This is a genomic window from Rhodopseudomonas sp. RCAM05734 (genome assembly GCF_052658035.1).
On sequence record NZ_CP199742.1, the window covers coordinates 5,042,633 to 5,096,879 of the forward strand.

The window sequence follows — 54,247 nt, forward strand, 5'->3', positions numbered from 1 at the left end:
TAATCGAGGCCGTGGCCGGCATGGATCTCCAGTCCCGCGGATTTCGCCAGGGCTGCGCCGGCGACAATGCGCTGCCATTCGCTGGCGGCTTTGGCCGCATTGCCATCCTCGATGGCGTCGCACCAGGCGCCGGTGTGCAGTTCGATCACCGGGGCGCGCAATTTGGCGGCCATCTCGATCTGACGGGGATCGGCAGCGATGAACAGCGACACCCGGACGCCGGCGTCGTTGAACCGGGCGATCACCGGCGCCAGCGCATTGTGCTGACCGGCCACGTCGAGGCCGCCTTCGGTGGTCAGCTCCTCGCGCCGTTCCGGCACCAGGCAGACCGCATGGGGCCTGGTGGCCAGGGCGATCTCGACCATGTCCGGCGTCGCCGCCATTTCGAAGTTCAGCGGCTTTGAAATCTCGGCCTTCAGCCGCTTCATGTCATCGTCGCGGATGTGGCGGCGGTCCTCGCGCAGATGCGCGGTGATGCCGTCGGCGCCGGCCTCGATGGCCGCCAGCGCAGCGCGCACCGGATCGGGACGATGCCCGCCGCGTGCATTGCGCAGGGTGGCGACGTGATCGATGTTGACGCCGAGGCGGAGGGGAAAAGTGGGCATTGGCAACTTCCGGAAATCAACGATGCGGTGAGCATAGCGATGTGAAGCGATCATTGCGAGCAGCCACCGGCTGTCATCTCCGCGAAAGCAGGGATCCGGTCAACGCTGTCGGAGAGATCATCACTGGCGCCTGCGTCTACTGGGTCGCCCGGTCCTGGCGCGCAATTGCGCGCAGGCCGGGCGATGACAGCGGAGGCCGGGGGCTTTACCCATTCACCCGCTCGACCTTCGCCACCACGGCCTTGGCGCGCAACTGGTTGATGATCGCGCTGAGATGCTTGAGATCGTAGACCTCGATATCGATGTTCTGCTCGGTGAAATCCGGCGAGCGGCGGTGCATGCTGATGTTGTCGATATTGCCGTCGTGGTCGGCGATCACCTGGGCGATCTGCGCGAGACTGCCGGGCTCGTTGACGTTCTGCACGAATAGCCGCGCCGGAAAACGCTGCGGTGAGGATTCGTCGACGTCCCATTTGACGTCGAGCCAGCGCTCCGGCTCTTCCTCGAAATCCTTCAGCGCCGGCGACTGGATCGGATAGATCGTGATGCCTTCGCCGGGGGTGATGATGCCGACGATGCGGTCGCCGGGCACCGCGCCGCCATTGGGCGCGAACTTCACCGGCAGGTCGGAATTGACGCCGCCGACCGAGATGATCGAGGTGAAGCGCCCGGCGCCATCGGGCGTCTTGACCCGGTCCGCCGTGGCCTTGCGGTTGCTGGTTGCGAAGCGGCCGACGCGCTCTTCCTTGTAGTCCGGATACATGGCGCGGGCGACGTCGGCGGCACGCAACTCGCCGCGCCCCACCGAGGCCATCACGTCGTCAATGGACGATCGCGCCAGCCGCGGCAGCGCGCCCTTCAGCTGGTCGTCGGAATATTCGATCTTGGCGCGGGCAAACAACCGCTCGACAATACGGCGGCCGAGGCCGGCATACTGGTCGCGCATCGCGGTGCGGGTGGCGCGGCGGATCGCGGCGCGGGCCTTGCCGGTGACCGCGAGCGACTCCCAGGCGGCGGGCGGCGCCTGCTGCGCGGCCGATGTCAGCACCTCGACCTCGTCGCCGTTCTGCAGCTCGGACGACAAAGGCGCGAACTTGCCGTTAATCTTGCAGCCGACCGCGCTATTGCCGACGTCGGTATGCACGGCATAGGCGAAGTCGACCACATTGGCGTTGCGCGGCAGCGCGATCAGCTTGCCCTTCGGGGTGAAGCAGAACACCTGGTCGTGAAACAGCTCGAGCTTGGTGTGCTCCAGGAATTCTTCCGGATTGGTGCTTTCGGAAAGAATGCCGATGGTGTGGCGCAGCCAGGAGAACGCGTTGGACTCGCGCTGCAGCATCTCGGTCGGCGAGCCCTTGCCGTCCTTGTAGAAGGCATGGGCCGCGATGCCGTATTCGGCTATCTGGTTCATGTCCTCGGTGCGGATCTGCAGTTCGACACGCTGGTTGCCGGGGCCGATCACGGTGGTGTGGATCGAGCGGTAGTCGTTCTGCTTCGGCGTCGAGATGTAGTCCTTGAAGCGGCCGGGCACCACCGGCCAGGTGGTGTGCACCACGCCGAGCGCGCGGTAGCAGGCCTCCATGTCCTTCAGCACGACGCGAAAGCCGAAGATGTCGGACGGCTGCTCGAAGCCGACCGACTTGCGCTTCATCTTGGTCCAGATCGAAAACGGCCGCTTCCGCCGGCCGCTGACCCGGGCGATGATGCCGTTCTTCTCCAGCTTCATGGAGAGATGGCTTTCGATCATGCCGATCAGATTGCGGTTACGCTCGGCCAGCGAGTCGAGCCGCTGCATGACCACCGAATAAGCGTCGGGGTCGAGCACCTTGAACGACAGCTCCTCGAGCTCCTCGCGCATCTCCTGCATGCCCATGCGGCCGGCCAGCGGCGCATAGATGTCGAGCGTCTCCTCGGCGATGCGGCGGCGCGACGCCGGCGGCATGAATTCCATGGTCCGCATGTTGTGCAGCCGGTCGGCCAGCTTGATCAGCAGCACACGGACGTCGTCGGCGATGGCCAGCAGCAGCTTGCGCAGGTTCTCGGCCTGCTTGGCCTCGCGCGATACCAGCTCCAGCCGCTTCAGCTTGGTCAGACCCTCCACCAGCGCACCGATCTCGGCGCCGAACAGCCTGTCGATTTCGGCGCGGGTGGCCTCGGTATCCTCGATGGTATCGTGCAGCAGCGCCGCCACGATGGTGGCATCGTCGAGCTTGAGGTCGGTGAGGATCGCCGCCACTTCCAGCGGATGCGAGAAATACGGATCGCCCGAGGCCCGCGTCTGCTCGCCATGGGCGACCATAGCGTAGACATAGGCCCGGTTCAGCATGTCCTCGTCGGTGTTCGGGTTGTAGGACTTGACCCGCTCTACCAGATCGTACTGGCGCATCATCCGCGCGCGCGAGGCGCGGGGTACCTTCACCGGCGCATCGGCCGGCGTCTCCGGGACCACGACCGCCGGGTCGGCCGCAGCGGGCGGCGACGGGACAGCGGCGACCGCCTCGGTCGCTGCCTGCATCTGCCCGGTCTTTCGGCGAATGGTCGCCATCGCTGCCTCGTTTCATCAGGCGCGGATCGCGCCCGTCTCGTCACCGCAACTTTGCCCTGAAAGTATCAGGAAAAGCAAAGGCCCGGACAACGGTCCGGGCCTTCAACAAAACAGAACACCGTGAACGGGCTGTTGCCAGCGCCTATTCGTCTTCTTCAGGCTGCTCTTCCGGCGGCGCCAGGCCCTCGAGACCCTTGAGAAGCTCTTCTTCCGTCATGCGTTCGACCGCAACCTCGGTATCGTCAGCATCGACGCTGGCGCCGGCAGAACCGATCAGCGGGATCGTGTCGGGCTCGGGCTCGTCGACCTCGACGAACTTCTGCAGCGAGTGAACCAGCTCCTCGCGCAGATCTTCCGGCGAAATGGTCGAGATCGGCAATCTCGCGCAACGACACGACGGGATTCTTGTCATTGTCGCGATCAACTGTAAGTTGCGATCCTGAGGAGATCATACGTGCCCGATGGGCAGCCAGAAGGACCAGATCAAACCGGTTGTCGACTTTATCGATGCAATCTTCGACGGTGACGCGCGCCATTAACTGTCGCTCCGTGTGTGTGGGGACCGGATATGATGATTATTCGTGCTAGGTACAGAGGCTTGGCCGATTTCGCAAGGGCCAAATTGCCAACTGGACAATCACGCGCCCTCTGGTACGCTATTATTATACCCGTCACAAGATCTACAGATCGCGGCCATCTGCATCAGTTTAGAGCATCTCGGACACTAAAACGCTTTATTGCAACCGCAAGTACAAGGGCTTAACCCTCCGGCTTCGCAATTTGCGATCCGGCCTTTTCGATCGATACGCCCCTGGCGGTCATTGCTCCCGCCTTCCCTGCCGGTGGATTGCTGCCGCGCCAAACGTAAACAACAACAAACCGCACGAGAAAACTTGATGTCCCCTGCATCCAACAAGATCGCGCTCTTCATTGACGGCGCCAATCTCTATGCGACGGCCAAGACCCTTGGCTTTGACATCGACTACAAGCGCCTGCTCAAGGAATTCCAGAGCCGCGGCACGTTGGTCCGCGCCTTCTATTACACCGCGATCATCGAGGATCAGGAGTATTCGTCGATCCGACCGCTGATCGATTGGCTCGACTATAACGGCTACACGGTGGTCACCAAGGCCACCAAGGAATTCATCGACGCCTCCGGCCGCCGCAAGGTCAAGGGCAACATGGACATCGAGCTTGCGGTCGATGCCATGGAGCTGGCCGAACATGTCGATCAGATCGTGCTGTTCTCCGGCGACGGCGACTTCCGCTCGCTGGTCGAGGCCGTGCAGCGCCGCGGCGTTCGTGTGACGGTGGTGTCCACCATCTCCAGCCAGCCGCCGATGATCGCCGACGAACTGCGCCGTCAGGCCGACGTGTTCACCGATCTGATCGAACTGCAGTCCAAGCTGGGGCGCGACCCCGCCGAACGCCCTGCCCCGCGCGAGCCGCGCCACGCCCCGCAGTTCCTGCAGCGTGCCACCACCATGGCGCCACGGGGCGATGACGACGATTTCGAAGACTAAGACGCAGCTCAGCAGACAGCAGCCGGCGGTGGTGGCAACCGCGATCTCCGTCGGCACTTCGACCGATCCCGGGCGCGACTGCCCGCTCTGTCCGCGTCTGATGGCCTACCGTCAGGATCTGCGCGCGCGCGATCCCGACGGCTTCAACGCGCCGGTACCTTCGTTCGGGCCGGTCGACGCGGGCCTGCTGATCGTGGGTCTCGCCCCCGGCGCCCAGGGGGCCAATCGAACCGGGCGTCCGTTCACCGGCGATTATGCCGGCGACCTGCTCTACGCCACCCTGATCGAATTCGGCTTTGCCACCGGCACGTTCGAGGCGCGCCCCGACGACAGCCTGACGCTGACGGACAGCCGCATCACCAATGCGGTGCGCTGCGTGCCGCCGCTGAACAAGCCGTTGCCGGTGGAGATCACCACCTGCCGGCCGTTCCTGATTTCCACCATGGAGACCATGCCGCGGCTGCGCGCGATCGTGCTGCTGGGCCGCGTCGCCCACGACACCATGCTGCGCACGCTCGGCATCCGTGCCGTCACCGCGCCGTTTGCGCACGGCGCCGTGCACGACGCCGGCCGCTTCAAGCTGTACGACAGCTATCACTGCTCGCGCTACAACACGAACACGCGGGTGCTGACGCCAGAGATGTTTAGGGCTGTGTTTGCGCGGGTGAAGGCGGATCTGACGAGCAGCTAAACCGGATTGGCCTTGAGCCATGCCAGCACATCGCCGGCGTTACGGTCCGGCGGAAACACCGGATAGAACACGTGGGTGGTGCGGGCGTCGTCAATGATCAAGGCGATGCGCTTGATCAAAGTGAGGTCGGCGACCTCCATGGTCGGCAGATCGAGCGCCTGCACCAGTTCGAGGTTGTCGTCGGACAGCACCGGAAACGGCAGATGCAGCCGTGCGGCCATCTCGGTCTGATAGGCATTGCTCTGGGTCGACAGGCCGAACACATGCTTTGCGCCGGCAGCCTTCAATTCGGCAAACAGGTCGCGAAACGCGCAGGTCTGCGGCGTGCAGCCGCGCGCCCCGGGGATCATGTCCCAGTCATCCACCAGCGAGACTCGCCCGGGCTCGCCGGTGCGCGGATAACCAAACACGACGACCCGGCCTTTCAACTCGGACAGCACGACCGATGTATCGTTGGTGGCCAGCAGGCTGATGGGCGGAATCGGCATGCCCACCAGATGCGCGGCGGCGCCGTCATCCTCGGGCGCCGGGATCTTGCTCCAGTCGACGTCGAGCAGGTTGGGTTGTTTCATCCGCCGATCCTCATCCCCGCGCGCGCATCAGGCGTCCCTTCTCGCGGCCCCAGTCGCGATCCTTCTCGCTGGCGCGCTTGTCGTGCAACTGCTTGCCCTTGGCCAGCGCCAGCCGCAGCTTCACCCGGCCGCGTTCGTTGAAGTACATTTTCAGCGGCACCAGCGTCATGCCCTGGCGCTCCACCGCGCCCAGCAGCTTGTTGATCTGCTTGCGATGCAGCAGCAGCTTCCGCGGCCGCTTGGGTTCATGGTTGAACTGGTTGGCCTGCAGATATTCGGGGATGTTGCAGTTGATCAGCCAGATCTCGCCGTTCTTGGGGTCGGCGTAGGATTCCGCGATGGTGCTCTTGCCGTTGCGGATCGACTTGACCTCGGTGCCGGTGAGCGCGATGCCGGCCTCGAGCGTGTCCTCGATCGCGTAGTTGAAGCGCGCCTTGCGGTTTTCAGCGACCACCTTGATCGGGCGCTCTTTCTTTTCAGCCATCGTCAATATGCCCTGGGCGTCATCGCGGGATAGATAAACCTGATAACGCGCGCTTCAAGCGTGAGGCTTACGCCTTCTTGAGCAGATCGCGGATCTCGGTCAGCAGTTCTTCTTCGCGCGTCGGTTTCGGCGGCTCAGCCGGCTTCGCCGCGTCGTTGCGCTTCAGCCTGTTCATGAAGCGGATCACCATGAACAGAACGAAGGCGATAATGATGAAATTGATGGTCAAAGTGAGGAAGTTGCCCCAGGCCAGCACGGCGCCCTGCTTCTTGGCGTCGGCCAGGTTGGTCGCTGTGACCGCCTTGGACAGGCCGGTGAAGTAATTGGAGAAGTCGAGGCCGCCGGTGATTGCGCCGACGATCGGCATGATGATGTCGCCGACCATCGATGTGACGATGGCGCCGAACGCCGCGCCGATGATCACGCCAACCGCGAGATCGACGACGTTGCCCTTCATCGCGAACTCGCGAAATTCCTTCAGCATTCGAGCCCCTCCTCTTCAATCTGACTTACAGTATCGGTGATGACGGAAATCGCGATGGTGTCGGCAATGATCCGGGCGGCTCAAAGAACGTCGGTCAGTTGATCAGTCCGGCATGGACCATGGCCTTGCGGATCACCGCTCCGGTCGGCGCCGTCACCGGCATCAGCGGCAGGCGCACGTCCTCCTGCAGCCGGCCCAGCAGGCCGAGGCCATGCTTGGCGCCGGCCAGCCCCGGCTCCATGAAGATGGCGTCGTGGAGCGGCGTCAGCCGATCCTGAATTTCCAGCGCGCCGGCGTAGTCGCCCTTGAACACCGCGGCCATCAATTCGGCGCACGGCTTTGGCGCGACATTGGCGACCACTGAAATGCAGCCGTGGCCGCCCGCCGCCATGTAAGCGAGCGCGGTCATGTCCTCGCCGGACATCTGGATGAAATCCGGCCCCATGGCATGGCGCTGCTGCGAGACGCGGGCCAGGTTGGCGGTGGCATCCTTGACGCCGACGATGTTCTTCAACTCGAACAGCCGGCTCATAGTGGAGACCGACATGTCGACCACCGAGCGCGGGGGAATGTTGTAGATCAGGATCGGGATGCCGATGGCGTCGTTGATCGCCTTGAAGTGCTGGTACATGCCTTCCTGGGTCGGCTTGTTGTAATACGGCGTCACCACCAGCACGGCATCGGCGCCGGCCTTCTCGGCGTGCCGGGCCAGTTCGACGGCCTCCCGGGTGGAGTTCGAGCCGGCGCCGGCGATGACCGGGACGCGCCCCTTGGCCTCGTCGATGCACCATTCCACGACGCGCTGATGCTCGCTGTGGCTGAGGGTCGGGCTTTCGCCGGTGGTGCCGACCGGCACCAGGCCGTTGGTGCCCTCGGCAATCTGCCAGCTCACGAGGGCGCGAAACGCCGCTTCGTCGAGCGCGCCATCTTTGAACGGCGTCACCAAGGCGGTGTAGGACCCCCGAAATTGCGTCTTGGCTGCCATGGTTTTCTCCGAACGCGCGCTGCTTGGCCGTCTGCTTGAACCGGTTGATCGAACCGCGAGTCATATCGGGTCTGGTGACCACGCGAAAGTCCTGCCGGTCGGACCCGGAGCCGCGATTTCGCCGTTGTGAGGGCGCAAACTGCACCAAGTTGGGCAAAATTGACGTTTTGTCCATTATTTCAATCAAATACGGCTGTGATTGATTGCAATTGCCTGATTCGCCGCGAAGGACCGCCGTGAAGCGACTGTTCCCATCAAAGGCCCTGCGATCGACTGCGCTCTGCGGCAGCCTGGCGCTGCTGGTTGGGTTGAGCGCGATGGTCCCCCACGCCTGGGCGACGGGCAAGGTTCCACTGCCCAAGCCACGCCCGATCGCCCGCAGCGCGGTGCCGAAGACCACGGCCTCGATCGCGCCGGCCGCCAAGCCCGTACACCGGGACGAAACGACGCCGGCGCCGGCGATCCAGCCGGCCACCCGCCAGCACGCGGCGCTGCCGCCGCCGGCGAAGCGATCTGTCGCACCGGCAGCCATGGCCACGACATCGTCGACGTCGCAGGCCGATACCGAAGCGCTGGAAAACGTCATCGAACTGGTGCGCAAGCGCAAGCCGGTGGATGCCGCGCAGGTGTCGCAGACGATCGGCGATCCCGTGGCGCGAAAGCTCGCCGATTGGATCATCCTGCGCAGCGACGACAACGGCGCGACGGTCGAACGTTACCGCGCCTTCCTGTCCGCCAATCCAAGCTGGCCGTCGCAGACCTTCCTGCGTCGCCGCGCCGAAGCTGCACTTTGGGACGACCGTCGCGACGACGACACCGTCCTCGGCTATTTCGCCGACGAGAAGCCGCTGTCGGCCAAGGGGAAATTCTCGCTGGCCCGAGCCTTGATCGCGCGCGGCGACCGCGCCGGCGCGGAGCGCCTGGTGCGCGACGCCTGGCGCAATGACGGCATGTCCGGCGACGTCGAAAACACAGCGCTCGATCTGTTCGGCGCATTCATCACAGCGGGCGACCACAAGGCCCGCATGGACAAGCTGCTGTACAGCAGCGACACCGACGGTGCGATGCGCGCCGCCAAGCGGCTCGGCGGCGCGCAGATGGCGCTGGCCAAAGCGCGCATTGGCGTGACCAAGAAGGCCATCAATGTGCGAGGCCTGCTTGACGCCGTACCGAGCGAGCTGCACGGCGATCCCGGCTACATGTTCGCCAAAATCCAGCGGCTGCGACGCGAGGAGAAATTCGCGGAGGCCGGCCGGCTGATGCTGGCGGCACCGCGCGACCCGGCGCGGCTGCACAATCTGGACGAATGGTGGGTGGAGCGCCGGCTGCTGTCGCGAAAGATGCTCGACGTCGGCGAGTATCGCACCGCCTATCTGATCGCGCGCGACGCCGCCCTGCCCGCCCGCGACATCTACAAGACCGAACAGGAATTCACCGCGGGCTGGATCGCGCTGCGCTTCCTCAAGGATCCGGCGGCGGCATCCCAGCATTTCGCCCGCATCGGCGTCGGCAGCGTCAATCCGACCGCGCTGGCCCGTGCCGGCTACTGGCAGGGTCGTGCGGCGGAAGCCGCCGGGCGCAGTTCGGAGGCCCGACAGGCCTATGCGGCGGCGGCCGAGCAATCCACCAGCTACTACGGTCAACTGGCGCGGGCCAAGCTCGGCCTGCCGCAGATCGAACTGAACGGCGCACCGAGCGCCCGCGGACGCGGCGTCGAGCGGCTGGAAATCGTCCGTGCCGTCGCGCTGCTCTACGCACTGGATGAGCGCGAGATCGCGATCCCCATCCTCGCCGACATGGGCGAGAACGGCGATCCCGACGCGGTGCTCGGCCTCGGCGATCTCGCCGCCCGCAACTCCGACGCCCGCGGCATGCTGCTGATCGGAAAGGCCGCCCTCAATCGCGGCCTGCCGTTCGACCACTACGCCTATCCGACCGTCGGGATTCCCTCATATCCGACGATCGGCCCGGAGGTCGAGCGCAGCGTCGTCTATGCCATAGCGCGACAGGAAAGCGCATTCAATCAGGCGGTGGTGTCGCCCGCCAATGCCTATGGGCTGATGCAGGTGACGCCGGATGCTGGCCGCTATGTCACCAAGAAGTACGGCGCGAGCTTTGACCTCGCCAGGTTGAAGACCGATCCGGTCTACAACGCATCCATCGGGGCCGCCGAACTGGGCGGCCTGCTCGACGACTATCGCGGCTCCTACATCATGACCTTCGCCGGCTACAATGCCGGCCGCGGCAGCGTCCGCAAATGGGTGGAGCGCTACGGCGACCCACGGGATCCCAAGGTCGACGCGGTCGACTGGGTCGAGCAGATCCCGTTCTCCGAGACCCGCAACTACGTGCAGCGGATCATGGAGAACCTTCAGGTCTATCGCGCCCGCTTCGGCGGCGGATCAAAGTTGCAGATCGAAGCCGATCTGCACCGCGGCAGCGTCGAATAGCTTTCGCGGCGAGCCGAAGAACTCCGTGTAGTCCCCGCGAAGGCGGGGACCCATACACGCTGTCGTGCCTGGCTGAAACGCCGTAGCCGTGCCTCTGCAGATTGACGATGACGACCGTGGTTATGGATCCCCGCCTTCGCGGGGACGACATGCGGCGTCGCTGTCGCCCACGACTAACCAAGGAACTCGCAAGCAGGATCAGGCGCAGCCTGTCATCCGCCCCCCTTCATCGCCCCACAAGTAAAAACCCCCGGCAGTTTCCTGCCGGGGGTCTTTGTTTCAGATCTTGAGCGTCGCGAGACGATCAGGATTAGAAGGAGCGCTGAGCCTGCAGCCGCGGCCGGTACACGTTCTGGTCGCCCAGGGTGTAGGCGCGAGCCGAAGAGCTCGACACTTGCCCAGCGGCGGCGTTGTAGGTACCGGTCAGGTTGGTGTCGAGGCGGGTGTACAGGAAGTCAGCCGACAAGGTGAGGTTCTTGACGGGGGTCCAAGCGGTCTTGGTTCCGACCTGGTAGGACGAGAACTTCATGTCGCCACCGGTGGCAGCAAGGGAACCGACGCCCGTAATATTGGCCGTCGAGCCGTTGGTCAGAGCCTGCATCAGAGCTGCATTACCTGCAGAACCGTAGGAGATGGTGCTGTAGTTGCCATACAGCGACGTACGCCAGTTCGGGTTCCAGTAGTGCTCGTAGTACGCGCTGATGTCCCAGGCGGTGCTCAGATCGATGCCGGTGCCGTTGCTGTAAACGCCATCAAGCACGTAACCGAACGCCATGCTGCTGCCGGCGCCATTGCCGCTCGCGCGGGCATAACGACCTGCGCCGGACGAATCCTGCGTGCCGCCCCAGACGTACTTGGCTGCGCCCTTGGCATAGGTGGCTTCCAGCTTGAAGCTGTCGCCTGCGCCGGTCGGCAGGTTCTTCAACTCGAAGCCGCCGCTGACTGCGTAACCGTAAGTCGAGGACGGACGGCCAGAGTCGGCATTGGTGTAGTAGGTGCCATGAACTTCATGAGCGGCTGCCGACACGAAAGCCGAACCCCAGGCCTGATCAAGGCGGAGATTGCCGACGACGTCAGGAACGTGATCGCCAGTAGAGGCGTTGCCGAGGAAGTTGTTGATGCCGTAAGCACCACCCGTGAGGGTCGAACCACCGAACGGAGCGACGAATGCCGACGAAGTGTTGACGACACCGGCGGTGCGGTAGGGCTGAGCGTCTTCAAGCGAGATCGTCGCCGACACGCCGTTGCCGAACGAGGCGGTGTAGGCGAACTGCGAAATGCCGGTCGCGTTGTTGGAGCCAGCCTGGAAGCCCGACGAGATCGTCGGCTTGGACAGGGCCCACTGCGGGTCGAACATCGACACCGACTTACCCATGGTGAAGCCAGCGAACTGGATGAAGGCGTAGTCGACTTCGGCGATGGTGCCACCGGCGATCGACGAGGTGCCGCGGGTGAAGTCGACCTTCATGTCGCCGTAGGTGCGCAGCACGCCGTATTCGGTCGCGGTGCGGGTATCGACGTTCAGGTTGAAACGAGCGCGGGTGCCGTACCAATCCTGGTTGAAGGACTGCGAGCCGTTTGCGCCGCCGTACCAGTTGCCGTTGCCGGAAGCCTGGCCGTTCAGCGTGGTCTCAAGACGGATCGCGCCGCCGAGCTTGATGCAGGTGTCGGTGCCCGGGATGTAGTAGAAGCCCGCGCCGTAGAGGGAGCAGATCTTCACGTATTCGACCGCTTTGGCCTTCATCGGAAGATCAGCGGCCTGTGCGCCGCCCATCGCGAGCAAGCCCGCGGCCGAGCCCAGAATCAGGCTCTTAATCGTGTTCATGTAAACCTCCAAGTTGTTAAAGGGATAGGTTCCAGGTCCGGGGTGAGGATCACCCGCGAACAGTTCCTTGATCCCTGACAACCCGCAAAAGCGCTTCACCCTCCGAACACACCCGCACGTGTGCGAGGGTTCAAAGCGAATACTTTGCGGGACGACCTCGGGATGCCCCCCTCCGTCGCACCCGGACCATCAACCAACCTGTTGCGCTGCGCAACAAAGGAACGCCTCGATGAGGCCCGAATCCGGCCGTTTTCAGCGGGGTGTTGCACAAATCACACGCTTTTGTGATCCGGAACAAGGGACAAGCAATTGATACTATTTGGCTTTTTAAGTCGCCCCGGCTTGTTCCCCAAAAGGCGGCGAATGCGCCCCTCGGCGGCAACCCGCACCCGGATCCCCGCACAACCTGCAGAATCAGTCGTCAGAACTTCCTGCCCGGAGCCCGGCTTGGTGTCCCGGCGGGCGCCGGAGAGGGCAAGAACGCACGCTGACGTCTATGGGCAGCAGAATGGTTTGGCTGACCGGACAGCGCCACGCGCGGCGCCAAGTCCTTGGTTCCGCGCCGGAACCTGCTCCAGACGGCAGCGCAGCGCAGGTCGTGCGTTCGGCCCGGCAACGATTCGGTGTGCGCAAAGCGACGACTCTCGATCTGGCGCTTGCGGCGCGAGGCCACGTGGGGCATATCCAACGCGATGGAGCTGTGGCCGAGTGGCTGAAGGCACCGCTTTGCTAAAGCGGCATACCTTTTACCGGGTATCGAGGGTTCGAATCCCTCCGGCTCCGCCAAATTTTCACCCCATCTATTTGTAAAAACAAAAGAATTCGAAAATCCGCGCATCCCCGCCCCAGCTCTAGCCCTATCAATATTTTGGCGGGGTGCCGCTGTGGCCACGGGGAAGGCGACGAGACGGGAACCGAGACACCGTCCGAGACAACCAAAAATCAAGATAGATGTTGTGGCACAGCAGCAACTCGCAGCGTCGATTCGCCACGTGGGACATCAATCGGGACTGCTGCGGTCGATACACTCCTGCTTCATCCGAAACGCGATCGGACGATGCGGTCGTGTCCAATGATTTCAAGGATCTGCTGTGCTGGAACCTTGTCGGAGGCTGTGTTAGCCGGGACGAAAAAGACCGTCCCGGCTTGGCGTTAGGTATGCTGGCTGGTGTGCTCACCGGTGTGTCAGCGGATCGCCGTCACGATGCCCTCAGATTCTGCAGGCCGGAGCGCAAGGCCCGGAAGCCGGCCGCCGCGTTGGCGGGGACCCGGAGGGGACACAAGCGAGGGTTTGTCGTCCGCCCATCGACTATTCGTTACCCGCAGGATTGAGCTCGACCGCCTTGTAGCGTGTCCACTGAAAAGCAGGCCCAATCCTAGCGGCTGTCTCCCCGTCCGGTTCCACCCTGCGCTGCCCCACGGGCACCAAGTCGCGTGAGACGCCGTTCGGCAATACGATCATGGCGTCCTGGCGACACCCTCAAACGGCCAATGATGTGAAGCCGGCTTTGCGGTTGATCGACAATTCGAACATCGAGCCAGACGCTGCCAAGGTGATGAAGCGCTCCATCTCCGGCCAACGCCAAAGCAGGATCGACGCACACTGATGTACCGGCGTCTTCTGATAGGCCGGTGCCAATACGAAGGCCTTCAGGCCCGCCCTGATCCATGCCGCCCGTTCCGCGATGTTTTTGCGAATGCGTTGATCACCGGTGATTACAATCCATGTGGACGGGTCTGCGGCCAGTCGCTCGATCCATTCGACGTCTGCGCTGTCGTGCGAAAGGCGGTACTCCGGCATGAACCTGACGTGCCGAGCTTCGTGACCCATTGGGGAAATAAGAGCGTTGAGGCTGCCCGCAAAAACGGGCGATGTGCAATTATCGAAGAAGACCTTCAAGCGGCCGGCTGCAGCTCAAACGCTACAGCTCGATTGACGGAACTAGTCGGGACCATGAAAAGCTTCGAGGCGTTCGCTGCAGATCCCTCAGCAATTGCGGCCTGCGCCAACACGCTCGTTGGAACGCCTGTGGCATCGTCGATAGGCTGGCCGAACTGTCGCTTAGGGTCGATCACGATGCCCTTCGCGCGGCCTAGGGGCCACCACCTAGCCGCAATGTCGTCCTCGAACTCAAGGCCCTTCAGACTCGGCTCGATCACCTTCTGCATCAAATACTGACCACCTTTGAAAAGGTCGATCAACTTGTCGTCGCCGTCCTGAGCATCAAGGACATGCAGAATTACCGTCTTTCCGTCGGTGCGAAACTTTGCATTGGCAAATGGATAGTCGGACGAAACGATCTCGGTTCCGTACTCGATCGCCCGGCGTACCTTTTGCGCACTCAGGCCTTCGCGGATAAACGCGTCTGCGACCCGAAGTTGCACGAGGTCCAGAAAGGTCAGATAGGGAGATTCGCCAGGAAAGGACGCCAGTTGGCTTTTCCAAAGCGGGCGATATTCACGCCCATCAATCGCGTGCCCTCGCAGCCATCGGATAATCGTCCGACTGGCCACGTTTGTCAGGCCTGCCGCCTCTGTGGGCGAATACAGACCAAGGCCGATCAGAGAGAGGTCCTGTTTCACGCGCCGCGACTCCATTGCGGTTTAGTGCCCGTCAATTATGGCACCGTCAATGCAACGAAGGAAAGGCCCGCCGGCGAACCGGCGGGCTCGCCAAGGCTCACGCGGCCTAGCTGACCTCGATCCCCGTCAGGTGAGAAAGCATCCGAGCCACCATCTGTTGGTCCTTGGTGTCCCCGTCCTCGATCTCACCGAGCCAGCAAAAGTTGACGACCGCTGACGCGACCGCCCGAAAGCCCTCAAGGGTGGTCGGTTTCAACTCCATCATCTCCTCGAAAACTGCCGATTCCTCCTTAAAAACGTCCTGTAGTGCACGTTCTGCGGCGTCGAAACCGCTCTCCCTGCGCGCAACGACATCTGCTTCTCGATAGGCGTCTAACGCCGCTATGAGCTCCATGGCGCGCTTCAGGCGATACTCGTCTCCGAGGGAGAGGAATAAATCCGCGGGCGCTCCGGCGGGAAGGCGCTGGTTATTCCTCCAGGAAGACAGGCCGAACTCATCCCATTGCTCGGGCGTGCCGATGAAATGCCAGTGGTGAAACTCGGTGCGATCGCGCAGAGCGTCAATGTCACCCTCCCGGCACCATTCAACGCGGCGTCCGTCTATCGTTGTGGAGACAGGTACTGGGCGCACATCTTCATCGTCGTATCGCGGCATCAGGACTGGCGGCCGCTCTGGGCGCCGGTAGGCGTCATCGCACTCGGACATTTCGGTCGATCGCTGCCGGCATAGCCCCCGGAGCCGCTGTAGCTCTCCGGCCAATTCGATCAGCCTGGCGTCGTCTCCAGTCGCGGCGAAGACCGGCCCGAGGGAAACCTGGGTGGCAACGAGGGGTAGCGTGACGATTTGGTTCATCATGGTCCTCCGGGTCAGGGCTGAGCCAGTCGCTCGGGACGCATTAGCGGCGGGGCCGGGATTCGTTTCAAATGCCGATGTCGCGGGCGGGAATGCGCCAGGGCCGCTATCTGGAATCGCCGGCGCTTGGCATCCTAGAACGGCGCCCGCGGCGCCGACGGGCTCCGCACGGGGCGGAAACATGGGTCTGGTCAGGGTCATGTGGTCGCTCACTGAAGTCGGCCTCTCACAGCCGCGCCCGGAGACGGTCCGAGCAGCCGGGGGGTGAGAGCCTGTCAGTGAGACAGGTGCGCCGGTTTTAAGCCCCGAAGGACTCTGGACAGAACGGCACGCCCCGGCCATAATTCGGCCGCTCGGAGCCGCGCCGCCAAGCGCGTCCGTTGGAGCCCTCATCGGGCGCCATTAATCAACCGCCGCCACGTCGCTTGCAGGCGACAAGGCAATTCCTTGCAGGGAATGGTGCGGTCGAAGTCACTGATCCGGGCTCTCACACCCGTCGGCAAGCTCATCCGATTTTGGTTAACAAATCAATACCCCTCGCGGGGCGCCTTGCGGCGTCTGCCGTCGGGCCTATGCTGGATCCATGAACCGTTCCCCGGCCAACCCACTCACAATCGAACGCGTCGAGCGCGGCATGTTGCTGCTCGCGCGGGTCATAGAAATGGACGGCGACGTTTATCTGCCCCTGTTTGCCAGCATGGAGTCGGCACTCGCCGACCTGAAGCGCGCACAAGCAACCCGTGACCGGGCGCGGGCCTATCTCGATGCCAACCGTTACCGGCTGATCGAGGGGAATGACAAAAATGGGAGGCCGACGTGAGCGATCAAGATCTGCATGACGCCGTTTGCAGAAGCCTGCAGGAAAACGCAAAGCCCGGCGAACCGGCGCGGGACTCGCTCGGAATTGCGGTTAAAATCGCGGCCTATCGCGACGAGTCCGTCGATGAGATCCAAACCATCGTGAAAGAGAAAGCCACTCGCTTGGGCATCAATGTACTATAATTTTCGGAACCGCCAGCCGGTCGTACTCTGGCTGAAGGGTGAAAAATGACGACAACATTTGCGCTGCGCATTCGGGAAGAGTTGGAGAACGAGAGCCGCCGGATGATCAACGAATGGTTCTTCCTTTGGCATCAAATCGGCGGCAGCCAGGTGGTGGAAATCGACGGGTTTGATGGCCGGAAGATCTCATATTGCGGTCTTCATTTCTTCGGCTCACCACGCGAAGTGTACTGGAGCACCCTCCGACTATATTTTCGGAAGATCGTTGCCGAAAAGTATGACGCTCTCCAACTTCTGCTGCTGACGATGCCGTCTTCTCAGAAGCGGGCCACCGTGACTGAAACGAAAGACCTACTGAGCTCGTTCACAAAGACGCTAGTTGCCGTCGCAACCGCCCAAGACCGTACGATGCGGGGTAATGGAGTAGAGTTCCCCCTCGCCGACGTAGGACGTGCAGAGGCGCTCTCTCGTGAAATTCTCCTTAAGATAGATGAGCGCAACATCGCCATCTCACATCATTATGAACTCCAAAGCCGATTTCGTATGATCGAAGAGCGTCTCGGAGAATACCCGAATATTTCAAAGCTTCTGATTGGGCTAGGATGCGGTGGATTACTCTCAGCCAGTGCAACTGCCTTGCTGCATTTAATTCGGTAGGCTGCAGCCCGTGATTACCAGGCGCAAAGATCGAGAGGCTTGAGCGAAGATGCCGCGGAAGTTGATCTCTGCCCAAGAAATAGCTCGCTTGCCCGGCTTCGAAGTGGCACCGGGCGGACGTGGTCACTATTTCGATTCACCGAAGGGCCGCTGCTTCATGTCAGGTGCGATGCCTGGCGATGAATGCTTCCATAGTGATCGGTTTGGCCAAATCAATGTATCGAAATGCCAAGATATGTTTTCCGCAGACAGTGAACTTCGGGCGCTCACCGCGCCATTGGACAAGGGCATTATACGGAACATTTCCGCCCACGAATTCGATCAAACGACAGTCAATCAAATGACCACTGAGCGCCGTGACGAGCCAATCTTGATGATTGTTAGCGGTGACGGACTAAATGTAGTCGACGGGACTCATCGCCTCCGAAGACGGATACAAGATAGCTGCACTCACTTTAGTTTTTATCTTCTTCATCCCAGAGTCCTTCAGATGGCTCGCGTCCGGCTAATGCGACAACAGTCGGACGGTAGTTGGCGACAGGACGGTGGATTGAGCAACGAAGAACTTGAGCGCGAGATCGCAAAAGCGGAGGCCATGCTGGATAATCCTTCAAGTCTGGGTTTGCGCAGAGAGTCATGATTTTAGTCCGTGAAGAGCGTGCTCAATCTACCTCAAATATCGCCGAGCTTCTGTCATGCCAATTTGGATTGATGTTCACGAACTTCGCACAGATCTCCCGCGGCTCACTTTCGGCGGAGGAATGACCGGCGGCAACCGACTTGGGAAATACCATCCAAATTGCTTGTTCATCGGCGCGCCGACACCCTTGGTCTTTCGCCAATGCTCGTTCCATAATGGCCACTCAGGATCTTGTTCTCTGACAAAGAATTGAGTGACTGCAGTCGCGTTGCCAACGGATTGGCCCATCGCGATCCGAAATTCGAATCTATCGACGCCCAGTGACACGAAGCAATCCTCGAGCGTATTGTTCTCCTCGACCGCTCGATACATGGCAGAAGTAGACACGCCGGCGCGAAGCGCGCGTCTCAACAGCGAAAGAATATCGCGATCGGAATCATCAGCGTGAAAGAATTTTACACGCATCAAACCGCGCACGTAGTAGCACTCACGCATACCCGGCTCTTCGTCGTCGGCTTGCTCGACTTTCGCGTAGGCAGGAACGTCACGGACGTCTGGGGCAATCCGTTCGCCGGCTTCTGAATACCTAACGAGAGAAACTCTCTGTACCGCGTCCGTTACCCTAGCGATTCCAAATTTCTTGATCCAGTCAGCGAACGCTGAATCCCATCGCGGTCCCAACACTTGGCTGGTTTTATATTCCCACGTCTCTCGTACTTGACGCACCGCGCCAGGCGACACTTCATCATCAGAGTTCACGACCGATCCCCTGTGGAAAGCTGCGAATCATCCTGGGGATAGTCTTGGGCGGTTGGGACCGAAGGGCCAGCGAATTCAATGTCAACTTCGCAAGAAAACGTTGAATCGATGGAGCCGAAAGGTGCCGGGATGGCGCCTGCGTCACAAGAGATTGAAATTGGTGCCCTCGTCGGCGGAATCTTCGGTGGATTCATAAACGCTGCTAATTAGCAAGTGTATTTGCAAACCAAGCAAAGGGGCGCCTGCTCTCTCCGGCGGAGTTACCGGACCGTGTTTTTGACCCTCGGTAGGACTTGAACTTGCGGACTGAGAGGTAGAAAATTCCCGCTCTTACCGCCGAGCTACGAGGACACAATCATTGTGAAGATAACAGCCAACCGCTCCGACGAAGAGCCAGGACGCATCACCCGTCTCGAGCAAGTACAAGACACCATCGCTGCTAAGAAGCTGCGCACAGCAGTACTGGCCCTTCACGACCACAAGGGCACGCTCTATGTCGACTGGGCAACGATACCGAGGACTGAAGATTTGAGCGCGGTCTTGCAGATTTGGAGCGACCAGAACGAGGTTCATTCGAACCACTCGGTTAAAGGCCAACCACTCATCTGGGATGTCGGGGGCTACAATCCATTCAACGGACCGTCGTTTCCATGAAGATGAATGCCGTGCCCGGCGACTGACCATGCTAGTGATCGTTTCGCAGACGTCGGAATTCCTATTTCGCCGCGGCGCATCAAATCTGGCAGCCTCTCGCTGGCTTGAACCCTGACCATTCGCCGTAAGAGGGCGACGCTTTACCGACTGAGCTAAGAGGCAACACCTCTGGTGTGTGCAGCAGGATTCGAACCTGCGGCCCCCTGCTCCCGAGGCTGGTGCGCTACCTGGCTGCGCTACACGCCGAAATTTTAAGTTTGACGGCCTAGGCCGCCGGCGTAGAATTCAAAGCATGGACACCCTGCACACCATAACCCTTGTGGCCATTGGGCTTTCTGCGACGGCAGGCGCCTTCCGGCTCTTCGCGCGACAGGTGCTCGGTGTAATTCAGACGCTCAAGGCCATCGCAAACGAGTGCGGTTTAAAAAAACCCTTTTGACGGCCGACCAATTTTTCCTTATAAGCCCGACATCCCCTGTGTAAAACAATACCGGCGCTCCTGACGAGGATCGAACTCGCCGCAACTCGATCGACAGTCGAGCCCCGTCACCAGCTGGATCCAAAAGCAAATTGTCGTCAGATTTTGGCTAAAGATATCAGCACCGCATCCGCCGGCGACGTGGTGGCCGGGGAGCGACAGGTGGGATGCTTCCATCTAGCTGACCCGCATCGCGTCTATGACATGAAGGACGGCGAGTCCGACTTCACCGACGCAGTCGAGGCCGAAGAGCCTGTTACTTTACGACTATACCTTGGATCGCGACGCCCTGATTCGCATCCGGCGTCGCGACCGGTACTTTCCAACTGCCTGATACTGACTGACCCGCGATCAACGCACATCGCCGCGCGTCGACGTCTCCGCGTACTAATCAAGCTTGAATGGTATGGCCAACTCCAGACAGGCCAGCCGCCTGGCTCCAATCGCTTCCTGCGCCACGACCCGATGCCGGCGTATTACACCGTGCAATGAATAGTCGACGTTCCAGACCGGAAACTGCCCTGCTGGTTGAGTACCAATTGTAATGGCCACGATCATCAGCCGTCCTCTCTATCAATTCGATGCGACGAGCATTTCCTTCACAAAGCGGTTGGAACCCGCTTTCGTATTGGAGTTCAACCCGGGTTGAAGGAGTGCGCGGTCCGTCACGGAGAGCTGTGCGAGGTTGTCACCCACCTGCTGGAGTGCTTTGTCGATTTCGGAGCTGTCGAGATCGCGGTCCGCTACCGTGGCGGACAACTGCCGCAGCGCAAGATCCCTCGGCATTCTCTGCGCGATCATCTGACGCAATCTGACCTTTGCCCGCTCGGCCATGATTGCGCGGGACAGCGAAAATGCAGAACTCGAAAGCAGCGCAACAATGAGCGTCGTTCCCAATATCGTTAGACTTTCGTCAGTCATGAGTTTTTCCTCCACAAAAAATCAGGAAAGGGACGATCCCATACGATGTGCCACCAGAAGCGCTCGGTGGCGTGCAGAATACAGACCGAGCCAAGCAAGCCTGCAGCGAAGACCAATGGGAAATCGTCGCCTCCGAACGCACAGAAAATGATACTTACAATAAACGTCAGCGTGTAGAGCGCACGATAGAAGTTGTGTTCTGCGCTGCACCCGTAAGTCGAGGACAGCACGGCCGCTGTGACGAGAAGGCCGCTCGCGGTTAGATGCTTCGTTCGGATCAGATCAATTCCGACGGGCAGGCACGGGAATACGACGCACAAGACAATAGCCAGACACCAAGTGCCGAAGCCTTCCGACGCGGCGCCCATCAAAGTGCCCCGCTTTTGCCAGCGCTCCCGCCAGGTATGCGAGGGTGCCGATTCAATGCTCATATGAAAATCCTCCAACCAAAGATTGAAAGTTTTCATGGGGTCAACCAAGAGTCAACAGGAAGGGTAGCGGGCTTTTGGCTGCGCTTTCAGCCACTTCCATCCAATCACCGAAACTCGCCGTGGCCATTGTATAAGTGTTCCCCTTCAGAACAGTTCCAGGTGAGTGAGTCTCCGAGCCCAGTTGGTTCACAAGACTACGAGACGGTCAGGCGGCTGTAACGCCCGAAAATGCTCATGCACGCACTTTTTCCGGGACGCAGGTCGCTGCTGCAACGAGCGGCGATGCCGAGCAAAGGCGGTCGTCGCACGTGGAGGACAGATATCCGGCGCCACGATTCAACCACGGCGGACTCGACTTCTGTTCTCCTTGTGTTCTAATCACTGGCATGAGTGACAGACCCGCGAGCTGGCGCATGCCGACAGAAAAACAGATGGAAAAACTGGCGTCGCAGCCAGACCGGCCGGCGACAACGGGGAGCCCGACGCCCGGCCCCGGCCGACGACATGCCGAAGGAATACTGGGATGCCGTGCTGCGCGATCAGCACGGCCGAGTGCGCAATGGCGTCCCGATCCAGCAGCGGCGGCTGTCGGAAATCCCGCGCCATGTGCTGCGGGTTTGGTGCCGGCGCTGCGATCGCACTGTCGAGATCCAGACCTCCGACGCCATCCGACTCCACGGCCCCCACGCGATCTGGAAGGACGTCGGCAAGCGGTTGCTCGACGACAGCTGCCAGCAACGCACCGGCAGGCTTGAAGAGGACGGCTGCTGGCCGGCTTATGAGGATCGATAGGGCCCACCGATGGCCCCGAAGTATCACCCCACACCGCTCTCCGGACGCGACCGGCAGCACCTGAAGAAGGAACTCGCAGGATCGAAGGCCATGACGCTGATGCTGGCCCGGCAGTCGTCCGATCTGCGCAGCCAGGGCGAAGCACTGATCCAGCGCGCCGACGATCTGTTCTGCCAGAGCTGGAACGAGCGAATGTGGAGCGTCGGCGAGCCGATCGACCCATCGCCGACCATAGACCAAGCCATCAATGGCGGATATCCATGGCTACAGATCGAATGCTCACGCTGCAGGACACCGAACGAAGTCGACCTCGCGGCGCTCAACCATCCGCCCACCACCTGCGTGCACGATTTGGCCAGCCGGCTGCGTTGCCAGAAGTGCACCAAGGCCGGCAGGCGACCGCCGGCAACGCTGCTGCGGCTGGCGCCCAAGCCAAGGCACGGCAGCCCGAAGGATCAAGAATGAAGACCACTTCAGTTGCATTGTTGCTGCTGTTGGCGTGCACGCTCCCTGTGGCTGCTGCCCCCCAGGACAACATCGTCGGCCAGGCGTCCGTCATTGACGGCGACACGCTGGAAATTCACGGCGCCCGCATCCGACTGTTCGGCGTCGACGCTCCGGAGAGCGACCAGACCTGCCACGATGACGACGGCAAGCTGTACCGCTGCGGGCAGAAGGCTGCGAACGACCTGTCGGACTTCATCGGCGCCAAGACGGTTTCGTGCGTGCCGCAGGCAACCGATCGCTATGACCGGACCGTCGCGGTCTGTTCGGTGGGGACGGTCGACTTGGCCGACTGGCTGGTCCGCCAAGGCTTGGCATTCGACTGGCCCCAATATTCAAAGGGCAAGTATGCGGCCGCGCAGAAAGAAGCGGAGCGAACCGGTGACGGCATGTGGGGCGGCCAGTGGGTAGTGCCGTGGCGCTACCGGGAGTGCAAGCGCGCCGGCGGCAGTCCGATCCGGTGCTCGGAAAGCGCCGCAGCGCAGTGAAATAAGGGCCAAATGTGCAACCTCTATTCCATGACGAAGAACCAGGCCGCGATCCGCAACCTGTTCAGGGTCGATCGCGACAGCACCGGCAACCTGCCCAGCATGCCGGGCATCTATCCCGATTACCCCGCGCCGATCGTGCGCAACGCCGGCGGCGGGCGTGAGCTGGCGCTGGCGCGCTGGGGCATGCCCTCGTCCCAGCTCGCTCTGATGCAGGCCGCCAAGAAGCGCGCCGCGAAGCTCGAGGCCAAGGGCAAGACAGTCGACTTCAAGGAATTGCTGCGCATGGAGCCCGACAGCGGCACAACCAACATACGCAACGTCAACAGCAAGCACTGGAAGCGCTGGCTCGGCGTCGAGCACCGTTGCCTGGTGCCGTTCACGTCGTTCTGCGAATTCAAAAAGGAGGCCGGCGGCGACGTCTGGTTCGCGCTCGACGAGACGCGCCCGCTCGCGTGCTTCGCCGGTCTGTGGACGACCTGGACCTCAGTCCGAAAAGTCCGCGAGGGCGAGACGACCAACGACGTCTATGGCTTCCTGACGACCGAGCCCAACGGCGTGGTCGGGCCGATCCACCCCAAGGCCATGCCGGTGCTCCTCACGACTCCGGAGGAATACGATATCTGGATGCGAGCTCCGTGGGAGGAAGCGGCGGCTATGCAGCGACCGCTGCCCGACGATGCCCTGAAGATCGTGGCCCGTGGCGGCAAGAAGGACGGCGTGGACTGAACGTCTTTCTTCTCGCGGCGCACGCCTTTAGTTGCGGAGACCCGCAACAGCCACCTCCACAGACTCGCTCCGCTTGCGATTTCCCTTAGCCTGTTGGCTGGAAGCGCCCCCGGATTGCTTTATTACTGAGGGTTGATGCCCAACCAGTCAGATTGGCCGCCGGCCAGCGGACTATATTGGCGACCTGGCGGTCGGAGCACCGAGCATCAAGAGCTTACGTTTCAGAGCCCGTTGAAGCCACCGGCTGGATGATCACCCTCCAGTTGCATTTCCTATCGTTTATTCTTAACAATGGCAGAGGTTGCGATCGCATTCTTCGATTGATGGCCTATGGGTTTCCACGTCAATTCGCTCTTTAGGGTGAACTCCAATGGTCAATCCTCATAGATTCTTGCTCTGGTTTCCACTTCTTTTGCTTTCCGCCGCTGGCTGTGAGGCTGATGTATGCGACGACCTTGGAAAGGTACTGAAGGAAGCCGCTAAAAACTACAGCACTTGGAAAAGCGAGCCACTGAAAGAAGCAAATGAGTTCGGCTCAACTTTTGTCCTAGGCGGAGCGACCCGTTGCAAGATTGAGTTGGATCGCGACACCTCAAGCAGCGAGTTCTCATGCCGGTGGCGTTTCGCAAAAGGAGCGGAAGTTGCTGCGCCGAGGGATGCGATAGTAAGTGATATACGCAACTGCAGGTACGTAAACAATCCTGACAACAAGGTGAAGGAATATCCGACAGAAGCTAAAAACATCACCATTGGCAGCGACACATACAGAAGATTCCGCGCCTACTTCCAAATTTCTCCCAAGAAAGGGCGAGCGTTTTCAGTATCCGTAACTTCTTCAACGTCCCTAGATAACTCGATGTCTTCCTCGATCGCTTTCTCAATGTCCGTGGATTATGAAGATGTTCAGTAGGTCACGCGTCACTCGGTCATTCTTAATTCTTTTGAGCCTTACCGTGATATGTGCCCGAAGCTCAACTGCGGCTGAGTGGCCGGGCACCTCATCTGGCTGGCCCACATCGACAGTTCCCCAAAAACAAAAGGCGACCGAAAAGAGCTCGCTGCGTCCAAAATCAAACCGCGTACTCAACATCTCGCCGCAGATCCAACTAGGACCGGTCTGGTGCTGGGCTGCCGTTAGCGGAATGATTTTCGACTGGTACGATATTCCGAACGTCAGTCCGGCAGGAGTGTGGCAGTGCGGAATCGTTGGAGCAGTTGCGGCGATGGCGGGGAACGTGCCGTGTTATTACGACTGTAAGCTTTGCAGCGTGCCGGCAGGGAGCGCCCAGAATCTGAAGGGCGTTTTGCAGAACTATCCGGCGTTTGTTAAGTCAACGACACGCATTACCGCCTCCATCGAAAATAGACCGCTAAATAGGCAGGAGGTCGTTGACATGATTGATGCCCAACGACCCATAGTGGCCGGCATCAATCCCGGAACTCCGGGCCAACATTTCGGCGCATCTGCGCACGTTGCGCTGATCGTAGGTTATCAACAAGAGGGCGATTTTCTCGTAGTGAATGATCCTTTTCCATTCTCGAGACAAGGCCTAAGCCCATATGAAGATGCGAATGCTACTTTGAGAAAAGAGGGCCAATATATCATCAGCTACGGCGACTTCGTAAAGAAAATCGATTGGCAAGAAACCATCACTGTCGATTGATCACGGAACGCATAGTGCACTGGAAAGGAAAGGAAGCACGTATTGCTAGGCAAATTGATTGAGGTTGTAACTGACACCACGGTTCAGGACAGATAAACAGATCGTCCTAGGGAAAGCAAAAGCCTCCGCGTTAGCAATTGTTGGATCACCCATCCGATGACAGAGAAGTGCGCCGATATTACCCCGGCACGCGGTAACTGATCGCGCGGTGCCGGTATGCCACCTCCTGCCAGCCGCGGCCTCGCGGCGAGGGATTCCAGACATAGACCTGGCCGCCTTCGACGCGGCTGACGATCGCCACATGACCACCGTGCCGGCCACGGTTGGACACCACGACGGCACCAGGCACCGGCCCCGAGGCCTGCCCCCAGTCCAGGAATGATTTGGCCTTAGCCGAGCCGGTGCCGCGGATGCCCCGCTCGGCCAGTGCGGCATTGACATTGACGGCGCAAATCAGCCGCCCAGCGATGTAGCGGCCCGGCCGCGCGATGCGTCCGGCGCCATCCTGCATCACCGCCAGCAGCCCCGCCGACGGCGCATGGTGCCGCGCCACCCGTTCCCGCTTCATCGTCACCCGGATCGAGCGCACGCCGTCCAGAAAGCCGCCGGATGGCCGCACGGCGCCCTCGCAGGGCATGATGGTGAAACACTCCGGCGCGAAGGCCGGCGCCGCTCTGTGGCGCTGGCGGGCTTCGGCGGAGGTGACGGCAAGCGCGCACAGCAAGGCTGCCGCGAGAAAGCGGATGATCATGGAGTCTCCTGGTGGTGAAGGGTTAGTGGGACGGGTGGGGCTGGCTGCCGGACCGCTCGATGCGCTCCAGGCGGTGCTCGATGCGCGCGAAGCTCTCGCGCATGTCGACCTTGATCTCTTTCACGCCGGCGCCGTAGTCGCCCTTGTGCATGTATTCTTCGGCCATCTTGGCCCGGAATTCGAGCAGGCCGATCTGCATGGCGTGGATATTGGCCTGGATCGCATCGAGCCCGATCCGGTAGTTGTCCTCGTAGACATCGACGCGCTGTGTCATGTCGGTGCGCATCTGGGCGATGGCGGCTGTGGTTTCCTTGTCCAGTTTGGCAAACATCGCCGCCAGGCGGTTGCCGCCTCCGAACAACTTCTCGCCCACCATGACGACGAGGGTGATGGCAGAAAGGCAGACTGCGATCGTCGCGAGCATCTGATTTTCCACTATTGACCGCCGTAGCTTTTGCGGACGCCCTCATACCAGCCTGCGCTGGCGCTCAAGCGCGCATTGGCTTCCACCAGTGCCGTTCCTGTGAGCCGCAGCGCCGCACGGGCATCCTGCCCCTTGTAGAGCGCCGGGACCGGCACGGGCTTCATCAGACTAGCCGGCGCCGGCGGCAGGTTTCGTGAAGCGGGGCCTGGGTTTGTGGTTTGGCAGCCGGCCAAGATCACTGTCATCGAGATTGCAGGCAGGACGATTCTCAAGAGTCTTGATGTAGGCCGCATCTTTCGCTCTCTGGTCATTGGATTGTGCCTCGATCTGGTTGGCGCGGTTAGTCTCGTCGAGCTTCGATCGCTCGGCATTCTCAGCATCGATGCGGGCGTTGCGCAGCTTGGCTTCCAGCTCGCCGGCGCGGCAGTCGGCCGCCGCGTCCCAATGGCCCACCCAATAGGATCCGACACACATCAGCACCGCGACCGCCACGAAGATGCAGCGGGTGCATGCAAGGAAGCGCGTGGCGATCGATGAGATCAGCGGCACGGCGACGGCCGGCGCAAAAATCAGGCCGAGGATGACGGCCACTGGCCCGAAGGTCGCGACGAGGCCAAGCAGCCACGTCAGAACGACAAAACCACCATTGATCATTGCCGGGCTCCGGTCTTGACGGACTGATTGATCTTTCGAACCGCATTGAAGGAATTCCATGCGATGAATGCGAGCCCGCCTGCCGCAACGAAGATCCACACTGCAAGCGGCACCTTGCCGACGTAGCTCCAGGCTGTGCTGAGATAGCTCGGATCGGTCGGCAGGCTGTCCTTGTTGCCCGTGAACCAGTCCCACGCCTGCCCGACGTAGCTGCTGACCGTCGTCCACACGGCTGACAGGAAGGCCACAACTGAGGCCCAGGCCGCCGCGAGGAAATTTCGCTTCACCGGCACCACCTCCGGCGCCACGGCCGCCACGGTCGCCGCATCGCCGTTCTTGCGGGCATCGGTGACTGGCCGGGTGAAGGGCGGCTGCTCGGATTTGGCCCTGGCGATCTCGGCCAGCAGCGCCGGGCGGATGGCTTGGAAGTCCCCGATCGACGCCGGCGCCGGCGCGAACCGGCCGCGATCGTTGATGAAGCCGGCAATGGCGCCGGCGGTCATGCCGCCCCACTGCCCGCTCGGAATGCCTGGGTTGTAGTTCATCGCCTTGAGATCGGCCTGCACCGCCAGCAGCACGGAATCGTCGGCGCCGGCATCGCCCGCCATCGGCACGGTCGGCGCGGCATCGTCGGCATCGTCGATCGGCGCGGCACCAGCGTCGGCGGGCGCCTCCTCAGGCTCGGCCAGCAGCGACGCCACCGGTGCCGCCGAATAGTCGGCCAGCACCGTCTTGGCCTTCGCCAGGAAGGCCCGACACGCAGCCATTCCATTTTCGCCGCCATTGATGACGTGGCGCACCGCTACCGGATCGTCGCGATCGGCGGCGGCGTTGCAGCGGCCGTCCTGAATCCATTCGAGATAGGCGGCCAGAAAGGCGCTGTCGGGCTGGTGCAACATCTCGGGATGTTCGACCAGCGGCAGGCCGGTTTTCTTGGCCATGGCCGCATAATTGCTTTTGCCGGTGCACTGCATCATGCCGCCACCGCGATATAGCCAGCCGTCGTTCGGCCCGGTATTGCCGAACTCGCGCATCTTCTTCGGATTCCCGGTGCCGTAGACCCGTTTGAACAATACAGGCCCGCGCTGCGCCACCGGCAGCGCCGCGATCCGCTGCGCCTCCGCTGCGGTGATGGCGGCACTGTGGCGGCCGACGCCGAAGGTCTTCATGATCCCGGCCGCACGATAGGCGCCGCTTTCGCTGAGAACCTGAAAGCCGCCGGTCTCGGTCATGATCTGCGCCAGGAAGTGGCAGGCACGCAGCCTGCTGGTCAGCCTTGCCTTGGCCACAGCGGTCGGCCAGCCCCGGACGACGGCGGCGATCATGTCGGCCCGCGCGCCGGCGCCGGCAATGGCTTTCAAGTGTGCGGCGGTGATCATCTGGCTCATTTCAGGTTTCCATGCGCAAGCGCCGCGACAGCCGGAGCCGGAGCGGTGATCTGGTTTTTGGTTGTCGGACCGGAATGTGGGTGCCCAATACGCGACCTGGACGATCCACGAAGATTAGGAGGCTCGCCTGCCGTCCTTCGGCGCGCGGCATTCCTACGTTGGGATTAAAGACCGCCAGGATTGATTCACAGGAGGTCCTTCAAACAAGGACCTGCAAACCCAAGGGTTCAACTTTGGTATCGATATTTCCCGCTATGCAACGCTCTCCGGTCACCTTAGTCTCCAAGGAAGCTGACCTGTTTAGCTTCGCGGAGGGGCCGATGACTTTAGCCGCCGATATGATCAATGAGATCGCGGCACCGCTGCTACATTTCGCCGAGCATATCCCCCGCATGTTCTTGGATTATTTTACAGTCGAAGGTCTGATGCATGTCTTCAGAAAGGCGCACCCGGTCTTGGAGTTGCTGCTTCCATATTGGGGCAAAGCGCTCGCCGTACTAATCTTATTGGCTAGCCTCGCGGTGACGAATATCTACTGGAAAAACGGCTCGCGACTGGCCTCCTTCATACTGGCGCTCGTTATGTTCTCGCCAGCCTCACGCTTCGTGAGTATCTCGACGAATGATTCAGCCGTTCCCCGGGACGCCACGCTACAGAGTTTACTTAATGAAAAATCTGCGCCCGAGGGACTGACGTCGACTTACGAGAAAGCGCCACGATCGACCGAGCAATTGACCGCCAGCGCCGACGGCAATCAGTCGGCTGCAGATGAGGCAACCGCTTCGCGGGATATTTCGCTAAAGAGCCCACGCGATCAACAAACTTCACCTGAGGGGCTGACATCTACTTACGAGACGCCGGCATCTTCGGTTGAGCAATTGGCTGCCGTCACCGACGGCAATCAGCCGGCTGCAGATTTCACTCAGATTCCGACGCCCAGATCACGTCCAAAACAGGCAAATTCTCGCAACTCGCAAGCGCGCAGTGTTTCGCGTGAGGAGCAAGTAACGTTTGACCAATTTGGATCGGCTTTCGCCAACGAACCCTTTGGATCGGCCTTCGCCAAGGATTCCTTCGGCTCAGCCTATCCTAGGGGTGCTGGCCGAAATGCGAAGAGCCACACATACAACACCAACGGCTACGGGAGTTCATATGCAATAACGTCGACCAACGCGACATCAGTCGACCTTAGTCCTTCCTATGCCGGCTACATTACAAATGGCAGCATCAACGCCAACAACCCACTCATTAACGGCGGCTTGGTCAACACGGTAAACCTCAGCAACGGCGGCCTCCAAAACAACGGAGGATATCTAAGCAATCCCGGCAATCTAGGCGGTGCCGCCATCAACAGACCTGGCGCAATCACCAGCGTTTTGTCTCATTCAATTTCGTCCCACTGAACTCCGCCAAGGACGCGCTTTCCGCTACTCGACCGCAGTCGGCCGAAACATGGATCTACAAGAAAATCGCAGTCATAGCCTTGGACGACACTCCAATTTCGGGGATCAAGGGTTAGCCCCTGATCTTCGCATAGAGCGTGCATCGGGTGCCGGCGGCGCCGCTGCCGTTTAGTGTTGCGGTGCCACTGCTGACCTTCACCAACGGATTGACACCATGATAGCCTTCGGCCAGGCCGCTCTTTGTCATTGAAAAGGCGACTGGACCAATGTCGAACGTACCCGACACGGACTGCGCACTCGCAAAGACATCCTCCGCCACCGTCGTGCTATCGATGCCAAACGACACAGAGACTTGTCCACCAGTGACACTATTGGAGGCTTCGCCGCTGAATTTCAGGTCGACGGCTTCATCGCCCCATGTGAGGAATTCCGTGAGCATGTCATTGCTGGTGACCAGCGCGTAGCTTGTCGAGGTCGTTGACCGGTTGGCACCGAAGTACGAATGACCACCGATCTCGCGACGGTTGAAGTAGGAAATTACGAAACGCTGCGCGTCGGTATCGACCCAGGCTGACGAGACTGTGCGCGCCTGCCCTACCAGGCTTCGCGTCGCATCGCCGGACTTGATCTCGATGCCGGTCCCGGCCTGCGTGGCATGTGCGGTTGTCGATGCTTCCAGCGTCATCGTGCCGAAGGACATGAACGCATAGATCAGATAGCTGGTGTTGCTTGTTGCCGGCGGCGCCAGCGTCACGCCGGCGTCGGGAATGGAGCAGAGCACGCCGTTGATGACGATGGTGTTGCCGTCCAGCGGCTTAAGCAGAAGGTTAGCGCCGGATTTCTTGAGGACGCACCTGCCGTGCAACGCCGCGAGCGCACCTGACGCCCGATCGGTCCGCACCGCGGCGCGGGCATCGGCTGCACCCCAGCCGTGAAGAACCGTCATGGTGCCGGACAGCACGATATTCGATCCGGTCGAGGAATCCCGGAAGACGGTGCGCGTGAGACTATTGGCGCCGGCGTTGTAGGTGGCCTCTACCTCCAGCCACTTGCCGCCGCCGAACACCCTGACCGCCATCATCTCGCCGTCAGCGAACTTGGCCGCGAAAGTTGAATGATCGGAGTCGATCGCACCGGCAAGGAAGATATCGCCGAGGCCGGTCCCGCCGGTCGCGCCAAAAGTCACGGCGGTTTCGGCAACGCCGGATGCAAATTTCAGGTCAGCCATCAGAGCCTCTGTTCGATTGAGAGTTGCTTGGTCCAGCGGTCGAGGAATTGCTGCGCCACCGGCGACAGGTCGGTTATCAGGCCCCAGATGGAATCGCGTTCGAGGTTGCTGCTGTCGGGCACCGGCACGAACAGCACGTCGTCGGTCAGGCCGTTGATGCGGTCGATATCGTCGGTGAACCCATTGGCCTCGGCATCCGTCAGCGCCTCGAAACTGACCGCGAAGATGCGGTAGCGCTGCCGGCGATTGATCACGGTCTGGCCGCCCTCGGTCTTCTTGCGGTCGGAGGGATCGACCCACTTGCGGGTCCAGCCCCAGGCGAAGTTGATGCCGAAGGTTTCCAGCGCCCCGATGAACAGCCGCCCGCCGGAACAGATCGTAGTGCTCGTGACATCCACACGGACGAAGCGCGCCGTCACCCGGCGCAGCTCGGTGAAGGTCAGGAAGGCCTGGTCGACCGGCTGCACGCCGCTGTCGGCAACGTCGCCGGCGGTCGGGTCTGTCGTCGAACAGCGGATGCGGATGGTGTCGGCTGTCAGGCCCATCAACCGCACGGCGTCGAAGGTTCTGATCGCGCCGAGGTCGGCGACGATCCACTCGGCGCCGGACGTGCCCTGCCACCGCACGCCGACATGCGGATCCTGCAGCCGCGCGACGGGCGCCAGCAGGTTCTGCGACGACACCGCGAGCTGCGCCGCGTCGGCCAGGTTGAGATATCCGATGCGTGCGGTCGCCATCAGCCGAACGCCGTGATGGTGGCCAGATTGTCGGCAGCCTTATGACGGATCTCGACCGCGATCATGTTGCGGCCGGCGGCGAGATCGCCGCGCGTATGGCGGATGAACACCTGCTGCCCGACATTGAGCAGCGCGGCGTCGCGATCGGAGATGCCGAAGCTGTAGAGCCCGCGCGCCACGCGATAGAGCGCCAGACGGCGGGTCGCCTCGGCCGCGGCATCGGCCTGGTCGCGGAAACAGGCCTTCACCGGATCGGGATCCTTGCCGAAGGGATGATCGACCTTGACGGCCGGCGCCGATGCCTGCGCATAGCGATATTCCGCAGCGAGAAAGCTGCGCCTGGCATCGGACACCGCGCCGGCAGGATTGGTCATCACGGTATAGTTCCCCTGGTAGCCGATCATCCACTTCCATGGCGGCGGCCAGATGCCGTCCGGCAGCTTCTGCTTGGTCGGATTAGGATCGAAATTCGTGCTGTCGAAGCGCTTGGTCGGCGGCCCCATCGGCGCGTCGATCCGCCCCATGTAGAACTTGCCGTCGCGTCGGAAGCCGGCATATCCGCCAATTCCGACCACCAGCAGGTTGATGATATCCGCAACCGTCGAGGTGTCGTTGTGGCTAATATGGATGCCGACCGGCGCCGGCTGGATCAGGTTGAGCGCGACCAGCGACGGCATGTAAATATCGGCCGGCACGTTCACCGCCGATGCGCGGGCGATCAGCGCCAGCACGATATCGACCGTTGTCTGCGCAAAGATGCCGCCCGGTGCGTCGCCCTGGACGTCGGCCGTCACCGTCCCTGATGGCACCGAGCCGGCGCGAAACCAGCCCTGCGCCAGGCAGGTAGCATAGTGGTTGGGCGGCACCGCGGCGGCGCGCAGCAGCGCCACCGTGGCATAGTCCTGGTCGAGGTCCAGCGGTAAGCCCTGATCGTAGACCGCGGCAATCGCCTGCACCTGGCCGTCATGCACGCGATAGAGCAGCTCGTTCGGCGCCACCAGTGGTGGCTCGATATTGAGAACCCAGCCGAAGCACAAGGGCAGCGGCTTGCCGGCGAGATCCTCGCCGCCCTCGAGTCCACCGGTGCCGGCGAACACCACGGCGCTGGTCGGCACGTCGAACTTGTAGGCATTGTCCTCGGTCGAAATCTCGAAGCTGGCATCGTTGATGAACTCGCCGGACGACAGCCCCTTGAGCACGATCGGCCAGGTGGTCTGCGGGGTGCCGACGCGACCAAGCCGCACCTCGACCGGCTGGCCGTCCGTGGCATAGCGCTGCGTCAGGACGTCGAAGCGCCCATCCAGATTGCTGATCACGGTCGATCCCTTGCCGGTGATGAAGCCGCCGATGCCGGAGCTGCCCAGCATCGACCAGGTGAAGTCCAGCGGCTCGTCGAGCACGCCGGCATAAGGCTGCGACGGCGGCGTATCGTCGGCCGCGGTGATCAATTCCTCGGTCGCCACATAGATGCGGTATTCGAGATCGATCGAGATCGCGAAGCCGAAGAACAGGTTGATGGTGACTTGGCGGTGATCGGCGAATGCCGCGCCGCCGAAGGAATGGCCTCCGAACATCGATCAGGTCCCGTTGTCGGAGAGCAGCCATGGCGAGATCACGGCGGAATAGGCGTAGCGCGCGCGGCTGTCCGACAGCGATTGCTCGGCATCGGAGGTCGGTACCATCGTCAGCGAGAAGCCGAAGCTGAAGGAGATGGTCTCGGATGAAAGCGGGACGGTTCGCTCGGTGAGAAAGGCAAATTCCTGGTCGACGGCGCGCAGGCCGCGCCGGAACCGGACCGGCTGCGACAGCGGCTGCGCCCAGCGATCGGCGCTGATGCGCTCGGCGAACGGTGCGAACTGGACGAAGGCAGCGAACTGCTGCGCGGTGACTTTGAGCGCCGGCCGGAAGCGGACCGGTTCGGAGAGCGGAGGCACCCACCGGTCGGCGGAGACCTGCTCGGTGAAAGGAGCGAGCTCGACGAAGGCGGCGAACTGCTGCGCGTTGACGCGCAACCCCGGCCGGAAGCGCTGCGGATCGTTGAGCTGCGGCGTCCAGAACGGCTCGAACTGGGTGTAGGCAGCGAACTGCTGCTCTGCTGTCCGCAGCGCCGGCCGGAAGCGGACCGGTTCGGAGAGCGGAGGCACCCACCGGTCGGCGGAGACCTGCTCACTAAAGGGTGCAAACTCGACGAAGGCGGCGAACTGCTGCGCATGGGAGCGCAAGGCCGGCCGGAATCGTAGCGGTTCGGCAAGAGGCGGCTGCCAGAACGCCTCGAACGGCGTATAGGCGGCGAACTGCTGTGACGCTACCCGCAGCGCCGGCCGGAAACGGACCGGCTGCGACAACTCCGGCATCCAGCGATCGCTGGTGCTGGTCTCATCGAACGGCGCCGCCTCGACGAAGGCCGCGAACTGCTGCTGCCCCGCCCTGACCGCCCGTCGAAACCGGAGCGGCTCCGCCAGCGACGGCGCCCAGCGCTCAGTAGTGACTGTCTCAGCGAACGGCGCAGCCTGGACGAAAGCCGCGAACTGCTGCGCGGCGGTGCGCAGCGCCGGCCGGAAACGCTGGGGCTGGGCCAGATCGACGAACCAGCGATCCGGCGTGGTCTGCTCCGGACGGATCAGCGCGCCCGGATCGGTGAAGAACGACGAGAAGGCGATCGCCGCAACCGCCGCCGCTGCCCTGACGCGGCTCCGCGACGGCTGCGGATATTGCGGATGCCAACTTCCGGCAAAGATCGGTGTTACGCTCGCGGCCTCGTTGCCGAGATCTCCGAACGCGCCGCCGCCGAAGGAATGACCGCCGAACATCTATCTATCCAGCCAGGCCGTAGGAGCGCAGGGCCATGGCGCGCGCCTCGACGCGCTCGATCGCCTTCTCGAACGGATCGCAGCGGCCCGACACCATGCAGCGCGGGCAGACGTTGCTGGTGCAGACGCGGCACCAGCCGCCGATGTCGGTATCTCGTGTCTTCGTCCGGACGACGTTGTGCAGCCCGCAATGCCCGCACTGATAGGAATCGGTGTGGGTCTCGCGACCTTCGGCATCGGTGCAGATGAACACGCCGTCCGGACGAAACATGGCGCCTACTCGTTGAACATGGCCATGACGTTGGCGAAGCCGGTGTAGCCGCTTGACTTGGCGCGGAACGCGATGCCGGCCAGGTTGGTGGCCGGGATCACCAGCTCCTTGCCGGGCGTCGGCACCCAGCGAATGGTGGCGCGCTGATTGACCGCTGCCGGCAGCAGGTTCGACGCCGCGGTGACGGTCGGCTCGACAGTCATGTTCGCGGTGGCGACGGTGAGCGCAGCCGGGTCCGCGGTATCGATCGGGTTCGGGGTCGCGGCGGTGCCTGTGCCCACCGTGGTGGAGCGCGATGCATCCCAGACGATCGCCTGGTCGGAGGGCGTGCCTTCGACGCCGAAGATGACGTCGAAAATGCGCGGGCGGCGCAGCGCCACCGTGGTAGCGACGGAGAGGCCGAGCAGCGTCTTGTAGGTCGATGCGATCGCCTGCTTGGTGCCGGCGAGTTCGTTGGATGCCGAGTAGTCGGGCATGGGGGCTCCTTTGGAGTGTGGGACAATCGCGACGTTCGCCCGTCGCCGGCATTGCTACGGCGTCTTGCCGATCGTGAACTGGCCAGGCAGCAGCTGAAACTGCTTGCCGGCGAAGATGTCCTGGGCGGTCTGCAGCGGACCGCTCATGATCATGTTGCCGTCGGTCTGGGCATCCCAGAAGCCGACAAAAACGATCAGGCCCCAATCGACGCCAGCAGGCGGCGGGCCGATATTGATCACGCCGAGCAGCGTGGAGCGGCCCGAAGCGAGATCGAACGGCGACATCAGGCCCTGCACGTCGAACCGCGAATAGTTGGTGCCGGCGGTCGGCACCTCGTTGGCCGACGAGCCGAAGTCCGTGGGGTCGGCGATATGCAGCGACATCCAGCGGCCCATGGCTAGGATCTGGTCGCCGACGATCTTGTGGGCGTAGAGTGATAATCCGGACAATTGAATCCCCTAACCTGCTGCTCGCTGCTTCAGATTGGCCACCAACCGCCGCGTCGCGTCGGTATTCTTGCCAGGCGTCGCGTTGACGGCGTCGATCAGCTCATCGAGCTTTTTCAACAATCGCTCATCGCTGATATCGCTGATCTGCTTGTTCGCGCGCGCCAGCCCCTGCCAGTCGAAACTGCTGGCTGCAGGCGCGCGGTTGTCGTTCGCCCAGCCGCCACTGCGCATGGCGTCGAGTTGTGAGCGAAACATCGTAGTCTGCGTGGCCGGCATGACGTATTCGCCACCTGCCAACATGATGTCGCCGCCGCCAGCATAACGCGCCCGCACGCTGTCGATACCGAAGGTGCCATTGCCGACAACGCCACCATCGGCATAGCCGGGAATAACGCCGCCATTCTGGAAACCGAGCCAGCTCCAGATCGAGCCGCTGCTGCCGGAGCCGCTTGTGCGCGCGATGGTCACCAGCTGGCCAATCATGTCGCCGAACTGCTGAGTATGTGTATTTCCGATGCCGGCGGTGATGCCACCGAGCCCGTTGATGGCGTTGACGAAGCGGTCGGCCAGAGAATTGATGGCGCCGAGCAGCGACACCTGGGTCTGCAGGTAGGTGGCTTGCTGCGCCGCCAGCGCGTTCTGCTGGGCCTGGAGCGCATCGCTGGTCGTCGCGGTCGTATTGATCGCCGCCACGATCTTGTCGGAGCTGTCGGTCGCGCCGAGCGACGCCGGCAGCGTCTTCAGCGCATTGGTGACCTGGTCGTAAATGTTGCTGTACCCCGCCGACGACGCATAGAACGATTTCGCCTGATCGAGCAGAGTCGAGGCATATTGTGTGATGGTGCCGAGCGCGTCCGCATTGCCCGCCTGCGCCAGTGCAAACTGCGCGCTGAAGGCCGACTGCGCCGCCGCTAGCTGGCCCTGCGGCGACAGGGTCGAATTGGCACCGACCTTGAGCCCGTTGAGATAGTCGTTCAACGACTTGACGAAGGCCTGCACCTTTTCCGTCGCGGCCTGCAGCGCGGTTGATGACTGGCTCACGACGCCGTTGAAATCCGGGAACAGGTCGATGAACTGGCTGAACGAATCCCCAACCAGGCCGGCATCGTCGACGATCTTCTGCGCTTCGGCATGGAACACCGCCGCAACCTCGGCCTGGCTGATGGCGAGAGAGGCGGCGTCAGCGACGTCCTGCGTGTGCTGCTTCAACAGCGCCGTAGCATCGTTGAGATAGGACGCACCGGACGCCGTGTTCAGCCGCGCGGTCAGTCCGGCGGAAAAATTGTCCGCCAGATCCTTCATCGCCTTGGTGACGCCATTGTCGATAGCGCGGCCGGCATCCTCGGCGGACATGCCGAGATCGGTGAGCACCGATTTGAGCTGCACCGCGGTGCCCTGCATCTTCTGGATCGCGGTGGCCACCTCTGACAGAACCGGCGGCTGCCCCAGCAAGGTCAGCAGATACTTCTGCGCCGCGGCCGTGGCTGCGGCGATGCGATCCTCGCCGCCGCCGGCCATCAGCGGCGTGCTGCCAGCGGCCGCGGCGATGCGGTCGTTGGCGTAGGCCACGCGCACGTCGTCGATAAACCCCTTCAGAGTGGTTCCGACCTGCTTGACATTGTCGCTGGCTGCAGCAAACGGCGAGTTCGGTCCCAGCCCCGCATTGATGGCATCGAGCATGCCGCCAAAAGATTGCCGGAACGCATCCGTAGTGCGGTAGACATTGGCATTGAAGGCGTCATAGACCCGGCCGACCGAAGCCAGATCCTGCGCCTTGGCCGCCTTGGTGGCGAAGTCGTTGACCTGCGCCAGCAGCTGCTGGAACGTCTGCGACAGGCCGCCCTGCACGCCTCCGGTCATCTGCGACAGGAACAGCTCGAAGGCCGGCCCGGCAGCCTTCCATTCGGTCTGAGCCGCCTCAAGCTTCGCCTTGGCCTGGGCATCGGCGCCGAGGATGCCGCCGATCAGGCCAGCAACGCCGCCGACAACGGCACCGGCAGGCCCGAACGTCGCACCGGCCATCGCACCGCTGAGCGCACCCGTTGCCGCGTTTCCACTCTGATAGCCGGCGACGCCGGCACTGGCGACACCCAGCGCGCCATTTCCCGACATCAGGTTCTGATTGCCGAACAGGCTGCCGCCAGACATGAAGCGATTGAGGTTCGCTGCCGCCAGCTTCTGCACCAGGTTTGATGCCGCCGACGTCAGCGACTTCATGGCATCCTCACCGCGCATCAGGCCACTGACCAGATCGTTGCCGAAGCCGCTGGTGATGTCCTTGCTCAGGCGCATTTCATTGTTGAGGCGCATGGCTGCAGCCTCTGATGAATTCAGCGCCGTGGTAACGTCCGGATAGATGCTGCGCAGCTGGGTCGCGATCTGCACGTCATCGGCGGACAGGCCGATGGTCGACCTGTCGAACTGGATCTGGTTATTGATCCGCATCTTTGCCAGCGCTTCGCCGGCGGCGCCGGCTGCCTTGGCCTGCTTCTCGATCTCCGCCGTCAGGGCAGCCGTGGACTCACGCCCTGCGAGCTGCGCCGCCGTCGTGAGCTGCGCCCGCGCGCGAAATTCCTCCAATGCACCGGCGCCGAGGCCGACTGCCAGCGTATCGGCTTGCATCCGCGCCGTGTGCTTGGTTACGCCTTCTAGTGCGCGATCATAGGCGTCGGCCGCCTCCTCTGTTTTCTTCTTGAGGTTGTCGATCTGATGCGAGCTATCGCCGAGCGTCTTCTGCGCAATGGTATTGGATTCCGAGACCTTGCGCTGCTGTTCAGCCTGGTCCTGCAGGCTGCCACGCAGTTTGTTGACGGCAACGGCGTAGGAATCGGTGCCCTTCGCCATTGCGGCGGGATCGCTGGAAATGCCGTAGGACGTCTCGGCCGCCTTGCGACTTTCGGGCGTCGTGGTGTTGTCGATGATCCATTGGCTGCCTTCATTCAGCTTTTTCTGGAACCAGGACGGAACGTCGCCGAGCTTCATCACCAGCTTGGTGGCCCAGTCGACGCCATTGGCAATCGTCTCGACGGTCGCAACCCAGTTGGCGTGGAATTCGATGCCCGCCTGCGTCAAGAGTTCCTGGATCGGATGCCAGCGGGTTTCGAGGATCTTGACTGCGGCGTCGTAGCGGGTCTGAAGATCGATCGCACGGCCGATATCCTCGGGCGACACCAGTTGCGCATCGGAGATCTTCGCGGCGGCAGCATTGAGCTTGTCGAAATACTCCGAATCCTTTCGCAGGTTGTCGGCCGCCTCCGGCCCGAAGGCAGTACCGGCGATATCCAGCGCAGCCAGGCGCTGGCCAGCCTGCATCGCCTGATGGATCAATGAGACGATCGCCTCATAGCGCTGCTGCGTGGTATTGGCCTGCGCATATTCCTGCACGCCAGTGTTGTCGGCAAAATTGCCGACCTTCACCGATGCGGCGAGCCGGTTGCCCAGTGCGCTGCCGCCAAGCTGATCGGCCGACTGCTTCTGCAGGGTGGTCAGCGCTGCAGTCAGCGCCTCGACAGGCAGCTTGGCAGCCTCGGCACCCTTGCTCAGTCTCTGGAAATAGGTGGTGGACAGATCGACCTTCGCGGCATCCTCGGCGATCTTGCGGTACCGGTCCAGCTCTTCTCCGCCCAACCGCCACGCCTCCATCATCAGCGATACCGCGTGATAGAGCAGCAGAACGGGACCGAGAACAAAGCTGATTGCCGGGGCAAGCTTCGAAAGGATCGAGGTCGCAACTCCTGCCAGAGAGGGACTGAACGCCTGCATCGCGACACCGGCCGATGTGATCCCGGCTGCCACCGGACCAAATGATGGCGCGACAGACGCAGCTGCTGCGCCCAGCCTCACCAGGCCGGTGCCGGCAAGGTTGGTGGCCGTGACGATGCCACCGGCCACGGCAACCAGCGCGACGGAGGCACCGCGCAGCACCGGCGCGGCAAGGCCGTTGACGACCTCGCGGAACGCCGGCGAGAAGGCATAGGCCGCCTCCCCCACCAGCTTGACGTGGTTTGCCAGGCTGGCCGCCTCGATGCTGGCGCCAGCGAAACTCCTGGCCGCGTTGTCGTTCGCGGCGACCATTGCGCCATTGGAATTGGTCAGTGCCGCCGTATTGGCGACGATCGCGGCCGTATAGGCCTCCTGCCGCTTCTGAATGGCAGCCATCTGCGCTTCATAGCCCGCCATGGTTCGGCCGGACGTCGCAGCAGCCGTCGCCACGGCATCGTGGCTCACGGCGACGCGACCGAGCTGGGCCGCCGATTGCTCGGCCCCGGTCGTCGTCACCTCAAACCTGAGGCGTTTTACTGCTTCGCTGGCTGATGCCATGAGTTTAAGCGACCTTGGCCGTTATGGTGATGGAAGGCGATTTCCCGCTATCGTCGAAGGCGATATCGAGATCGGGGAACGCGACGGTGGCCAGGCTGGCCACGCGCTCATAGATTCGATTTGGCACGTTGATCTCGAAATCGCGCCCGGAGTGCGTCTTTCCGATCTCGATCTTGTGCGCGTAGGGTTCCGGGTTGGTGAACACGTATGTTCGGGCTAACGGGATCTCATCGCCGAAGGCAATTTCATGTCCGTCGCAGCTGAGCTTGTGGCTGTCGCGATATCTGCCGGTGAGCCGTGGCGAACGCTCGCGCAGGGCATTCCAGATCCACCGAACCGCCGGCGTCGCAGTCTCCCATTCGGCGACCACGTTGCCATCCGGCTCGACGCTGTCGATGCTGGCGCCCCGCTGGCCGTCGACGGTCACGATCGGCGGCGCTGTGACGCCGAGCTGGCGGTTCGCCTCGCTTGCTTCCGCGATGCCGCCCTTCACGAAGTCCGCAAACAGCTGGCTTCGGGCCTTGGGCGAGACGCTCTGGTCGATCATGTGCTGGATCGTGCTGCCGATCGGATCGATCTGCGACTGGATAGGCATCACTTCCTGTCCTTCGCCTTGGCGGATTCGGTTTCGGCCTGCACCGATGCCCTGAGATTGGCGAGCCGCACCAGCAGCCGCTTTTCCCAGGGATCGAGATCCAGCCGCATCGCCTGAGACCAGTGCTGGATATCGTCCCAGCCGGCCATCACCGGCGCCATGCCCGTGGCCTTCAGGCCGCCGGAGAATTCATGAAACCAGTCCCAGACGTAACTGACCGCCCAGGGGAATTCAGGCAGCCGGTCGAGGGCCGCGATCGGCTTGGGCTTCATGCCGAGCTGGGCGAACACCTCGCTCGCCAGCTCGGCATGATCGCCCTCGGTGCCGGCAGAGCCTACTTTGGCAGAAGCTCGGAAGACGGCTTCGGCATATCCAGCGAGCTGGTCGGCGGCTTCTGCAAAAAATTCGCAGCGTTGTTGGCTTCCGCCCACGGCTGCACGAACAGCCAGCCCATGCCCGGAGCGGAATACAGCTCGGCGGCATTCTCAGGCGTGCAGGGCACGTCGATCGGCTCGCGGGTCAGGCGGTCGACGAGGTACCATTCAGCAGTTAGAACGGCGCACGTTGCCATGTTCGCATCCAAAGCATCGTCTGGTTCGACCTTGCCGTTGCGCGACTGCTTGATACGCAGGTTTAGATCCTTGCGCTTCTGCTTGCCGTATTGGCGGGCCTGTTCGCTGTCGGCAGCCCAAACGGCGATATAGGAGGCACGGCCTGCCTTGTCGCGGATGATATCTTCCGTGGTCGGGTCGATCAGCTCGACCTTGAATGGCGTCGATACATCGGCGACGAGAGAACCGAATTTGTTGCTCATGGGTTTTTCCTTGGCGGAGGGTGAACCGGAGGCACCCGCCAGCGCCTCCGGTTCGATTGCGCAATCACCCGGTTTGACCCGAGCGGGTTTCCCCGTAGCGGCAGGGATAGGATCAGACGCCGACGGTCGTGTCGGCGATCAGCATGGTGGTGGAAGGCACGCCGGGCGCGGTGCCGTTGTAGCGCGCGGCCTCGAACTGGCACTGGATCGCCTTGGCCTTGTTGACCTCGGACTCGTTGTTCGAGTTGATCTTGATGCGCGGCATGTAGAACACGTTGGCATCGGCGGATGGCGCGTTCGACGTCGGCAAGAACGCCATCAGGCTCAACTCGGTTTCGTCGTCGAAAGCGGCCAGCGCGACGCCATCGGTCAGGAACAGGGTGAAGTCGCCGCTGCAGACGAAGTCGCCGAGCAGGATGCCGGCGACAAGGCCCGCCGGATTAATCGCCTTGGCGGCCTCGGCGCCTAGATCCACTTTCACATTGAGACCGGTGACGACGCCGATGGCGACCCCGCCGAGCAGCAGCAGGCCCTGCATCGCGGTCGGAATGTCCGTGGTGGTTTCGGCCGTCGGCGCGGTGAAGAACGGCGCCGCGGCTCCAGTGAGCACCTGGCGGTTACGGCCCATCACGCTGAAGTTCAGACCGACATTGGCGTTGACCCCGACAGACAGATCAAAGCCGCTGAAGCGCAGCTCCGTGTAGAAGCGGGACAGGTCGATGTCGGGATTGTAGACTTCGATGGCCGCCTTGTAGTCGGTGCGCGTCTCATGGGTCGGCGGATTCACCAGGAACGCGCCGGCGGTCAGCGTGAACGCCGTATCCGCCGTTTCCGTGATCGGCGCCGGATAGACGGTGACGACGCGATTGTTGCTGCCGCCGAAACTAAGCGGCACGAACTTCCGGTTATTTCCCGCCGTGGCCAGACCGCCGAGCTCAAACGGCACGCCTACGCGCAGGCCAAGCGCCACGGGATCACCGCTAGCGAAGGTGACAGTTTTGGCAGCAGAATCGAGGGCAGCACTGGTCAGGTCGGATTCGTCGAGATCGAGCACATCGGACCAGACCGAGCGCATCACCGCCTGGAACGGGATGGCATGGGTGCCCGGGCTGAGAAAGCCGTTGATGGTGCCTGGCACTGTGCGGCTGCCATGCTTGCCCATGGTCTGCTGCGCATCCTGGCGCTTTTCGTTCGGCCGGTAATTGTCCTTGGTCAGCGACAGGTTGTGCGACACATGGCGCAGCACCTGGCCGCCGGACGATCCGGGATCGGTCGACGCCAGCGGCTCGACCTCGGAGTCGATGGTGGCGCTGGCATAGAGCTTGATCGTGAGGCGTTCGGATACGGATTCCGCAAGACCGGCCATAGCTAGTTCTCCTTCGGGTTGGATTGTCGGCTCAGCCGATCAGGTCGAAATAGAAATTCACTTCACACGCGGACCAGAAATAATTTCCCGGCTCCGCAAGGCCGGGCACGGCGATCTCGGCACCGTCACCGCCGGGATAGACCGTCGCATCCTCGCAACTGACGCCGTTTGCGCGGTACGGCCGCAGCGCCGCGGCGAAGGCCTCCGCAAAGTCGGTGCCGTAGCGCTCGCCCCAATCCTTGGGAACGAACACGAAGATTTCCGCGACGCCGTGATTGCGGTGCCGGTTGGCACCGCGACCGCCGCCGGTCTCGATCACGCCCGACCGCCTGGCGCCGAACAGCGTGAAGGCGAACGGCGCCGGACGATCCGGCAGCGGCGGGTTGTCCTCGCCGCGCCAGCGCAACGGAATCGCCTCTCCGCTGTTCGGATCGAGCGGCGCCGCTCCTTCGATCACGGCACGGATCGTTGCATTGGCTTCGCTTGCCGTCGGCATCAGCCTGCACACTGAATATCGAGGGCAATCAGAACGCCGCCGACCGTGCGCGGCGCCGGATGTTTGATCGTGAATTCCTTGCCATTGACCACAAACCGATCGCTGGTGGTGATCGGCAGCGCTGCGGCAAGGCTGTCGACCAGCGTCACCGCCAGCTGATCGCCCTGGGTGATATTGCCGATCAGCTCTTTCGCCCCATAAGTTCGAACGAACGCCACAGTCGGAAAGTCATCGAACGCTCGGCTCGGACCGGCCGGGCCCTTGTAGCGACGGATGGTGACCGGCTGGCCGTTCTCGCGGACCAGCGCGCGCGTCATGCGCAGCGCATCGTCCGGACTCATGCGAGCACCCGATAGGTCGATAGCAGCATCATGGCCGCCGGCCCCAGCGCGTCGGCGCCGCCGTCGCGGCCGGTCGCATAGGTCTTGGAACCGACACCGATTACGCTGTCGACCATCACGTTCTGGTCGCGCGTCGACAGCGAGCGCAGCTGGCTGACAGCAAGCGCGATCGCGCAGCGGATAGGCTCCGGAACGTCGCTGCCCTCGTCGCCATAGCCGGCGACAAACTCGATCTCGACCGCGTCCGATTGCCAGCGCGCCGCCGGCCAGCTCTTGCCATAGACCGGCGCCACATAGGGCCGCGGCCCCTGCACGATCCGATAGTCGGCGGGATCGACGATCACGGACGCGCCGGCATTGTCGGCATAGGAAATTGAATTGATGTCCTGCAGCGGCGGCAGCGGAATCATGATGACCGCGCCATCGCAATGCCAATGATGCGGGAAACATGGCAGCAGCAGCTTCCAGGTCTGGGTGACCAGCGCCCTGCCCAGATAGCCGTCGACGCCATCGAGCACCATGCGCGCCGAGGTCACGAACGCATCCAGCACATCGTCGGAGATCTCCGTGCCGATGTTCAGACGTGCGCGCACCTCCTCGGCGCTGAGGGGCTCGTTTGCAGGCGGCGTGACCTGGACCAGGCGCATGGATGATCAGTCGACCAGGATGTGGAAGGCGCCGACCTTGGCGGCGCCGCCCTGCGCCAGGACGATCTTCAGCCGATCGACAACGCCGATCTTGTCCTGCACGGCCGTGCCACCGGACGCGAACAGCGCCGCCACGCCGGCCTGCGAATGGGTGGCCGCGCGGGGGTAACGGACCGCCGACGCATTAACGTTGGATTCGGTCCAGACATTCTCGCCGGTCGTCTCGGCGGTGATGGCGAAGTCGACGCCGTCGGTGTAGGCGTTGGCGCCATCCTTCACATACTGGATGCTGTGGATCTTGCCGGCGAGGCGCGGGCTGTAGGCGGTGACAGTGCCGTCCGAAGCCGTGGTAACGGTGACCTTGTAACGACGCATGGTCGTCTCCTTCTAGGGCGCCTTGGCGCCGGTTGCGGCCGGGGTGGCCTTGGGCTGCGAAATGGTTTGATCCGGCTTCGGCTCCGTGACGCGCTCACGGCGCGGCTTGAAGTCCGCGCCGGTGACGGCGGGCCTGGTGCCGGCAGGCTGGATCGGCTGCTCTTCGCCATCCGGCGGCGGCACGATTCCGGTGCGCGCCAGCGCGCGATGACGGACGATATCGACATCGATCTCGGCGCCGGCATGGACAAATCCAGTGGGACCAAGATGCGATTTCAGGACTGTGACCTTCATGCTTGCTTCCTCAACGAGGGGGCCGGCGGCATGCCGGCCCCGGTTGTTGCGACGGTGATCAGAATCCGCCGTAGACGAAGCTCTGCGGGCGGAACACCGCCAGCGCGAGGCGCTCCTCGGCGCGGATCGTCACCAGGTTCTTGGTGAAGTTGTCGGCATCCTCGGTCGACACCTGGACATTGGCGTCCTCGCGGTCGAACACCTGCGCCGCCATGTTGAAGGCACCGACCATGAACTGGCCAGACGGCATCGCATTGGTGTCGACCACCGGCAGGCCCCACATGGTCGGCTGCAGGCTGGCGCCGGGATTGCCGAACAGGTAGCGGCCGTTGACATCCTTCAGCGTCTCGATGTCGGCCCAGTCGTGCGGATTGAGCACGATGCCGGAGGCGGCATATTCCGCGATGCGCACCTGCAGGATGGCGCGGCGCAGGACGTCGACCTGCTGGTCGTCGGCCTTGAGCAGCGACGTGTCGAAAGCCGTCGCCTGCGGGATGAGGCCGAGCAGGTTCTGGCCGGTGCCGTCGGCGGCAAGCGGCTGCTGCTCCTCGACATATTGCAGGCCGTAGCGCAGGCGCCCGTCGATGTAGGACTGCAGCAGCGGGATGTCGGCGAGCACCTGGTTCGATGCCTTGATCCAGTGCGCGAGGGTGCGGACCGGCGTATCGACCAGATCCAGCGACAGATCGGACTGCGGCTTGGACGCGGCCTCGGCGACCGGCGCGGCCATGTTCTGGAAGCCGGTCTCCTGCACGAACTGAATCAGGTTGGAGCCGGTCCGGCCAGGCAGCAGCAGGTCGCGCACCGTCATGCGCCGGTTCGGCGGCGTGATGATGCCGGTCAGGCGATCGGGCGCGATCCCGGCACCGACACCGCCGGTCCCAGAGGTGCTGCTGGTGACGTTCGTCACCGCTGCATTCATCGTCACCGACTTGAAGGTCATGCGGGCGGTGCCGCGCATCTCCGAAGCAAGCTTCTTGAAGGTGTCGCTGTCGGTGAAGCTCTGCCCGGTCGAGACGCGCAGATCGAAATCGCCGCCCGCGCGGCGGGCCTGCTTCTGTTCCATGTCGAGCAGGCGAGCATGGATCGCTGCATTGCCCTCGACGATCTTATCGATGGCAGCCTTGGTTTCCGATGCGACAGCACCGGCGGCCCTAGCTTCGCCGTTGGCCTTCTCGACCAGCGCCTTCAGCTCTTCATCGCGCGCAGTGAGCTTCGCGAGCAGTTCCTGGAATTCCTTGTCCATCGTGTCGGTCCTTTTTCAGCCCAGCCGGGCCATAAAGTTCAGCAGAGACGCTTTCGCGTCGGGTGAGAGCGTTCGCGTCTCTTCCGGCTCGGACTCGCTCCGAAGCGCACCCTTGCCGCGAGAGACGAATGCGGTTGCAAGGGCGTTGGGGAAGCCTGCCTCGCGCAGGACCTCCTCGATCTGTGACAGCGAGGGGTTCTCGCCGGCCGCGAACATGCGGCGTGCATTTGCGGAGGCGCCGAGGCGCGGGGCCGAGACGCCGAAGCGCTGCAGCGTGTCCTGAATGGTGCCGATGCGGTCGGCCATGCCGCGCTTGACCAGCTCTTGGGCGCCGAACATCCGCCCCTTGCCGAAATTGTCGCGTACCTGCGTCTGGGTCACCTTGCGGCCATCGGCGACGGCCTTGATGAAGGCCTCCTCGGCGAGGTTGACGCGCTGCTGCAGATAGTCGTGCGCCTCGGCGCTGAGCGGCTGGATGTTCGCCGTCTCCGCCTTGTAGATGCCATTCTGCGCCTTGATCAGGGTCGGCTTCACGCCCTCGCGTTCCAGCATCTGCGAAATGTCTTCGTGCACAGAATAGACGCCGATCGAACCGGCCTCGCCGCCCGGAGTCACCACGATCTCGTCGGCCTGCGAGGCCAGATAGTACGATGCTGAAGCACTCAGGCTGTCGACCTGGGCGACGATCGGCTTGACGCCGCGGGCGTTGCGGATCTTGGTGGCGAGTTCGTCGACGCCGTAGGTGCCGCCGCCAGGACTGTCATGGGCGAACACGATGGCCTTGACCGTGTCGTCGGCCAGCGCCGCATCGAACTGCTGCGACAGCATGTCCGTCGAGGTGCCGCCGCTGATGTCCTGCATCATGCCCATGCGCTGCGAAATCACGCCCTGCACCGGCAACACCGCGACGCCGCCGGGGGACTTCACGGCGTCCGCCGCGCGGCGATCGCTGATGCGGGCCTGCACCTCCTCCGGCGACAGCGAGCCGCCGCGCGCCTTGAACATCAGAAACGCGCTGATGGCCTCGAGCTTTTCCGGCTGCATGGCCCAGGGCTGCCCCGCGAAGGCCGCGAGGATGCGCAGATACTGCATGGCTGTGGTCCTACTTGGCGGGCGGTTCGGGTGGCGCCGGCTTCGGCGGCTTCGGTGCCGGGTGGCCGAAGCCGTCCGGCGTCTGGGTCGGCGGCAGCTTGCCGAGCATGTCCAGCGGCACCAGGTTCGATTGCACCGTGAGCACGTCGCCGCCGGGCAGCGGCGGGTCGTTTTCCTTGGCGCGGATCTCGTTGCGGGTCTTGACGCCATTCTGCGCCTGCACCGAATACAGCGCGGCCCGGCCCGCGCTGTCGGCGCGCAGCAGCGCATCGACATTGTGCTCGACGTAGAACTTCTTGCGATCGGCCGGCGACAGCGGCTGCTTCTCGATGGCCTGCTCGGTGCGCTGCAGCTCAGGGCCGAGATACAGCGTCAGCCAGGCCAGGTTGATCTGCTCGACACCGGAGCCCCACATGGTCTGTCCGGCGCCGGCGTGGCCGATCAGGATCGGGAACACGCCGAACCAACGGCATATCTCCTCGACGTGAAAGCCGCGGGTTTCGAGCGGCTGGGCATCTTCGGGATTCATCCCGAGCGCCCTGAAGTCGAAGCCCGGCGGCAGCGGCATCACCTTGCCAGACTTCTGCGAGCCGGAGAATTTGTCGAACAGCGCCACCAGCTCCTCGCGCTGGATCTGTGTGGTGCGCGCATTGGGCTGATCGACGGCAAAGCCGGAGATCTGCAGGCCGTTGGCGAAGGTGCGGCCGGCCACCTCGTCGGCGGCGAGCGCCGTGCTCAGCGTCTGGCGGCCATAGGCGATCGGCGACAAACCGACCGGGCCGCCGGCGCCGAAGCCGCGCAGATGAAACACCTTGTCCTCGCCCCATCCTTCCGACGGGGTATGCATTCCGGTCACGGCATCGAAGTAACGATAGCGTCGCTCGCCGCTGTGCGGATCGCGAAAAACCGATACCGAATCCGGGTTCATCGGAATGAGCGCCACCAGCCGTTCGCCGCTGTAGACCTTCTCGGCATAGGCGTTGCCGCGCAGATCCAGCGATGTGTACTGACCTTCCCAGAATTCGATCGCCGTCTGGTCGGCATTCGGCGTGTCGTGCAGCAGGTCGTACAGCGGATGATCCGTGACGACAGCTCCATCCTTCTGGCTGTGCAACTTGATCGGCAGCGAGCCTTTGGTGCGGGCGTTCAGGCGGACGCAGGCCCAAGCCGTCGCCAGCTGCAGCACAGCATCGGGACTGGTGGCCTTGCCCGACCACGTCGCGTTATCCATGTGCAACGAAGCGGGGTCGGTCAGCTTGACCTTCCTGCGCCCGAAGATGCCATCGAAAATGCTCATGCCGACATAACCGGGTTCGCGAAGTAAGCGCCAAGATCGACGGTCGGTGCCGCGACGAAGCGGCGGGACAGTTCCAGCGCCATCGCGAGGGCGACGGCACCGTCGACGCGCACTACGCTGCGGTTGTTTGATTTCTCCTTATCGATTTTCAGGTTCCCTGCCGGGTCCGGCGTCGTGATGGCGTTGGCCACCGCGGCTGTAAGCACTGGGTGCCCGCCATGATGCAGGCGCGCCGTCAGTGCTAGTTCGGCAAACCTTTCCACCGCTGGACCCATTTCTTTGTAACCTTGTCCAAACGGTTCCAACGGGACCTCGAAGTCCGCGTCGATGTCGTTCAATTCCTGTTTGAAGTCGTCGATGCGCCAGCGGTCATAACCGAGCACAACGATCTCGAATTCCTGAGCCAGCTTGACGAGCTCGCGCGCGACGAAAGCGAAGCGGATGGTCGGGCCCGGCACCAAAATCATCTGTCCCACAGCGATCCACTCGCGGAACCGCTCCCGCTCGGATTGCTTGCGGTCGATCATTCGGCCTTCCGGCGTCCAGAAGAACGGCAAAATGTCGTACTTCGGCTCGTCGTTGTCGGTCGGAAACACCAGGACCAACGCCGTCAGATCGTGCTTTCCCGACAAATCGAGCGCGGCAAAGCAGCGCCGGCCCTTCAGCTTGATCCTATCAACCACTGCCTCGGCCCCGAGCTTCCACGTCCGCAGCGTGACGATGCGGTTTTCGGTATTGGAGTCGACGCGCTGGTTGAGCCGTAGATTCCGATAGGCCGGTTCGAACGCCGGCGACCGCCGGGCCCGTTCCTTTGATTTCCGCAGGTCGTCGAGGTCGAGATACTTGCCCCATGCCGGGTTGACAGCCCGGAGCACCTCGTCGTCGAACGGATCGGCGTCGGTTGGCGCGGCCAGAAGGCACAGCACTGTCGACGGATCGTTCGCCCGGTTCGTCTCGGCATCGTCGATGAGTTGCGACAGCGGGTGATCGTCCGACGCCGCCTGCGTCGAAATGACGATTCCCAACGCCTCAGACCGCTTGCCCATACCCTCCATGAGGTTGTCGAGCAGTGTGCGATCCTTGGCCTGAGCCAGTTCGTCGTACACCCACAGAGATGGCGCCAAGCCGTGCGCGCGCCGCGCGTCGGCCGACAGCGCTTCGTACATCGACTTGACCCCGTCCCCTTCCAACACCTCGATCTTCTTATTGAAGCGCTGGACGTTCACTCGAGAGGCGAACTCTGGGACGCCGTGGATGATCGCCTCCATCTCGTTGAACATGATGCCGGCCTGCTGGCGGTCGATCGCCGCCGAATAGACCTCTCCACGGATTTCCGCTTCGGGCCCGAGCAGGTGGCACAGTGCCAGCCCTGCCACGAGGCCGGTTTTGCCGTTGCCCTTCGGCGCGGACTTGATCGCCAGGCTGACCTGCCGGCGACCGTCCCGCTTTTTTGGGCCGTAAACCTTCCTGACGAAATCCAACTGGTCCGGCAGCAGCTTCATGCGCTTGCCCTGCAGGATGCCCTTGGTAACGGGCAGGAACTGCAGGAACTTGACGACCCGATCGACCCGGCTCAGGCCTTTCCGTTTCCACGGCATACGCCGCTTGGTCTGCTGCGCCGCCTCGCGTTCGTCGCGCGTCATCAGCGCGCCCCGACCACGTCCTCCCATCAAAAAAATCCGCTAATAATTCTGGGGGAGGCTCCCAAGCCGGTCGCCATGCCCTAAGCGATGGACTTTCGGACCGCCCCCCTCTCGTGAAAGCAAGATGCCGGTGGTCTTGGCCCATCAAATTTGCCATGAGGTACGTATGTCGGAACCAAGCCACGTCGATAAGCTGGCCTACGCGGTCTCGCTACTTGATGGCGCGCAACGCATTGCCTCAACTGCACGGGATGCGCACATCGGAACGATTGGCATTCCATTTTACCTGCTGATCGGGTTCAGCATTGAAAACGGTCTCAAAGCGCTGCTGGAGCATCGCCAATACCCAGGCAAGTGGCACCGCTCACACCAATTGGGAGACCTGCTTACAAAAGCGATCGAGGTTGGATTGACCCTTCATCCTGGCGTCGAAGAGATGATTCGGCATCTGAGCCGCTATCATGAAGAATACTGGTTCCGATATCCGGAGAAGGCTGGCACGGCAGACGTTTATCGGTCTGACACGATGCTGGTCGTTACCGACGCGCTTCTTCGCTCAATCTTCAGCCTTACAGGCACAGGATTTCACCTCTTCAGAAATCGAGACCGGACTAACCTCGATTCCAAGGATGGTTAGGATCAACAGGTAGCCCATCGGCACCCACCACGGTGGAGTAGCCGATCGTCTCCTGCTGCTGCTTGATGCTGCTGTGGCATCGATATCTTGGATCGTCGCAGAGCGACTGGAACGGCCCCGCGAAGAACCCCTGCTCTGTATTCTTGCTGGCCTTGTCGATGTGGTCGCACACGGTGGCGGCGGTGATCCGGCCGGCCTTCTCGCATATGGCGCATAGTGGGTGCTCGGCCAACTGTGCCAACCTGACTGCCTTCCAGCGTCGGGTACCGTACAGCTTGCGCCAAGCCAAGGCCTGGGAGCTACGCCCACTATCCACTGAAGAACTATTACGGCCCTTTGTGATCAAGCCCAAGAATGATACCGTTTAGTCGGCCCGCCAGGCACGAGACGTCGGAGGCATCCGATCATCTTGTCCCTCTCCCGGGCTTCCTGCTGCCGATCTACCGGCTGTGGGTCCGGAACACCCCCGGGCAACCCGCTCCGCCTGATTGGAATGCACGGCAGGGCTACCTAAGGCGGTCATGAACGCCAGACTGTAGGCCGGTAAACTCGCGAACGACGGCTCATTCGTTCAAGTGAGGCGCTATCCGCAACCCTAACGGGCTGCGCCGGCGTGGCCCGAGGGCTCACAAATGAAACCTCGGTTCACTGTAGCCATCAACGTCAATGTCGCCGCCTGCCTCTTCGGCATCGCAGCGATTGTCAAGGCGTTGATGTAAGAAGGCGGCGATCCGAAAGGGTCGCCGTTTCTTTTCTACGTTGGCAAGATGGCGTCGAAATGTGTGTTCGCCCCCTATGCCGCGTCTTCAATCCCCAGCTTCCGCCGCCGCTCCCGCTCACTGCGCCGTCGCCTGTTGAGGTCGGTCAGGTGTTTCGTGAATTCCTGGATCGCCTCCGGCGAGTTCAGCGTGTCACGGGGCCTTTCGTCGCCGAGGATTTGGGAGGTTGGAGATTTGGGGGGCTCGTCGACACTGGTGCCCAGCTTGCCATCAATGTGTGGCAGATCAGGCATTTGTTGTCTCAACCAACTTTCGTCCGGCAAGCGCAACAGCGTCCCGTCATTGCCGAGAGCGCCCGAAATGCGCTCCGTTGCCACCTGTAGGCGACGGTAGGCCGTTGCTTTGGCCCATCCCCGCTTCCGGCACCTTGCCGAAAACGAGGAGCCGGTCAACTGACACCAAGCCCAGGCCCAGATGATCCGCCGCACCGTTTCATGGTCGATGAGATCACCAGTCCAGCGCATCACCTCGTCATGCCTACTGATCGCGGCAGATGACGGTGGCAAGCGCCGGAATCGCATTTCGCGCTCTTCGGCCAGACGCTGGGTGCCCCAGCCGGCCATGTCCTCGAAGGTCCGCTGGTAATTGGGCCAGTACCCCAACGCCGAGCCCGTACGGCCGTGCGGCATGCGGCGCTCCGTGTCGCATGCCTCGACGAACCTAGCCCGAACGATTTCTGGATTCCACATTGAAGTTTCCATGTGCTCAAATCTCAGGATGACGTCGCGCAAGTATTTCTGCAGATGCCTCGTTCCGCCCGATTTTCTGGAGGACGCAACCACGTTTGCCTACATCTTCCCGGACGAGGCGGCCATGGTCGGCAGACCTGATGCCTTTGGGTGGCGCGCGTTCGAATGCTATACCGAGCGGGCCCTTGAGTTTTTCGAAAGTGAACTTGGCGCCGTCGCTGACTAATGCGGTCACAACAGGCTCCCCTGCACATCAGGTGCGAAATTCTGGCTTAGCTGGGCGTATAGGAGCGTCGCCATAGCCTGTCGTGGCTGCGCGGCTCGTCTGTTTGCCTTGGCTTGCTGGCGCAGCGCGGCGAGGTCGATCGAGTCAAAAGCCTCCAGGAAGGCCAGGCCGGTGTCGGCCCACTTCGGATGAGCGAGGATGATATCGGAAACAGCGAGGATCGTCGGCGCTACCAGTTCCCTGCGATTGTTCTCGGACTCCATAATTGTCCGTAGCGTCAGGATGAGGTGGCCGGCGCCATGATCCGCAAGCAACCGGTCCATTGTCGAGGTCGCGCAAGTCTGCCCCGGCGTTCGACGTACGCGGGTGTCCACCGGCTCGATCTCGAGATCGGCGAGGATGGCGGCGAGCTGCTGCGTCATCGTCGAATCACTAAAACCGGAAAAGTGATTTGTCAGCCCGCTAATTCGCCACCGAGGGAATCTATCAACGGTTGTTCACTGCCGCTTGATCGGAACGAAGGTGGGATCGACCGATCCGTCCTCGCGCCAGTGATTATTGATGAACGCGTCTGCCTCTTGTTGGGTGGGAACGACGTTCAGCAGATCCCCGTAGATGCAGAATACATAGACGAGGCCGTCAATCCCCGGGCAACAGATTCCGACGATATGCTCGGCGCCCGGGATGAACGTGCCTGCACCATCGACCATTTGGCCGGTGCGGTGCATCCTGTCGATATCACTGTCGCTGAACATGTGGTTCCTTTCTGATCATCGGCTTACCTGGTAAGCTGCATAGTGTACCTATGGCGGGACTGAGCGACCTTTAAAACAGCCCTCACGGTCCCGCCACAGCCCCATAAACGTTGCCCTTAAGCAACACGGGCCCGCCTCGGGTACACATGTGGGTCTGTGGCGGGACCGTTGGTACCTGTGACGGGACTGTGATCTGATTTTTCAGGAGTCCAGCGCATGTAATCCTTGGTTGCAATCTCTGGTCGGCTGGACCCGACGTCGTCGGGGAATTCTGTGAGCAGCCACTCGGTCGCAACTCTGCCCTTCATGCTAAAACCACTGCGCTTGCCAATCTTGACGAAGCCGACTTCCTGGAGCCGATTGAAGCACCTGTTCGCGGTCGTCTTGCCTACGCGAAGGTTTTTTGCCGCTTCGCGAACGCTGTAGGGGATGTGGCCGTTGTTCGAATGCGGCCCTCGATATCTCCGCGCCATCTCGACGTAAAGCGCCCTGCAATTCCCATCAAGGGCCTGCCATGCTTCAGACCTCAGCAAATACTCGTCGAGCCGGACAAAGCGCGGGGACCCGTGAGCTCGTTTATTCCGATTGCTCATTTCGCTACCCAGTGCCGGGTTAGCAGGAATTCCACCTGCGTCCGAAGTGCGCTCTCGAGTTCGGCGACGTCTCTTGCAATCATCTCCAGGGGAAGGCCCTTGCGCTGAAGGGAGGCGCGCAACCGATCAAG

The 54,247-nt window shown here is 62.3% G+C and carries 61 protein-coding genes, 2 tRNA genes and 1 pseudogene (2 of these 64 cut by a window edge); 18 read left to right on the forward strand and 46 right to left on the reverse strand.

What is annotated here, in order from left to right; all coding sequences use genetic code 11:
• The 3 genes and pseudogenes from ACUXVA_RS23800 to rpoZ form a co-directional block, all read right to left on the reverse strand.
• Positions 1 to 605 carry the 5' portion of a pyridoxine 5'-phosphate synthase gene (locus ACUXVA_RS23800; protein WP_265083324.1) on the reverse strand. 160 nt of this gene lie to the left of the window's left edge, so only the first 605 of its 765 coding nucleotides appear in the window; its start codon is at positions 603 to 605; its stop codon lies off the left edge, out of view.
• Between the two features lie 205 nt (positions 606 to 810).
• Entirely contained in the window at positions 811 to 3,150 is a 2,340-nt protein-coding gene (locus tag ACUXVA_RS23805; protein ID WP_445488513.1) for a RelA/SpoT family protein, read from the reverse strand.
• 142 nt (positions 3,151 to 3,292) lie between these two features.
• Positions 3,293 to 3,686: pseudogene (gene rpoZ, locus ACUXVA_RS23810) on the reverse strand (DNA-directed RNA polymerase subunit omega).
• Positions 3,687 to 4,046: 360 nt separating this feature from the next.
• On the opposite strand from rpoZ, the gene ACUXVA_RS23815 reads away from it, so the two are divergent.
• Positions 4,047 to 4,673 carry a LabA-like NYN domain-containing protein gene (locus tag ACUXVA_RS23815; RefSeq protein ID WP_265083321.1) on the forward strand — a complete coding sequence of 209 codons (627 nt, stop codon included), beginning with the start codon at positions 4,047 to 4,049 and terminating at the stop codon, positions 4,671 to 4,673.
• Positions 4,651 to 5,364, forward strand: a complete 714-nt coding sequence (locus tag ACUXVA_RS23820; protein ID WP_265083320.1) for a uracil-DNA glycosylase — start codon at positions 4,651 to 4,653, stop codon at positions 5,362 to 5,364. Before ACUXVA_RS23815 ends, ACUXVA_RS23820 begins: the two co-directional genes overlap by 23 nt.
• Here ACUXVA_RS23820 and ACUXVA_RS23825 read toward each other — a convergent pair.
• The 4 genes from ACUXVA_RS23825 to dapA all read right to left on the reverse strand — a co-directional run bounded on the left by ACUXVA_RS23825 (position 5,361) and on the right by dapA (position 7,889).
• A complete protein-coding gene (locus ACUXVA_RS23825; RefSeq protein ID WP_265083319.1) occupies positions 5,361 to 5,936 on the reverse strand; it encodes a peroxiredoxin in 576 nt (191 codons plus the stop codon). The genes ACUXVA_RS23820 and ACUXVA_RS23825 overlap by 4 nt on opposite strands.
• Before the next feature lie 10 nt (positions 5,937 to 5,946).
• Positions 5,947 to 6,420, reverse strand: a complete 474-nt coding sequence (gene smpB / locus ACUXVA_RS23830; protein ID WP_445488516.1) for an SsrA-binding protein SmpB — start codon at positions 6,418 to 6,420, stop codon at positions 5,947 to 5,949.
• A gap of 67 nt (positions 6,421 to 6,487) precedes the next feature.
• The gene (gene mscL, locus ACUXVA_RS23835) at positions 6,488 to 6,904 is read right to left on the reverse strand and encodes a large conductance mechanosensitive channel protein MscL (RefSeq protein ID WP_265083317.1); all 417 of its coding nucleotides are present in this window, start codon (positions 6,902 to 6,904) and stop codon (positions 6,488 to 6,490) included.
• Positions 6,905 to 6,998: 94 nt separating this feature from the next.
• Positions 6,999 to 7,889 carry a 4-hydroxy-tetrahydrodipicolinate synthase gene (dapA, locus tag ACUXVA_RS23840; protein WP_265083316.1) on the reverse strand — a complete coding sequence of 297 codons (891 nt, stop codon included), beginning with the start codon at positions 7,887 to 7,889 and terminating at the stop codon, positions 6,999 to 7,001.
• Between the two features lie 236 nt (positions 7,890 to 8,125).
• On the opposite strand from dapA, the gene ACUXVA_RS23845 reads away from it, so the two are divergent.
• Entirely contained in the window at positions 8,126 to 10,339 is a 2,214-nt protein-coding gene (locus ACUXVA_RS23845; protein ID WP_445488519.1) for a transglycosylase SLT domain-containing protein, read from the forward strand.
• A gap of 310 nt (positions 10,340 to 10,649) precedes the next feature.
• Here ACUXVA_RS23845 and ACUXVA_RS23850 read toward each other — a convergent pair whose 3' ends face one another.
• Entirely contained in the window at positions 10,650 to 12,164 is a 1,515-nt protein-coding gene (locus tag ACUXVA_RS23850; RefSeq protein WP_445488521.1) for a porin, read from the reverse strand.
• Between the two features lie 694 nt (positions 12,165 to 12,858).
• Here ACUXVA_RS23850 and ACUXVA_RS23855 point away from each other — a divergent pair.
• Positions 12,859 to 12,950 (forward strand) — tRNA-Ser (locus tag ACUXVA_RS23855).
• 694 nt (positions 12,951 to 13,644) lie between these two features.
• Here the strand turns inward: ACUXVA_RS23855 and ACUXVA_RS23860 are convergent.
• The 3 genes from ACUXVA_RS23860 to ACUXVA_RS23870 all read right to left on the reverse strand — a co-directional run bounded on the left by ACUXVA_RS23860 (position 13,645) and on the right by ACUXVA_RS23870 (position 15,600).
• Positions 13,645 to 14,064 (reverse strand): PIN-like domain-containing protein, encoded by a 420-nt coding sequence (locus ACUXVA_RS23860; protein WP_445488523.1) that lies wholly within the window; start codon positions 14,062 to 14,064, stop codon positions 13,645 to 13,647.
• Positions 14,061 to 14,747 (reverse strand): hypothetical protein, encoded by a 687-nt coding sequence (locus ACUXVA_RS23865; protein WP_445488525.1) that lies wholly within the window; start codon positions 14,745 to 14,747, stop codon positions 14,061 to 14,063. Before ACUXVA_RS23865 ends, ACUXVA_RS23860 begins: the two co-directional genes overlap by 4 nt.
• Before the next feature lie 106 nt (positions 14,748 to 14,853).
• On the reverse strand, positions 14,854 to 15,600 hold the full coding sequence (locus ACUXVA_RS23870; protein WP_445488527.1) for a hypothetical protein: 747 nt from the start codon (positions 15,598 to 15,600) through the stop codon (positions 14,854 to 14,856).
• A 583-nt stretch (positions 15,601 to 16,183) separates the two neighbouring features.
• Here ACUXVA_RS23870 and ACUXVA_RS23875 point away from each other — a divergent pair.
• From ACUXVA_RS23875 to ACUXVA_RS23890, 4 genes are all read left to right on the forward strand, one after another.
• Complete coding sequence (locus ACUXVA_RS23875; RefSeq protein ID WP_445488529.1) at positions 16,184 to 16,420, forward strand: hypothetical protein; 237 nt, start codon at positions 16,184 to 16,186, stop codon at positions 16,418 to 16,420.
• Positions 16,417 to 16,602 (forward strand): hypothetical protein, encoded by a 186-nt coding sequence (locus ACUXVA_RS23880; RefSeq protein ID WP_445488531.1) that lies wholly within the window; start codon positions 16,417 to 16,419, stop codon positions 16,600 to 16,602. The genes ACUXVA_RS23875 and ACUXVA_RS23880 overlap by 4 nt, the downstream gene beginning before the upstream one ends.
• Before the next feature lie 45 nt (positions 16,603 to 16,647).
• Positions 16,648 to 17,259, forward strand: a complete 612-nt coding sequence (locus ACUXVA_RS23885; protein ID WP_445488533.1) for a hypothetical protein — start codon at positions 16,648 to 16,650, stop codon at positions 17,257 to 17,259.
• Positions 17,260 to 17,347: 88 nt separating this feature from the next.
• The gene (locus ACUXVA_RS23890; RefSeq protein ID WP_445488535.1) at positions 17,348 to 17,899 is read left to right on the forward strand and encodes a hypothetical protein; all 552 of its coding nucleotides are present in this window, start codon (positions 17,348 to 17,350) and stop codon (positions 17,897 to 17,899) included.
• Between the two features lie 75 nt (positions 17,900 to 17,974).
• On the opposite strand, the gene ACUXVA_RS23895 is transcribed toward ACUXVA_RS23890, so the two are convergent.
• Positions 17,975 to 18,658 (reverse strand): hypothetical protein, encoded by a 684-nt coding sequence (locus tag ACUXVA_RS23895; RefSeq protein ID WP_445488537.1) that lies wholly within the window; start codon positions 18,656 to 18,658, stop codon positions 17,975 to 17,977.
• Between the two features lie 360 nt (positions 18,659 to 19,018).
• On the opposite strand from ACUXVA_RS23895, the gene ACUXVA_RS23900 reads away from it, so the two are divergent.
• Together ACUXVA_RS23900 and ACUXVA_RS23905 are read left to right on the forward strand one after the other, a co-directional pair.
• The gene (locus ACUXVA_RS23900) at positions 19,019 to 19,312 is read left to right on the forward strand and encodes a hypothetical protein (protein WP_445488539.1); all 294 of its coding nucleotides are present in this window, start codon (positions 19,019 to 19,021) and stop codon (positions 19,310 to 19,312) included.
• Positions 19,313 to 19,604: 292 nt separating this feature from the next.
• Entirely contained in the window at positions 19,605 to 19,751 is a 147-nt protein-coding gene (locus tag ACUXVA_RS23905) for a hypothetical protein (protein ID WP_445488541.1), read from the forward strand.
• Between the two features lie 55 nt (positions 19,752 to 19,806).
• Here the strand turns inward: ACUXVA_RS23905 and ACUXVA_RS23910 are convergent.
• From ACUXVA_RS23910 to ACUXVA_RS23925, 4 genes are all read right to left on the reverse strand, one after another.
• Positions 19,807 to 19,879: transfer RNA gene (locus tag ACUXVA_RS23910), tRNA-Asp, on the reverse strand.
• A gap of 298 nt (positions 19,880 to 20,177) precedes the next feature.
• Positions 20,178 to 20,348, reverse strand: coding sequence for a hypothetical protein (locus ACUXVA_RS23915; RefSeq protein WP_445488543.1), 171 nt, complete (start codon positions 20,346 to 20,348; stop codon positions 20,178 to 20,180).
• Between the two features lie 15 nt (positions 20,349 to 20,363).
• Positions 20,364 to 20,711 carry a hypothetical protein gene (locus ACUXVA_RS23920; RefSeq protein ID WP_445488545.1) on the reverse strand — a complete coding sequence of 116 codons (348 nt, stop codon included), beginning with the start codon at positions 20,709 to 20,711 and terminating at the stop codon, positions 20,364 to 20,366.
• Positions 20,708 to 21,142 (reverse strand): hypothetical protein, encoded by a 435-nt coding sequence (locus ACUXVA_RS23925; protein WP_445488547.1) that lies wholly within the window; start codon positions 21,140 to 21,142, stop codon positions 20,708 to 20,710. The genes ACUXVA_RS23920 and ACUXVA_RS23925 overlap by 4 nt, the downstream gene beginning before the upstream one ends.
• Positions 21,143 to 21,646: 504 nt before the next feature.
• On the opposite strand from ACUXVA_RS23925, the gene ACUXVA_RS23930 reads away from it, so the two are divergent.
• From ACUXVA_RS23930 to ACUXVA_RS23955, 6 genes are all read left to right on the forward strand, one after another.
• A complete protein-coding gene (locus tag ACUXVA_RS23930) occupies positions 21,647 to 21,934 on the forward strand; it encodes a hypothetical protein (protein WP_445488549.1) in 288 nt (95 codons plus the stop codon).
• Between the two features lie 9 nt (positions 21,935 to 21,943).
• Positions 21,944 to 22,399 carry a hypothetical protein gene (locus ACUXVA_RS23935; RefSeq protein WP_445488551.1) on the forward strand — a complete coding sequence of 152 codons (456 nt, stop codon included), beginning with the start codon at positions 21,944 to 21,946 and terminating at the stop codon, positions 22,397 to 22,399.
• A complete protein-coding gene (locus tag ACUXVA_RS23940; protein ID WP_445488553.1) occupies positions 22,396 to 22,926 on the forward strand; it encodes a thermonuclease family protein in 531 nt (176 codons plus the stop codon). The genes ACUXVA_RS23935 and ACUXVA_RS23940 overlap by 4 nt, the downstream gene beginning before the upstream one ends.
• Positions 22,927 to 22,938: 12 nt before the next feature.
• Positions 22,939 to 23,655 carry an SOS response-associated peptidase gene (locus ACUXVA_RS23945; RefSeq protein WP_445488555.1) on the forward strand — a complete coding sequence of 239 codons (717 nt, stop codon included), beginning with the start codon at positions 22,939 to 22,941 and terminating at the stop codon, positions 23,653 to 23,655.
• A gap of 370 nt (positions 23,656 to 24,025) precedes the next feature.
• Entirely contained in the window at positions 24,026 to 24,565 is a 540-nt protein-coding gene (locus ACUXVA_RS23950) for a hypothetical protein (RefSeq protein WP_445488557.1), read from the forward strand.
• Positions 24,566 to 24,797: 232 nt separating this feature from the next.
• A complete protein-coding gene (locus tag ACUXVA_RS23955) occupies positions 24,798 to 25,319 on the forward strand; it encodes a C39 family peptidase (protein WP_445488559.1) in 522 nt (173 codons plus the stop codon).
• A gap of 178 nt (positions 25,320 to 25,497) precedes the next feature.
• On the opposite strand, the gene ACUXVA_RS23960 is transcribed toward ACUXVA_RS23955, so the two are convergent.
• From ACUXVA_RS23960 to ACUXVA_RS23980, 5 genes are read right to left on the reverse strand one after another with little or no spacing between them, the layout of a single operon-like run.
• Positions 25,498 to 26,070 (reverse strand): hypothetical protein, encoded by a 573-nt coding sequence (locus ACUXVA_RS23960; protein ID WP_445488561.1) that lies wholly within the window; start codon positions 26,068 to 26,070, stop codon positions 25,498 to 25,500.
• A gap of 22 nt (positions 26,071 to 26,092) precedes the next feature.
• Positions 26,093 to 26,494: a hypothetical protein gene (locus ACUXVA_RS23965; protein ID WP_445488563.1), complete on the reverse strand. Its 402-nt coding sequence runs from the start codon at positions 26,492 to 26,494 to the stop codon at positions 26,093 to 26,095.
• Positions 26,495 to 26,505: 11 nt separating this feature from the next.
• Complete coding sequence (locus ACUXVA_RS23970; RefSeq protein WP_445488565.1) at positions 26,506 to 26,658, reverse strand: hypothetical protein; 153 nt, start codon at positions 26,656 to 26,658, stop codon at positions 26,506 to 26,508.
• Positions 26,659 to 26,662: 4 nt separating this feature from the next.
• A complete protein-coding gene (locus tag ACUXVA_RS23975; RefSeq protein ID WP_445488567.1) occupies positions 26,663 to 27,208 on the reverse strand; it encodes a hypothetical protein in 546 nt (181 codons plus the stop codon).
• Positions 27,145 to 28,536, reverse strand: a complete 1,392-nt coding sequence (locus ACUXVA_RS23980; protein WP_445488569.1) for a hypothetical protein — start codon at positions 28,534 to 28,536, stop codon at positions 27,145 to 27,147. Before ACUXVA_RS23980 ends, ACUXVA_RS23975 begins: the two co-directional genes overlap by 64 nt.
• A gap of 320 nt (positions 28,537 to 28,856) precedes the next feature.
• Here ACUXVA_RS23980 and ACUXVA_RS23985 point away from each other — a divergent pair, with 320 nt between their 5' ends.
• The gene (locus tag ACUXVA_RS23985) at positions 28,857 to 29,939 is read left to right on the forward strand and encodes a hypothetical protein (protein ID WP_445488571.1); all 1,083 of its coding nucleotides are present in this window, start codon (positions 28,857 to 28,859) and stop codon (positions 29,937 to 29,939) included.
• A gap of 112 nt (positions 29,940 to 30,051) precedes the next feature.
• Here ACUXVA_RS23985 and ACUXVA_RS23990 read toward each other — a convergent pair whose 3' ends face one another.
• The 21 genes from ACUXVA_RS23990 to ACUXVA_RS24090 form a co-directional block, all read right to left on the reverse strand.
• Positions 30,052 to 31,167: a hypothetical protein gene (locus ACUXVA_RS23990; RefSeq protein ID WP_445488573.1), complete on the reverse strand. Its 1,116-nt coding sequence runs from the start codon at positions 31,165 to 31,167 to the stop codon at positions 30,052 to 30,054.
• A complete protein-coding gene (locus ACUXVA_RS23995) occupies positions 31,167 to 31,904 on the reverse strand; it encodes a hypothetical protein (protein WP_445488575.1) in 738 nt (245 codons plus the stop codon). Before ACUXVA_RS23995 ends, ACUXVA_RS23990 begins: the two co-directional genes overlap by 1 nt.
• Complete coding sequence (locus ACUXVA_RS24000; protein WP_445488577.1) at positions 31,904 to 33,478, reverse strand: hypothetical protein; 1,575 nt, start codon at positions 33,476 to 33,478, stop codon at positions 31,904 to 31,906. The genes ACUXVA_RS23995 and ACUXVA_RS24000 overlap by 1 nt, the downstream gene beginning before the upstream one ends.
• 3 nt (positions 33,479 to 33,481) lie before the next feature.
• Complete coding sequence (locus tag ACUXVA_RS24005) at positions 33,482 to 34,714, reverse strand: hypothetical protein (RefSeq protein WP_445488579.1); 1,233 nt, start codon at positions 34,712 to 34,714, stop codon at positions 33,482 to 33,484.
• A 4-nt stretch (positions 34,715 to 34,718) separates the two neighbouring features.
• The gene (locus ACUXVA_RS24010; RefSeq protein ID WP_445488581.1) at positions 34,719 to 34,985 is read right to left on the reverse strand and encodes a hypothetical protein; all 267 of its coding nucleotides are present in this window, start codon (positions 34,983 to 34,985) and stop codon (positions 34,719 to 34,721) included.
• A 5-nt stretch (positions 34,986 to 34,990) separates the two neighbouring features.
• Positions 34,991 to 35,461 carry a hypothetical protein gene (locus tag ACUXVA_RS24015; protein ID WP_445488582.1) on the reverse strand — a complete coding sequence of 157 codons (471 nt, stop codon included), beginning with the start codon at positions 35,459 to 35,461 and terminating at the stop codon, positions 34,991 to 34,993.
• 54 nt (positions 35,462 to 35,515) lie between these two features.
• On the reverse strand, positions 35,516 to 35,911 hold the full coding sequence (locus ACUXVA_RS24020) for a phage tail fiber protein (RefSeq protein WP_445488584.1): 396 nt from the start codon (positions 35,909 to 35,911) through the stop codon (positions 35,516 to 35,518).
• A gap of 9 nt (positions 35,912 to 35,920) precedes the next feature.
• On the reverse strand, positions 35,921 to 40,189 hold the full coding sequence (locus ACUXVA_RS24025; RefSeq protein ID WP_445488586.1) for a hypothetical protein: 4,269 nt from the start codon (positions 40,187 to 40,189) through the stop codon (positions 35,921 to 35,923).
• Between the two features lie 46 nt (positions 40,190 to 40,235).
• The gene (locus tag ACUXVA_RS24030) at positions 40,236 to 40,826 is read right to left on the reverse strand and encodes a hypothetical protein (RefSeq protein WP_445488588.1); all 591 of its coding nucleotides are present in this window, start codon (positions 40,824 to 40,826) and stop codon (positions 40,236 to 40,238) included.
• On the reverse strand, positions 40,826 to 41,116 hold the full coding sequence (locus ACUXVA_RS24035) for a phage tail assembly chaperone (protein WP_445488590.1): 291 nt from the start codon (positions 41,114 to 41,116) through the stop codon (positions 40,826 to 40,828). Before ACUXVA_RS24035 ends, ACUXVA_RS24030 begins: the two co-directional genes overlap by 1 nt.
• Before the next feature lie 44 nt (positions 41,117 to 41,160).
• A complete protein-coding gene (locus ACUXVA_RS24040) occupies positions 41,161 to 41,640 on the reverse strand; it encodes a hypothetical protein (RefSeq protein ID WP_445488592.1) in 480 nt (159 codons plus the stop codon).
• A 112-nt stretch (positions 41,641 to 41,752) separates the two neighbouring features.
• Positions 41,753 to 43,006, reverse strand: coding sequence for a phage tail tube protein (locus ACUXVA_RS24045; protein WP_445488594.1), 1,254 nt, complete (start codon positions 43,004 to 43,006; stop codon positions 41,753 to 41,755).
• Positions 43,007 to 43,037: 31 nt separating this feature from the next.
• The gene (locus tag ACUXVA_RS24050) at positions 43,038 to 43,502 is read right to left on the reverse strand and encodes a hypothetical protein (protein ID WP_445488596.1); all 465 of its coding nucleotides are present in this window, start codon (positions 43,500 to 43,502) and stop codon (positions 43,038 to 43,040) included.
• Positions 43,502 to 43,819, reverse strand: coding sequence for a hypothetical protein (locus tag ACUXVA_RS24055; protein ID WP_445488598.1), 318 nt, complete (start codon positions 43,817 to 43,819; stop codon positions 43,502 to 43,504). The genes ACUXVA_RS24050 and ACUXVA_RS24055 overlap by 1 nt, the downstream gene beginning before the upstream one ends.
• Before the next feature lie 20 nt (positions 43,820 to 43,839).
• Positions 43,840 to 44,490 carry a head-tail connector protein gene (locus tag ACUXVA_RS24060; RefSeq protein ID WP_445488600.1) on the reverse strand — a complete coding sequence of 217 codons (651 nt, stop codon included), beginning with the start codon at positions 44,488 to 44,490 and terminating at the stop codon, positions 43,840 to 43,842.
• 6 nt (positions 44,491 to 44,496) lie between these two features.
• Complete coding sequence (locus tag ACUXVA_RS24065; protein WP_445488602.1) at positions 44,497 to 44,865, reverse strand: hypothetical protein; 369 nt, start codon at positions 44,863 to 44,865, stop codon at positions 44,497 to 44,499.
• Positions 44,866 to 44,877: 12 nt separating this feature from the next.
• On the reverse strand, positions 44,878 to 45,159 hold the full coding sequence (locus ACUXVA_RS24070) for a hypothetical protein (protein WP_445488604.1): 282 nt from the start codon (positions 45,157 to 45,159) through the stop codon (positions 44,878 to 44,880).
• 58 nt (positions 45,160 to 45,217) lie between these two features.
• A complete protein-coding gene (locus ACUXVA_RS24075) occupies positions 45,218 to 46,405 on the reverse strand; it encodes a phage major capsid protein (protein ID WP_445488606.1) in 1,188 nt (395 codons plus the stop codon).
• A gap of 15 nt (positions 46,406 to 46,420) precedes the next feature.
• Positions 46,421 to 47,497, reverse strand: coding sequence for a S49 family peptidase (locus tag ACUXVA_RS24080; protein ID WP_445488608.1), 1,077 nt, complete (start codon positions 47,495 to 47,497; stop codon positions 46,421 to 46,423).
• A 10-nt stretch (positions 47,498 to 47,507) separates the two neighbouring features.
• The gene (locus ACUXVA_RS24085) at positions 47,508 to 48,794 is read right to left on the reverse strand and encodes a phage portal protein (RefSeq protein ID WP_445488610.1); all 1,287 of its coding nucleotides are present in this window, start codon (positions 48,792 to 48,794) and stop codon (positions 47,508 to 47,510) included.
• Entirely contained in the window at positions 48,791 to 50,437 is a 1,647-nt protein-coding gene (locus ACUXVA_RS24090; RefSeq protein WP_445488612.1) for a terminase large subunit, read from the reverse strand. The genes ACUXVA_RS24085 and ACUXVA_RS24090 overlap by 4 nt, the downstream gene beginning before the upstream one ends.
• A 124-nt stretch (positions 50,438 to 50,561) precedes the next feature.
• Here ACUXVA_RS24090 and ACUXVA_RS24095 point away from each other — a divergent pair, with 124 nt between their 5' ends.
• On the forward strand, positions 50,562 to 51,074 hold the full coding sequence (locus ACUXVA_RS24095) for a hypothetical protein (protein ID WP_445488614.1): 513 nt from the start codon (positions 50,562 to 50,564) through the stop codon (positions 51,072 to 51,074).
• Positions 51,075 to 51,867: 793 nt separating this feature from the next.
• Here ACUXVA_RS24095 and ACUXVA_RS24100 read toward each other — a convergent pair.
• The 4 genes from ACUXVA_RS24100 to ACUXVA_RS24115 all read right to left on the reverse strand — a co-directional run.
• Positions 51,868 to 52,584, reverse strand: coding sequence for a DUF6362 family protein (locus ACUXVA_RS24100; RefSeq protein WP_445488616.1), 717 nt, complete (start codon positions 52,582 to 52,584; stop codon positions 51,868 to 51,870).
• Between the two features lie 189 nt (positions 52,585 to 52,773).
• Positions 52,774 to 53,190: a hypothetical protein gene (locus ACUXVA_RS24105; protein WP_445488618.1), complete on the reverse strand. Its 417-nt coding sequence runs from the start codon at positions 53,188 to 53,190 to the stop codon at positions 52,774 to 52,776.
• Positions 53,191 to 53,265: 75 nt separating this feature from the next.
• Entirely contained in the window at positions 53,266 to 53,523 is a 258-nt protein-coding gene (locus ACUXVA_RS24110) for a hypothetical protein (RefSeq protein WP_445488620.1), read from the reverse strand.
• Between the two features lie 589 nt (positions 53,524 to 54,112).
• On the reverse strand, positions 54,113 to 54,247 hold the end of the coding sequence (locus ACUXVA_RS24115) for a DUF6074 family protein (RefSeq protein ID WP_445488622.1). It continues 150 nt past the right edge of the window; only the last 135 of its 285 coding nucleotides appear in the window; the start codon falls outside the window, past its right edge; the stop codon is at positions 54,113 to 54,115.

What these genes read in the sequence shown, in the direction of transcription:
- ACUXVA_RS23915 (WP_445488543.1), bottom strand. Translation starts at nt 20,348, where the DNA reads ATGATCGTGGCCATTACAATTGGTACTCAACCAGCAGGGCAGTTTCCG.
- ACUXVA_RS24040 (WP_445488592.1), bottom strand. Translation starts at nt 41,640, where the DNA reads ATGAGCAACAAATTCGGTTCTCTCGTCGCCGATGTATCGACGCCATTC.
- ACUXVA_RS24045 (WP_445488594.1), bottom strand. Translation starts at nt 43,006, where the DNA reads ATGGCCGGTCTTGCGGAATCCGTATCCGAACGCCTCACGATCAAGCTC.
- smpB (WP_445488516.1), bottom strand. Translation starts at nt 6,420, where the DNA reads ATGGCTGAAAAGAAAGAGCGCCCGATCAAGGTGGTCGCTGAAAACCGC.
- ACUXVA_RS23985 (WP_445488571.1), top strand. Translation starts at nt 28,857, where the DNA reads ATGACTTTAGCCGCCGATATGATCAATGAGATCGCGGCACCGCTGCTA.
- ACUXVA_RS23965 (WP_445488563.1), bottom strand. Translation starts at nt 26,494, where the DNA reads ATGCTCGCGACGATCGCAGTCTGCCTTTCTGCCATCACCCTCGTCGTC.
- ACUXVA_RS24085 (WP_445488610.1), bottom strand. Translation starts at nt 48,794, where the DNA reads ATGAGCATTTTCGATGGCATCTTCGGGCGCAGGAAGGTCAAGCTGACC.
- ACUXVA_RS23975 (WP_445488567.1), bottom strand. Translation starts at nt 27,208, where the DNA reads ATGGAATTCCTTCAATGCGGTTCGAAAGATCAATCAGTCCGTCAAGAC.
- ACUXVA_RS24095 (WP_445488614.1), top strand. Translation starts at nt 50,562, where the DNA reads ATGCCGGTGGTCTTGGCCCATCAAATTTGCCATGAGGTACGTATGTCG.
- ACUXVA_RS23935 (WP_445488551.1), top strand. Translation starts at nt 21,944, where the DNA reads ATGGCCCCGAAGTATCACCCCACACCGCTCTCCGGACGCGACCGGCAG.
- ACUXVA_RS24015 (WP_445488582.1), bottom strand. Translation starts at nt 35,461, where the DNA reads ATGCCCGACTACTCGGCATCCAACGAACTCGCCGGCACCAAGCAGGCG.
- ACUXVA_RS23950 (WP_445488557.1), top strand. Translation starts at nt 24,026, where the DNA reads ATGGTCAATCCTCATAGATTCTTGCTCTGGTTTCCACTTCTTTTGCTT.
- ACUXVA_RS24000 (WP_445488577.1), bottom strand. Translation starts at nt 33,478, where the DNA reads ATGTTCGGAGGCCATTCCTTCGGCGGCGCGGCATTCGCCGATCACCGC.
- ACUXVA_RS23815 (WP_265083321.1), top strand. Translation starts at nt 4,047, where the DNA reads ATGTCCCCTGCATCCAACAAGATCGCGCTCTTCATTGACGGCGCCAAT.
- mscL (WP_265083317.1), bottom strand. Translation starts at nt 6,904, where the DNA reads ATGCTGAAGGAATTTCGCGAGTTCGCGATGAAGGGCAACGTCGTCGAT.
- ACUXVA_RS24105 (WP_445488618.1), bottom strand. Translation starts at nt 53,190, where the DNA reads ATGACGCAGCAGCTCGCCGCCATCCTCGCCGATCTCGAGATCGAGCCG.
- ACUXVA_RS23805 (WP_445488513.1), bottom strand. Translation starts at nt 3,150, where the DNA reads ATGGCGACCATTCGCCGAAAGACCGGGCAGATGCAGGCAGCGACCGAG.
- ACUXVA_RS23820 (WP_265083320.1), top strand. Translation starts at nt 4,651, where the DNA reads ATGACGACGATTTCGAAGACTAAGACGCAGCTCAGCAGACAGCAGCCG.
- ACUXVA_RS23905 (WP_445488541.1), top strand. Translation starts at nt 19,605, where the DNA reads ATGGACACCCTGCACACCATAACCCTTGTGGCCATTGGGCTTTCTGCG.
- ACUXVA_RS23920 (WP_445488545.1), bottom strand. Translation starts at nt 20,711, where the DNA reads ATGACTGACGAAAGTCTAACGATATTGGGAACGACGCTCATTGTTGCG.
- ACUXVA_RS23925 (WP_445488547.1), bottom strand. Translation starts at nt 21,142, where the DNA reads ATGAGCATTGAATCGGCACCCTCGCATACCTGGCGGGAGCGCTGGCAA.
- ACUXVA_RS24055 (WP_445488598.1), bottom strand. Translation starts at nt 43,819, where the DNA reads ATGACGCGCGCGCTGGTCCGCGAGAACGGCCAGCCGGTCACCATCCGT.
- ACUXVA_RS24050 (WP_445488596.1), bottom strand. Translation starts at nt 43,502, where the DNA reads ATGCCGACGGCAAGCGAAGCCAATGCAACGATCCGTGCCGTGATCGAA.
- ACUXVA_RS23870 (WP_445488527.1), bottom strand. Translation starts at nt 15,600, where the DNA reads ATGAACCAAATCGTCACGCTACCCCTCGTTGCCACCCAGGTTTCCCTC.
- ACUXVA_RS23875 (WP_445488529.1), top strand. Translation starts at nt 16,184, where the DNA reads ATGAACCGTTCCCCGGCCAACCCACTCACAATCGAACGCGTCGAGCGC.
- ACUXVA_RS23945 (WP_445488555.1), top strand. Translation starts at nt 22,939, where the DNA reads ATGTGCAACCTCTATTCCATGACGAAGAACCAGGCCGCGATCCGCAAC.
- ACUXVA_RS23885 (WP_445488533.1), top strand. Translation starts at nt 16,648, where the DNA reads ATGACGACAACATTTGCGCTGCGCATTCGGGAAGAGTTGGAGAACGAG.
- ACUXVA_RS24060 (WP_445488600.1), bottom strand. Translation starts at nt 44,490, where the DNA reads ATGCGCCTGGTCCAGGTCACGCCGCCTGCAAACGAGCCCCTCAGCGCC.
- ACUXVA_RS23980 (WP_445488569.1), bottom strand. Translation starts at nt 28,536, where the DNA reads ATGAGCCAGATGATCACCGCCGCACACTTGAAAGCCATTGCCGGCGCC.
- ACUXVA_RS23990 (WP_445488573.1), bottom strand. Translation starts at nt 31,167, where the DNA reads ATGGCTGACCTGAAATTTGCATCCGGCGTTGCCGAAACCGCCGTGACT.
- ACUXVA_RS23955 (WP_445488559.1), top strand. Translation starts at nt 24,798, where the DNA reads ATGATTTTCGACTGGTACGATATTCCGAACGTCAGTCCGGCAGGAGTG.
- ACUXVA_RS24080 (WP_445488608.1), bottom strand. Translation starts at nt 47,497, where the DNA reads ATGCAGTATCTGCGCATCCTCGCGGCCTTCGCGGGGCAGCCCTGGGCC.
- ACUXVA_RS24065 (WP_445488602.1), bottom strand. Translation starts at nt 44,865, where the DNA reads ATGCGTCGTTACAAGGTCACCGTTACCACGGCTTCGGACGGCACTGTC.
- ACUXVA_RS24010 (WP_445488581.1), bottom strand. Translation starts at nt 34,985, where the DNA reads ATGTTTCGTCCGGACGGCGTGTTCATCTGCACCGATGCCGAAGGTCGC.
- ACUXVA_RS23930 (WP_445488549.1), top strand. Translation starts at nt 21,647, where the DNA reads ATGCCGAAGGAATACTGGGATGCCGTGCTGCGCGATCAGCACGGCCGA.
- dapA (WP_265083316.1), bottom strand. Translation starts at nt 7,889, where the DNA reads ATGGCAGCCAAGACGCAATTTCGGGGGTCCTACACCGCCTTGGTGACG.
- ACUXVA_RS23825 (WP_265083319.1), bottom strand. Translation starts at nt 5,936, where the DNA reads ATGAAACAACCCAACCTGCTCGACGTCGACTGGAGCAAGATCCCGGCG.
- ACUXVA_RS23960 (WP_445488561.1), bottom strand. Translation starts at nt 26,070, where the DNA reads ATGATCATCCGCTTTCTCGCGGCAGCCTTGCTGTGCGCGCTTGCCGTC.
- ACUXVA_RS24090 (WP_445488612.1), bottom strand. Translation starts at nt 50,437, where the DNA reads ATGACGCGCGACGAACGCGAGGCGGCGCAGCAGACCAAGCGGCGTATG.
- ACUXVA_RS24030 (WP_445488588.1), bottom strand. Translation starts at nt 40,826, where the DNA reads ATGCCTATCCAGTCGCAGATCGATCCGATCGGCAGCACGATCCAGCAC.
- ACUXVA_RS24075 (WP_445488606.1), bottom strand. Translation starts at nt 46,405, where the DNA reads ATGGACAAGGAATTCCAGGAACTGCTCGCGAAGCTCACTGCGCGCGAT.
- ACUXVA_RS24110 (WP_445488620.1), bottom strand. Translation starts at nt 53,523, where the DNA reads ATGTTCAGCGACAGTGATATCGACAGGATGCACCGCACCGGCCAAATG.
- ACUXVA_RS23970 (WP_445488565.1), bottom strand. Translation starts at nt 26,658, where the DNA reads ATGAAGCCCGTGCCGGTCCCGGCGCTCTACAAGGGGCAGGATGCCCGT.
- ACUXVA_RS24070 (WP_445488604.1), bottom strand. Translation starts at nt 45,159, where the DNA reads ATGAAGGTCACAGTCCTGAAATCGCATCTTGGTCCCACTGGATTTGTC.
- ACUXVA_RS23850 (WP_445488521.1), bottom strand. Translation starts at nt 12,164, where the DNA reads ATGAACACGATTAAGAGCCTGATTCTGGGCTCGGCCGCGGGCTTGCTC.
- ACUXVA_RS23995 (WP_445488575.1), bottom strand. Translation starts at nt 31,904, where the DNA reads ATGGCGACCGCACGCATCGGATATCTCAACCTGGCCGACGCGGCGCAG.
- ACUXVA_RS24005 (WP_445488579.1), bottom strand. Translation starts at nt 34,714, where the DNA reads ATGTTCGGCGGTCATTCCTTCGGCGGCGGCGCGTTCGGAGATCTCGGC.
- ACUXVA_RS23940 (WP_445488553.1), top strand. Translation starts at nt 22,396, where the DNA reads ATGAAGACCACTTCAGTTGCATTGTTGCTGCTGTTGGCGTGCACGCTC.